The organism is Glycomyces sp. NPDC049804 (assembly GCF_040674615.1).
GTDB classification, from domain to species: Bacteria; Actinomycetota; Actinomycetes; order Mycobacteriales; family Micromonosporaceae; genus Glycomyces; species Glycomyces niveus.
The window spans coordinates 409508-451404 of record NZ_JBFAMQ010000004.1; the positions used below are offsets into that span (position 1 = coordinate 409508).

Here is a 41897-nt window from a genome sequence, read left to right on the forward strand (position 1 = left end):
AGTGGTCCCCTTCGTTGTAGGCGACGCGGCCGTCGAGGGTGAGGCGTTCGCCGTCGTCGGCCTCCGGCGGGTCGTCGCGGTCGAACAGCACGCGCACGTCGGTGTCGCTGGTGGTGCTGACCCACCAGCAGGTCCAGCCGCCGAAGCCTTTGAGGGGGTCGTCGGCGGCGACCCCGGGGAAGCGCTCGAGCGCTTCGTCGTCGAGGAGGTCGCAGGCGTCGAGGTAGAACAGGGACTCGGGGTCCTCCTCATGTTCGCGCCGCGCGAGCGGGCCGCCCTCGGTGAGCTTGCGGGCCGCCGCGTTCACGGCCGTGTCGATGATGGGGCAGATGTCGGTGTCCTCACCGGGGTCCTGCTCGGCCAGCATCTCGGCGAAGTGCTCGCCGTCGGGGAAGACGAGCGTCCTCTTGCACGCGTCGTGGGCGCCCTCGTCGCTGATGACGCCGAACTCGCCGTGCATCGTGGTCTCGCCGTCCTGGTGGGCCTTGCCGTTGGTCGCGTAGATGTAGAGGTTGAGGTCGACGCCGCCGGTGTCGTTCTCGATGCGCAGGTCGCAGCTTTCGAACGAGCCGTCGTCGGCGTCGATCTCGGTGGGGCCGTAAACGCTCAGGGCCTCCTCGTCGAAGAGGGCGCACGGATCGGCGGTGGCCGGGTCGCCGATGAAGTCCCAGGGGTCGAGTTCGGCGGCTTCGCCTTGCGGCCCTTCGTCTTCGCCCTCGGGCAGGACGCTCCAGACGGCGGCGGCGAGCAGGACGAGCGCCGCGGCGGCGGCGCCGGACCAGATCCAGGGCCGGCGCAGGCGCGCCCGGCGTCCGGCCCCGGCGACGGCCTCGCCGCCGATGCGGCCGAGTTCGACGCGCGCTTCGGCGATCTTGGCGCGCCGCTTCGGGTCGGTCTCGAGGAGCCGGTCGAGCAGGGGCGCGAGCGCCCCGGCCCGCTTGGGTTCGACCCGGTCGCCCTGCGCGGTCCGCCACAGCAGCGAGTGGGCGTTGCCCTCGCCGAACGGCGAGGTGCCCTCGACGAGGTGGAAGATGGTGGCGCCCAGGGAGAACACGTCGGCGGCGGGGGTGAACTTGCCGCCGCGCACCACCTCGGGGGCGACGTACCCGGGGGTGCCGGTGACCGCGCCGGTCCCGGTCAGGGTCGGCTCGGCGTGGACCTGCCGGGCGATCCCGAAGTCGGCGAGCTTCGCGTGGCCCTGCCCGGTGACCATGACGTTCGCGGGCTTGATGTCGCGGTGGAGGATCCCCTTGGCGTGCACGGCCTCCAGGCCCCCGGCCAGCTGCGCGCCGTACCGGGCGGCCTCCTCGGCGGGGACGGTCCCGGCGTCCGCGAGGGTGCGGCCGTCGACGTACTCCATGACGATCCACCAGTCGCCGTCCTCCTCGACGGCGTCGTAGACCGTGACGACGTTGGGGTGGTTCACGCTCGCGAGGACCTCGGCCTCGCGCCGGACCTTCGCCGCGGCGGCCGCGTCGCCGCCGCTCAAGGCCCGTTTCAGCGCCACCGACCGCTCGCGCAGCCGCAGGTCGGCCGCACGCCACACCTGACCTTGACTGCCCGAGCCGAGCCGCTCTTCCAACCTGTACCGATCGCCGACCACCTGCCCAGCGCGCAACCGTCTCTCCTGCTCTTGAAAAGCCGAATCGCCCCCATGTGTCGCGCTCCACATTAACGCACCGAAGCGACGCGAACCCGCCCCGGAAGGGCCGCTCATGTTCGAACCGCCGGTGTGGTCGGAACCACCGATCCGCAATTTGCACTCAGTGCGTCGTTGCACTTAGTGTAATCACCATGCCAGGGACTCCCGCGGCCTTCGACCGCCGCGCCGCGCTGAAGGCCAAGAGCCGCAAGGCGATCCTCGACGCCGCCGATCGCCTCATGCGCGAGCGCCGCTCCACCGGCTTCTCCGTCGACGAGCTCGCCGCCGCCGCCGACGTCTCCCGCCGCACCGTCTTCAACCACTTCGACTCCCTCGAAGCGGTCGTCACCGCCGCCGCCGGGCGCATGCTCGTCGACATCGTCGACGCCATGGAGGCCGAAGCCGCGGCCCGCCCGGGCGAGAGCGCGACCGTCCTCGGCGACCTCGCCGCCGCCGGCTCCGCCGACCACCTCGTCCCCACCGTCGCCTACCTCATCGAGGTCCTCGGCGGCATGGAGCAGGCCCCCTCCGAGCGCGGCGCCGTCCTCATGCAGCGCGCCATCGCCCTCTTCACCGCCCAGATCTCCGCGGTCATCACCCGCCGCCATCCGCGCGTCCCCGAACGCCAGGCCGCGTTCCTCGTCGCGGCCTTCAGCGGCGGCCTCCTCGGCCTCGTCGAGCACTGGGCCGCCGCCACCGGCGGCACCGACACCCCCGCCTCCCGCCGCACCTGGAACGACCTCCTCGCCGAGCTCGTCGAGGTGCTCCGCGAACCCACCGACTAGGAAACCCGATCCGAAAGAAAGGCCGGCATGGCTGAATTCCTCTACCGCACGGGCCGCTGGTGCGCCCGCCGCGCGAAAACCGTCATCGCCGCCTGGGCGCTCCTGCTGGCCGCCGCCGCGGGCGCCTTCGTCCTCTTCGGCGGCACCCTCACCAGCGCGTTCTCCATCCCGGACACGCCCACCGAGGCCGTCACCGAGCAGCTCAAGGACGCCATCCCGGCCGCCGCGGGCGGCACCGGCAGCATCGTCCTCAGCACCGAGGACGGCGCGCCCTTCACCGCCGAGCAGCAGTCGCAGATCAGCGACCTCGTCGCCCAGGCCGCCGACGTCGACGGCGTCGCCGGCGCCACCGACCCGTTCGCGACCGAAGCCGAACGCGACGCGCAGACGCGGGCCGTCGCCGATGGCCGCAGCCAGATCGAAACGGCCCGAGGCGAACTCGAGGCCGCGCAGGTCGGGATCGACCTCGCCCGCCAGCAGGGCGCCGACCCCGCCGAGCTTGACGCCCAGCAGGCCCAGATCGACGCGGGCCTCGCCGAACTCGACGCCCAGTCCGCCGCGCTCGAGCAGGGTGCCACGCTCCTCGAACTCGCGCAAGGCATCCGCATGGTCGCCGAGGACGGCTCCGCCGCCGTCGTCACCGTCGCCTTCGACGAACCGCAGATGGAGGTCGCCCCCGAGACCAAGGCCGCCGTCACCGACCTGTTCGGCGGCGCGACCGACAACAGCGACCCCGTCGCCGGCGTGGAGATCGACTTCTCCTCCGACATGCTCGAGTCCGTGCCCAGCGTCTTCGGCGTCGGCGAGATCGTCGGCCTCGTCGTCGCCGCCGTCGCGCTCATCATCATGCTCGGCACCCTCATCGGCGCGAGCCTCCCGCTGCTCACCGCCCTCGTCGGCGTCGGCGTGGGCGCCATGACCACCATGTCCCTCTCCGGCGTCATCGACATGGCCTCGGTGACCCCGGTCCTGGGGCTCATGCTCGGCCTCGCGGTCGGCATCGACTACTCGCTGTTCATCGTCAACCGCCACCGCCGCCAGCTCAAGGAGGGCTACGACCTCGACGAGTCGATCGCCCTCGCCACCGGCACCTCCGGCAACGCGGTCGTCTTCGCCGGCGCCACCGTCCTCATCGCACTCGCGGCCCTCAACGTCACGGGCATCCCGTTCCTCGGCCTCATGGGCTCGGTCGGGGCGCTGTGCATCGCCGTCGCCGTCCTCGTCGCCGTCACTTTCATTCCGGCCCTGCTCTCCTTGGCGGGCATGAAGATCCTGCGCCGCAAGGAACGCGCCGCGATCGCCGCCGAGCACCCGGTCCCCGAGACCGCCGCGGAGCACGCCCCCGCCGTCAAGGCCATGCGCACCCCGAGCGCGCTCCTGCGGGTCGTCGTCGGCATCGGCGCGCTCCTCGTCGTCGCCATCCCGGCCCTCGACATGCGCCTCAACCTGCCCGACGGCTCCTCGGAAGCCCACGACACCACCCAGTACCAGGCCTACGCCACCGTCGCGGAACGCTTCGGGGAGGGGAGCAACGGGCCGCTGCTCGTCGTCGCCACCCTCCCCGGCAGCCCCGACGAGGCCCAGGCGCAGACCGCGCAGGTGCAGATCGCCCAGGCCCTCGCCGACCAGGACGGCGTCGTCGCCGTCGCGCCGATCGGCGCCTCCGACGACCGCACTGTGGCCGCCTTCCAGGTGCTCCCCGAAACCGGGCCCACCAGCGAGGCCACCGAGGCGCTCGTGCACACCCTGCGCGGCCTCGAGATCGCCGGCGTCGACTCGATCGGCGTGGCGGGCAACGCCAGCGGCAACATCGACATCTCCGACAAGCTCGCGGACGCCCTCCCGGTCTACCTCGGCGTCGTCGTCGGCCTCTCGCTGCTCATCCTGATCCTGGTGTTCCGCTCGATCTTCGTGCCGGTCGTCGCCACCCTCGGGTTCGTGCTCAGCTACTTCGCGGCACTCGGCGGCGTCGTCGCGATCTACCAGTGGGGCTGGCTCGCCGACGTCTTCGGCGTCGACAGCCCCGGCCCGATCCTGAACTTCCTGCCCACCCTGCTGGTGGGCATCCTGTTCGGACTCGCCATGGACTACATGCTGTTCCTCGGCTCGGGCATGCGCGAGGCCTACGCGCACGGCGTCCCCGCCCGCCTCGCCGTCGTGCACGGCCTGCGCGCCGGGCGCTCGGTGGTGACGGCCGCCGCGATCATCATGATCGCCGTGTTCGGCGGTTTCGTGTTCTCGCACTCGGCGATGATCCGGCCGATCGGGTTCGCGCTGGCGTTCGGCGTCCTGGTGGACGCGTTCCTGGTGCGGATGCTCATCATCCCGGCGCTGATGCACCTGTTCGGCGAGAAGGTGTGGTGGCTGCCGAAGTGGCTGGACCGCCTGCTGCCGGACGTCGACGTGGAGGGCGCGGCCCTGGAGCGCCGCCACCCGCACGTCGAGCCCAAGGAGGCCGTCGCGGCCCGCTAGTCGCGGAGGCGGCCGTCGCGGCGGGCGGCGGTCGCCTCTTTCCGACTGGGGGCGTGAAAAAACCGCCGACCGGTGATCCGGTCGGCGGTTCGAGATTCGGAACTAGATGTTCTGGACGTTCTCGTAGGCGCCGTCGCTGTCGTTGTCCTCGGCGTACGTGTCGAGCAGGCCGTCGCCGTCGGTGTCGGACTCGACGGTGTTGACGAAGCCGTCGCCGTCGGTGTCCGTGCCGTACGTGTCCATGTACGTGTCGCCGTCGGTGTCGACCAGGATCGACTCGGAGTACCCGTCGCCGTCCGCGTCGGTGGTGACCTGGTCGATCCAGCCGTCGTTGTTCGTGTCGGACTCGATGGTCTCCTCGTAGCCGTCCCCGTCGAGGTCGTAGGACACGGACTCGTTCACGCCGTCGCCGTCGATGTCGGTGTCCGCCACCGCCGAGTAGACGTCGTCCTCGGTGTACGAGTCGTCCGCGTACGTCGAAGCGTCGTCAGTGGAGTAGTCATCGGCGGCGTCGGTTCCGTAATCGTCGGTGGCGTAGTCGTCCTCGACCGATCCGTCGAATTCGCTCATCGCGCGCTCCCTGCCTAGGGTCTGAGAAGTGTTCGGTGCTTACGGGCAAAACCATAGATCCCGTCCGCAAGCCCCATCCTCCCCGAATCGTGCCTACCCGTCTCGGCGGCCCCCGCGCGGTGTCCGGCGCGCGACTGGCAGCCTGTCGCCGGGGTCGTTCCCGAGGCCTTGGGCCGCAGCCTAGACGCCCGCTCGACTGCCGCGCTTCGGCGCCGCCAGGTAGTCGCGGACCCTGGCGAGGTTCGCCTCGACCGGTTCGCCGGCGTCGACGGTGAGCCGCTCGACCGTCAGCGCAGGGAAGGTCTCCCGCATGTGCTCCACATGCGCCCAGTCGATCTCATGCCAGTTGGGGATGTTCCGCTTCCGCCCCTCGACCCGCCGCCGGTGCAGCCCGATGTCGCTGCACACGCATTCGATGACGCGCAGCTCGCCGCCGTGCTCGGCGGCGGCCCGGCCCCACCGCTCGGCGGTCTCGTCGTTGATGACGCTGTCGGTGATGGCCGACTGGCCGAGCATGAGCTGCCTGGCGGCCAGCGATTCGACGAGCCCGTCATAGAGCGCGAAGTAGGTCGCGTCCTCCATGCCGTCGAACACTCGGTACGGCTTGAGCGCCCCCATCAGCCAGTCGCCCGCGAACACCGGCGTCAGCGAGGCCCGCGCGAGCGCCTCCGCCAGCGTCGACTTCCCCGTCCCGGGCAGGCCCGCGAACGCGATGATCTGAGGACTCACGGCACTGTCGTCATGCACGGCAACCTCCGGTTTCGGTTCCCGGCATTATGCAATACCCGCGCATGGGAATGGGCAACCGCAGTGAACCGCTGCAAGGCGGCCCGATAACGCAGGAGGGCGGCACCGCGATGCGGTGTCGCCCCTGTCTTGGCCGCGGAGGCCGCAGCCCGTGCGGTCGGATCTAGCGGAGGGTCCAGCGCTGGTTGTTGGCGCCGGAGCAGGCCCAGAGGATGATCGGGGTGCCGTTGGCGGTGGCGGCGCCGCTGGCGTCGAGGCAGAGTCCGTTGTGGACGTTGGTGATGGTGCCGTTCGAGTTGACGTTCCACTTCTGGTTGTTGCCGCCGTGGCAGTCCCAGATCGCGGCCTTGGTGCCGTTGGCGGTGCCCCAGCCCGCGGCTTCGAGGCACTTGCCGTTGACCTTCAGCTCGTTCGCGGCGGTGCGGGTGAACGCCTGGTTGGTCTGCTGGTTGCAGTCCCACAGCTGCGCCTGGGTCCCGTTCGCGGTGGACGAGTTCGGGATGTCGAGGCAGCGGTTGGAAGCCGCGCCGACGATCGCGGTGGAGCCGGACGGCTGGCCTGAGCCGAGCCCGGTCATGATGGCGTCAATGATGCCCTGCTGGGTCACGGTGTTGTTGGAGCGGTTGAACAGCCCGAACCCGTACTGGCCGTTCCAGCCGTTGTCCCAGTAGACCGGGACCGCGCCGTACTTCTTGGCCGTGGCGGTCATGATGCGCGCGAAGTCCTGGCGCGACTGGTTGTTCACCGAGTCGTGCGAGGACTTGTCGATCGCGCCGTACTCGCCGACGACGACCGGGTAGCCCTTCGAGACGAACGCGTCGTAAGTCTTCTTGAGCTGCGCGTCCATGTGGTCTTCCTGGCCCCAGGTGGAGGTCTTGGACGGGTTGGTGGCGTTCGGGCCCCACTGGGTGATGGTGCCGTTCTCCGTGCCGGCGAAGTCCCACGGGTCGTAGTAGTGGACCGAGATCATGATCCGCCGCTCATTGCTGGGGATCGTGGGGGAGCGGTGGTTGTCGCTGGGGATGACGAACCCGTAGTTCCCGGTGGTGTAGTCGATGTTGGTGTTCCAGCCGGGCACGAGGAGCCAGCGCGAGGCGTTGTTGCCGCCGGTCTGGCGCACGGTGTCGACGAAGATCTGGTTGTAGGCGTTGATGTTCGAGTAGCACGGCTGGGTGGGGGCGCCGTACTGGCCGTCGAACTCCTCGTTCATGGACTCGAGGATGAGGTGCTGGTCGTAGTCGCGGAACCGGTTCGCGATCTGCTGCCAGACCTTCTGGTACTTGGCCTTGATCGTGTTCTGGTCGGCGGCGTCGCAGATGAGCCAGGAGCCGCTCGCGGTCTTGAAGCCGTCGCCGTGCATGTTGATCGCGACGTACAGGCCCCGGTCGTAGGCGTAGTCGACGACCTGCTGGATTCGGTTGAGCCAGGCGGCGTTGATCGTGTAGTCGGGTCCGGGCCCGATGTGGTTCAGGTAGGAGACCGGGATCCGGATAGTGTCGAATCCGGCGGCCTGCACCCTGTCGATCAGGGCCTGGGTCACGGTCGGGTTGTTCCACGCGGTCTCACTGGGGACGCCGTTGTTGTGGGCCTCCAGGCTGTTCCCGAGGTTCCAGCCCGCGCCCATGTCGGCGACGATCTGCGACGCGTTGAGCTGCGTCATGGTGTCTGCGGACGCCGGCGGCGACCAGCCGGTCACCGACACCCCCATCGCCACTGCCGAGAACAGGGCCGCGAACGCGGCTCTGTACCTTCCCTTTGTTGCACCCACGAGGACTGCCCCTTTCGAATTGGCGTGCCGCTGCCTGACGTTCGAAGACCAGTCCGCAGGTCCCGCGGGCGGCTTCCGCGAGAGGTTAGTTGCATCGAGCGTTGAAACTATCTTCTATCTAAATATTGCGAATTGTCAATGCCGCTCGGTCCTCCCGACCCTCCTCGGCGACCCGCACCGCCGCGGGAGGTACGGCCCGCGCCGGGCTTACCTCCGGGGGAGTAGCCCGATTGACTCCTCCCGGCCGACGCCGCGGCGCCGAGCACCCCGCCACACTCGGCCGCATGCAGAGACGAAGCACGCACGACAGCCCGCCCGCCGTTCCCGGTCGTGCCCGGCGCGAGGGGCACCCCCGGTGAAACTCTTCTTCCTGGGATGGACGCGGTTCGTCGTCGTCCTCCTCGTGCTCCAAGTCGGCCTCGCCGGCTGGGGCGCGGTCTCGACCGGCGACGAGCGCATCATGCGCTTCATCGCCCACGCCGGCAACGGCGGCATGCTCATCCTCTGGCTCATGCTGTCGATCGTCATCGCCCTCATCGCCCGCCCCGGCTGGAAGGCCGTCGCCCTGACCGCCCTGTCCGCCTTCATGGTCCTGATGCAGGGCGCCTTCGCATACGGCTTCGGCACCAGCGGCCCCGCCGGCGGCCTCGGGATCGCCCTCCACGCCCTCAACGGGCTCGGCGTCCTCGCCCTCCAAGTGATCGTCGCCCGTCTCGCGAAACGCGCGGTCGACGCCAAACGCGCCCTGCGCGCGGCCCGGCGGAGCGAGGTGCCCGCATGAACCGCGTCTTCACCGCGATCCTGCCGATCTGGCTGCTGCTCCTCCTGGCCCTGCTCGTGCTCCAGTTCGCGCTGGCGGGCTTCGGCGTCGGCTACGGCGGCGGCATCGGCGACGGGTTCGAGCCGCACTTCGTCAACGGCGACGTCCTGCTCTACCTCTACCTCGCCGCGATCCCCCTCGCGCTCGCCGCCCGGATCGGCCCCCGCCTGCCGTGGCTCTCCGCGCTCGGCGCGTTCCTCGTGCTCCTGCAGCACGGCATGGCGCTCGTGAGCGTGCCGGGGACCCTCTTCGGCCAGTCCCTGTTCCTCTTCCACGCCCTGAACGGCCTGGCCCTGATCTTCCTGACCGCCCGCTCCCACTCGCTGGCCCGCAAGGCGATGCGCGCGCCCGCAGACTAGAGGTCTTCGGGCCGGATGCGGAGCTTCTCGGCGATCCGGGCCAGCGCCTGCCGGTCGGTGCTCGTGAGCCGGTCCATGACGAACCTGCGGACCGCGTCGACGTGGTCGGGGGCCGCTGCGACGACGAGCTCGTAGCCCGCCTCGGTGAGCGCGGCGATGGTGAAGCGGCCGTCCGTGGGGTCCGGGAAGCGCCGGACCCAGCCGCGCTGCTCGAGGCGCTTGACGACGTTGGACAGCCGCGAGAGCGAGCCGCTCGCGAGGAACGCGAGCTCGCTCATGCGCAGCTGCCGGTCGGCGGCCTCGGAGATCTGGCTGAGGACCATGTACTCGAACAGCGAGAGGCCGTGGCCCTGCTGCAGTGGGGCCTCGAGGCGGCCGGGCAGGAGCAGGACCATCGAGATCAGCCCGGTCCAGGCCGCCTTCTCGTCGGCGTTCAGCCAGCGCACCTGCTGCTCGCCGTCGTCGGCGGTGGTCTCAGCGGTCATGGGGGGATGATAACCGGATCACTTCACTTCATGCTTGAAGTCAATTCTGCTACGGTTGACTTCAAGCATGAAGTCAACCTGAGGGGAACCGCCATGGGCGCTCCGGCCTTCTACACCACTCCCGGCTACGGCGACAAGCTCGAAGCCATGCTCCACTACAAGCAGGCGCTCCGCGTCGGCGACGTCGTCCACATCTCCGGCCAGGGCGGCTGGGACGACGACATCACCTTCCCCGCCGACCTCGAAACCGAGATCGTCCGGGCCTTCGACAACGTCGAACGCGCCCTCAACCTCGCCGGCGCCACCTGGCGCGACGTCGTCGCCGTGGACTCGTTCCACATCCCCACCGCCCCCGACACCATCGGCGACGACCACACCCGCGTCATGGTCGAGCAGTTCCGAAAGCGCATGGGCGACAACGCCCCCGTCTGGACCCAGCTGGGCGTGGCCGCCCTCGGCGCCCCCGGCATGCGCGTCGAAATCCGAGTGACCGCGATCATCCGAAACTGACCGAAGCGGCCCGCCTCTGTTGAGGCGGGCCGCTTTTCGAGCACCGACGCCGAATCTCAAGCCGTTCGGAGTCCTCGCAGCAGCGAGTCGAGCGCCGAGGCCGCCTGCTCGAGCGCAGCCACATCACCCGAGCGCGCAATCCACAGTGCGCTCTCGTTCATGGCCCCCGACAGGAGGCGTGTCAACGGCTCGACCGGCTGCGCGGCGATCACGCCGGCCGACATCAGGGCCGCAAGGGCATCGGCGAGATGCCGCGCCGACGACGCCTCATCCATGGCCCGCCATTCGTCCCAGCCCAAGACCGCCGGGGCGTCCTCCAGAAGGATCTGCCGCACCTCCGGATCGGTCCCCGACGCCAGAAACGCCCGGCAGCCGGCCCGCAGCTGCTCCCAAGGCCCCCGCTGCGCATCAGCCTCGGCGGCGACGCGCGCGCCGAGCTCCTCCTGCACCTCGGCCACTACCGCCCTGAAGAGGCCGAGCTTGCTCCCGAAGTGGTGGTACGCCGCGCCTTTCGTCGCGCCGATCGCCTGCGCGACCTCAGCGAGGACCACGTCCTGGTACCCGTCCACTGCGAAGCGCCGCCTTCCCTCGGCGAGCAGCGCCAGCCGCGTCGCCTCCCGCTGCGCGGCTCTCGTCACGACGACCTCCATTCACATACCCCGGGTATGCTAACATCAATTTCACATACCCGAGGTATGCGAACTTATGAAACTGGAGGCCTTCCATGACCGCCACCCTCAGCGGCTTCTATCCGGTGATCGCCACCCGCGACGTCGCCGCCGCGCACGACTTCTACGCCCGCCACTTCGGCTTCAAGGCGACCTTCACCGCCGACTGGTACGTGAGCCTCCACCGGCCCGACGCTCCCCAATACGAGCTCGCGCTCCTCGACGCCGACCACCCGACCATCCCCGAGGGCCACCGCACGCCGCTGCGCGGCGGCCTCATCCTCAACTTCGAAGTCGACGACGTCGACGCCGAACACCACCGCCTCATCAAAGAATCGGGCCTGGCCGAACTGCTCCCACTCCGCACCGAGGACTTCGGACAGCGCCACTTCATCATCGAAGCCCCCGACGGCGTCATGATCGACGTCATCACGACCATCCCGGCAACCGCCGAATACGCCGAGCAATACACCCCGGGCCACACACCAGGGGAGTGAGCCGCCACTGCGGAGCCGACCGGCACAGCCTGATCGAGCCGGTCCGCGGCGAGAGGCCCGCGACGATCGGGGAACCGATCGGGGTGCGACGTTCGTCTGAACCGTATGCGCATGAAGATCCTCGGTGCCCTGCTCGTGCTCGCCTTCGTCCCCTCCTCCGCCGCCTGCGGCGGCACCACGCCTTCACTGACCACTCCGGAACCGCCGACCGACGCCGGCTCCGTCGGGCCCGCCGAAGCGGAGGAGTCCGAGCAGTGGTGGGGCACGCTCATCGTCTCGGTGACCGATGCGAACGGCACCCCGCGGGCGAACGTCCCGCTTGGACTCACCGGCCTCGGCAACGGGAACACCGCCCCCGACTGGGAGTCCGCCCCCGTGACCGGCCCTGACGGCACCGTCGAGCTGACGAACCTGCTCGGCCCCTTCGAGGTCGCCACCATCCTCGAAGGCGCCCAGAACGACTCCGCCGAAGTCGAGATCACGGCGGGCAGCACCGCCGGCGTCGACCTCGTCATCCCGGACTGAACGGCTTCCGCGCTCGGTGATTCAGGACCGTTTCGGGGCCACTCGGACGTGGGCGCGCTCGCCCTGTTTGCCGACCAGGCTGAGGAATTCGACGGGTCCGGCGCTCGTCGCCCCGAACCAGTGGGGCGTCCGGGTGTCGAACTCCGCGGCCTCGCCGGGCTTGAGGCGGAGGTCGTGTTCCCCGAGGACGAGGCGCAAAGTGCCGTTGAGGACGTAGGCCCAGTCGAAGCCCTCGTGGCTGCGGAGTTCCGGGGCGCGGTCGTCGGAGCCGGCCGGGAGGATGAACTTGTAGGCCTGGATGCCGCCGGGCCGGCGGGTCAGCGGCAGCACGGTCGAGCCGTCCTTGGTGTGGACGGGCCGCAGGTTGACCCGCGGGTCACCGGTGGGCGGCGCGTCGACGAGTTCGTCGAGTGTGACGCCGTGCGCGCGGGCCAGCGGCAGCAGCTGCTCGAGCGTGGGCCGCCGCAGCCCCGCTTCGAGACGCGAGAGCGTGCTCGCCGATATGCCGGTCTCGGCGGCGAGATCGGTGAGCGTGACCTCGCGGGCCTGCCGGAGGCGCTTCAGGCGGGGCCCGACCGCGTCGAGCGTGCGTTCAAGTCCGTCGTTCATGCGTCCATGATCCCCAAGAATTTGCCGATCGGCAAGATTACTTGCCCATCCGTCAAAGCGCGCCCACCATTGCCCTTGCCACCGAACACGCTGGAAAGGCAGGCCACCGCGATGACGCACGACGCACCGCACCACGAATTCGACCGGCACTACTGGGAACGACATTGGGGCGGCACCCTCCCCATGACCGAGGACCCGAACCCGCACCTGGTAGCCGAGACCGCCGACACGGCGCCGGGCCGCGCCCTGGACGCGGGCTGCGGGACCGGGACGGAGGCGATCTGGCTCGCCGCCCGGGGATGGCGGGTGACGGCCGTCGACATCACCGCCGCGCCCCTCGAACAGGCCGCGGAGCGAGCCGCCCGAGCCGGCCTCGGCGACCGTATCGACTGGGTCGCCGCCGACCTCGTCGACTGGGAACCGGTCCGCCTGTTCGACCTGGTCACGACCCACTACGCCCACCCGGCCATGGCGCAACTCGACTTCTACGCCCGCATCGCGGCCTGGGTCGCGCCCGGAGGGACGCTGCTCATCGTCGGCCACGCCGCCGCGGACGGCCGCGGACACCACCCCGCCGAGGCCACGGCGACCGCGCCCGGCATCACCGCCCGACTCGACACCCGGGCCTGGACGATCGTCACCGCCGAGGAACGGCAGCGCACCGTCACCGACCACCACGGCCGGAGCCTCCCGCTGCGCGACGTCGTCGTCCGCGCCGTGCGCAAGTGACCGACCCCGGCCACCGAAGAGCGCACGTCCGTGCCCGCACACCCGTGCCCGAACCGCACCACCCGGCCGCAACCTGAAAGGAAACCGCCCGTGGACCTCTCCACCGCAGTCCCACCAGCCGAATCCACCATCGACGACCCGCGGCGCCGCCGCGCCATCCTCATCACCGTGTGCATCGCGCTCATGGCCGTGATCGCCTCGGTCACGGGGTTGAACGTCGCCCAGCCGGACCTCGCCGTCCAGTTCGGCGCCTCCCAGTCCACCGTCCTGTGGATCATCAACGCCTACACGATCGCGCTGGCCGCCCTGCTCCTGCCGCTCGGCGCGCTCGGCGACCGCCTCGGGCGCCGCCCGGTCCTGCTCGCGGGCCTGCTCGTCTTCGGCGCGGCCAACGCGGCCGCCGGGTTCGCGACCTCTTCGGAGGCGATGATCGCCGCCCGCATCGCCGGCGGCGTCGGCGCGGCGATGATCATGCCGGTCACCCTCGCCGTCATCACTTCGACGTTCCCGCAGCAGGAACGCTCTCGCGCGATCGGCGTCTGGACGGCCGTCGCCGGAGGCGGCGGCATCCTCGGCATGTACCTTTCGGCGCTGCTCGTCGACGTGGCGGACTGGCGGTGGCTGTTCGCACTCCCGGTCGCGCTCGTCGCGCTCGCGCTCGGCGCGGCACTGCGATTCGTGCCGAATTCGCGGGAGCGCTCGCCGCACCGGTTCGACGTCGTCGGTTCGCTCGCGTCGGTGGTCGCCGCGGTCGGGCTCATCCTCATGCTGCATGAAGGGCCGGCGAACGGCTGGACCGCGACGCCGACGCTGCTGAGCCTCGCGGTGGGCGTCGCGGGCGCGATCGCGTTCGTCCTCTGGGAGCGACGGCACCGCGCGCCGCTGCTGGACGTGCGGCGGTTCCGCGACCGCGGCCTCGCGAGCGGTTCGGTCACGCTCTTGGCGGTGTTCGGGGTGCAGGCCGGGATCTTCGTGGTCATGTTCCCGTTCTTCCAGTCGGTGCTCGGCTGGTCCGGGCTTCGCTCCACCTTGGCGCTCTTGCCGATGATGGTGCTGATGATGGCGGCCTCGGCACTCGCGCCGCGCGCGGCCGCCCGTGCCGGCGCGCGCTCGACGATGGCCGCCGGCGTCGCGCTCTGCGCCGGGGGCCTGGCGACCATGGCGGTGTTCGTATCGGTCGACGGCGGCTACTTGTCGGTGCTGCCGGGCATGCTGGTGATGGGACTCGGCATGGGGCTCGCGATGACACCGTCCACTGAGGCCATCACGCTCGCCTTGCCGGCGGAGCGGCAGGGCGTCGCCTCCGCTTTGAACGACGTGACACGGGAGTTCGGCACCGCGCTCGGCATCGCGCTCCTCGGCGCGGTCCTGTCCGCCGGGTACCGGAACGCGATCGACGACCGCCTCGGGGAGCTCGACGGTCCCGTCGGCGACGCGGCCCGCGCGGGCATCGCCACCGCCCTCGCCACTGAAGGCCCCCAAGCCGAAGCGCTGGTCCGGGCGGCCCAGGAGTCCTTCGTGGCCGGATGGCGGCACGCCATGTGGGCGGGCGTCGCCATCATGGCCGTCCTGCTGGTCCACGTGCTCGCCAGGGGCCCGAAACCGCGGGCCTGACCCGAGGCGGCGCGGCGGCCGCGTCCTTGACGTCATACGTCTCATGTCAGTACGCTGTGGAGGCCTGTCTGTGAGCCGATGTCGCCTTCGGCCGCTTCGGTGGCCGAAGGCGAGGTCGTGTCCAAGATATCGATATACAGGCATTTCTCGATATCTTGGGCCGCGTTCGAACCGATACCGCGAGGAGGCATCGACCCGATGCGACGATTGATCCGTGCGGCCGTCGCGGCCCTGGTGGCGCTGCCGTTGGCCCTCAGCGCCGTGGTCCTGGCGGCCAGCCCCGCCTCAGCGGCCTCGCTGACCCGCGTCACCGACTTCGGCAGCAACCCGACCGGTCTCGGCATGTACCTCTACGTCCCCGACAACGTGGCGCCCGAACCGGCACTGCTCGTCCTCGTCCACTACTGCGGCGGCTCGGCCGGCGCCGTCTTCGGCGGCAACGGGCGCGACTACGTCACCGCCGCCGACCGGTACGGATACGTCATCGTCCTCCCCGAAGCCACCCGCGAGGGCCGCTGCTTCGACGTCTCGACCCGGGCCGGCCTCACCCGCGACGGCGGCAGCGACTCCACCGGCATCAAAGCGATGGTCGACTGGACCCGCCAGCGGTACAACGTGGACCCCGACCGCATCGTCGTCAGCGGCTTCTCCTCGGGCGCCATGATGACCAACGTCCTGGCCGCCCAGTACCCCGACGTCTTCTCCGCCGCCTCCGCCTTCTCCGGGGTGCCCGCCGGGTGCTTCGCCACCAGCGACGGGTCGCTGTGGAACGGGACCTGCTCCAGCGGCAACAGCATCAAGACGGCCCAGCAGTGGGGCGACATCGCCCGCGCCATGCACCCCGGCTACGCCGGCCCCTACCCGCGGATGCAGCTGTGGCACGGCACCGAGGACACCGTGCTGGCCTACCCCAACTACGGCGAGTCGATCAAGCAGTGGACCAACCTGCACCGCCTCAGCCAGACCCCGGCCACCACCGACCGCCCGCAGACGAACTGGACCCGGACCCGGTACGGCGCCACCGGAACCCACGCCACCATCGAAGGCATCAGCATCGCGGGCACCGGCCACACCCTGCCCCAACCGGGCATGCTCGCCTACGCCATCGCCTTCCTCGGACTCGACGGCGGCAGCGGCGGCGGTTCGACCGCGGGCGCGCTGCGGTCGGCGGCTTCGAACCGGTGCCTGGACGTGCCGAACCAGTCGACGACGAACGGCACGCAGGTGCAGATCTACGACTGCTGGAACGGCGCGAACCAGCAGTGGACGTACACCGCCGCAGGCGAACTCACGGTGTACGCCGATGGGAACCGGCGGTGCCTGGACGCCTCGGGCGGCGGGACGGCGAACGGGACGGCGGCGATCATCTGGACCTGCCACGGCGGTGCGAACCAGAAGTGGAACCGCAACGCGGACGGCACGATCACCAGTTCGTCGGGGCTGTGCCTCGATGTGGCGGGCGCGGCGACCGCGAACGGCACCAAGGTGCAGCTGTGGAGCTGCACGGGCGGCTCCAACCAGCGGTGGACGCTGTCGTGACCGGACCGCGCGCCCAAGTAGGGGAGTGGCTGCGCGAGCGGATCGCGGTCGCCGTCTCCGAATTCACCGCGGCCACCGCCCTCGTCGCGCTGTTCGCGGTCCTCTGCTTCGCCAGCCCGCACTTCCTCACAGCGGACAACCTGTTCAACATCGGCTCCCAGACCGCCGTCATCGCCATCATCGCCGTGGCGCAGACGATCGTCATCATCACCAAAGGCATCGACCTGTCCGTCGGATCGGTCGCCGCGCTCGCGGGCGTCATGGGCGCCATCGTCGTCCGCGACCTGGGCTTCTCGGTCTGGACAGCGGCCCTGGTCGCGATCGCCGTCGGCACGCTCGCGGGACTCGCCAACGGCGTCCTGATCACCTTCGCGCAGCTCCCGCCGTTCATCGCCACACTCGGCATGATGTCCGTCGGCCGCGGCCTCGTCTTCATCGTCACCGGCGCGGTCGGCGTCTACAGCCTCCCCGAATCCTTCCAGCTCATCGGCAACGGCGTGATCGCCGGCATCCCCTTCGCCGTCGTCGTGACGGCCGTCGTGGCCCTCGCCGCCGGATACCTGCTCTCCGAATCCCGCTTCGGCCAGCACGTGTACGCCATGGGCTCCAACCTGGAAGCGGCCCGACGCGCCGGCGTCCCCGTGCGCCGCAACCTCATCGCCGTCTACGCGCTGGCCGGATCGCTCGTCGGCCTCGGCGGCATGATCGCCGCCTCCCGGGTCAGCTCCGGCCAGCCCAACTACGGCATCGGCCTCGAACTCGACGTGATCGCCGCCGCCGTCATCGGCGGCGCCAGCCTCTTCGGCGGCCAAGGGCGGATCGCCGGGACGATCATCGGCGCGTTCCTGATCGCCCTGGTGCGCAACGGATCAGTGCTGCTCGGCATCAACATCCACTACCAGCAGGTCATCGTCGGCCTCATCATCTGGGCCGCCGTCTACTTCGACCAGTACCGCCGCCGACGCCTCGAGACCCGCGTCTGAGCGGCCACCACCCGGAAGGAAGCGACCATGGCAAGGAACACCAAGACCCGCTTCGGTTTGGCCGTGCTCGCCGCGGCGGCGGCACTGGCCGCGAGCGCCTGCGTCGACGTCCGCGACGGCGGCGGCGACGACGGCGCGACCACCGACGGTCCACTGGAGATCGCCGTCGTGCCCAAGGCCGTCGGCCACGAGTTCTGGAACACCGTCCGCGCCGGAGCCGAGTGCGCCGCCGAGACCGCCGGAGACGTCACCGTCGAATGGGACGGCGTGGACGCCGAGACCGACGTCGAAGGCCAGGTCAACCTCATCCAGAACTTCGTCACCACGGACGCCGACGGCATCGTCTACGCCGCCACCGACTCCGCCGCGCTGGCCCCCGCCACCCAGAGCGCGCTCGACGCCGGCGTCCCGGTGGCGATGATCGACTCCGGGACCGACCCGCAGCCCGACGAAGTCCCCCTGTACGCCACGGACAACCGCGCCGGCGCGACCGAGGCCGCGAACCTGCTCGCCGAAGCGCTCGGCGAAGGCAGCCACGACGTGGCGCTCATCGAGTTCCAGCCCGGCTCGCAGACCAACACCGAACGGGTCGAAGGCTTCACCGCAGGCCTCGCCGCCCACGAGGGACTCGACCTGGTCGGCCAGCAGCCCAGCCACAGCGACGTCAACGAGGCCCGCCGCGTCACCGAGGACCTGCTCACCGCCAACCCCGACCTGGCCGGCATCTTCGCGGCCAACGAACCGAGCGTCCTCGGCGCCGTCCAGGCCGTGGAGGCCGCGGGCCGCACCGGCGAGGTCGTCATCATCGGCTGGGACGCCGCCCCGGATGAGATCACGGCGCTGCGCGAGGGCCGGATCGCCGCGCTGGTGGTGCAGAACCCGTTCAACATGGGCTACCTCGGGGTGGCGAACATGGTCGAGCACCTGCGCGAGGGCACGCCGATGGCGTCGGCCGACACCGGCGTGACCTTCGTGACGCCGGAGAACATCGACACCGCCGAGGTCCAGGCGGTCCTGGAGCCCAGCTGCGACAACCCGCCGGTCGACCAGTGAGCGCGGACGCTCCGGTCCTGGAGGCCCGCGGGATCGTCAAGCGCTTCGGGCATGTTGAGGCCCTCCGCGGCGCGAACCTCACGGTCGGGCGCGGCGAGGTGGTCGCGCTCATCGGCGACAACGGCGCCGGGAAGAGCACCCTGATCAAGGTGCTCTCCGGCGTGCACCAGCCGGACGCGGGCGAGATCCTGATCAGCGGCCGGTCCGTGCAGTTCGCCTCCCCTGTGGACGCGCGGCGCGAGGGCGTGGAGACGGTCTACCAGGACCTGGCCGTCGCCGACGACCTCAGCGTCGCCGCCAACCTGTACCTGGGGAGGGAGATCATGCGCCGCGGCCCGCTGGGGCGGCTCGGCCTGCTCGACAAGCGGGCGATGCGTCGCGCTGCGGCCGAAGCGCTCGAGCAGCTCGGCGTCGCGATCCCCCGGGTCACCACCCCGACCGGGCTGCTCTCGGGCGGCCAGCGCCAGAGCGTCGCGGTCGCGAGAGCGGTCGTGTGGGCCACCGACGTGGTCATCCTGGACGAGCCGACGGCGGCGCTCGGCGTGGTCCAGACCCGGCGGGTGCTCGAACTCGTCGCGCGGGTCCGGGACGCCGGGATGTCGGTGGTCCTCGTCAGCCACAACATGCCGCAGGTCCTCGAAGTCGCCGACCGCGTCGAGGTCATGCGGCTGGGCCGACGCACGGCCCGGTTCGCGGCAGGGGAGGCGTCCACTGACGACCTCGTGGCGGCCATGACCGGCGCGCTCTCGACCGAACCCGACGACGACGCGGATCCGCCCGCCTGACGTGCAGGGCCGCACCGGTCCTCGACCGGTGCGGCCCTTCGAGCGGTTCAGGCGCGCTGGAGGTTGAAGCGCTGGTTCGCGGCGCCCGTGGCGTTCCACTGGGAGATGCGGGCGGCGTTCTCGGTCGAGGCGCCCCAGACGTCCATGGCGAGGCCGGAGGCGCGGTTGACGAGTCCGATCGTGCCGCCGCCGTGGTCGGTGAGGGTCCACTGCTGGCTCGCCGCACCGGAGTCGGGCTGCTGCGTGATGTCGGCTCCGGTGGCGTTGGAGGCGACTTGGAGGACGAGCCCGGAGTGGCGGGCGCGGACCTTGTAGTAGCCGCCCGCGGCGATGAACTCGAACTGCTGGTTGGCGCCGGTGCCCGCGGTCCATTGGATGAGCGCGGCCCCGGCCGCGGTCGAGGCGCCGTTGATGTCGGCGGCCTTCCCGGAGTGCTGCGCGACCAGCCGGTAGAACACCCCGGGCTGCACCGGTCCGGTGCTGCGCGCGGTGATCCGGTACCGGCGCCCGGCGCGGCCGTCGAATTCGATGAGGTCGCTCTCGGGCTTCCTCGGCGTGACGGGCGCGCCGGCGGTCTCGTCGACGAGGTCGAAGTCGCCCGCGAACGCGCGGGCCCTGATCTTGACGGTGCCGTCGCGGTCGGCCTCGACGGTGGCCTCCTTGAGGTTGCCGCCGCTCCAGGTCGCGCCGACGGTGTAGCCGCCGCGTCCCCGCAGCCCGGCGCAGCTGCCCCCGGGCCAGGCCGACGGGAGCGCCGGCAGCAGGTGCAGTTCGCCGTTGTGGCTGTGCAGCAGCATCTCGGCGATGCCGGAGGTCGCCCCGAAGTTGCCGTCGATCTGGAACGGCGGGTGCAGGTCGAACATGTTGGGGGCCAGCCGTTCAGGCGTCACGAGCAGCCTGACCAGGTCGTGGGCCCGGGTGCCCTCCTCCATGCGCGCCCAGTAGTTGATCTTCCACGCCAGCGACCAGCCGGTGCCCGCGTCGCCGCGCAGCTCGAGGGTCCGGCGGGCGGCCGTGTAGAGCTGCGGCGTGCCGCGCTTGGTGATCTGGTTGCTCGGGTGCAGGCCGTAGAGGTGGGAGATGTGACGGTGCTGCGGGTCGGTCTCGATCCAGTCGTGCAGGTACTCCATGATGTTGCCGCGCGAGCCGACCCGCATGGGCGCGAGGCGGTCGCGAGCGGCAAGGACCTGCGCGCGGAAGTCGGCGTCGACGCCGAGGGCCTCCGAGGCGCGGGCGCAGCCGTTGAACAGGTCCCGCAGGATCTGGTTGTCCATCGTGGGCCCGGCGCAGACCGTCGCGTCGGTGTGGTGCAGCATCTCCGGCGAGTTCGACGGATTGGTCACCAGCCAGTGGAGGTTCGGCTCCTCGACCAGGGTCTCCAGGAAGAACTGCGCCGCGCCCTTCATCGCCGGGTAGTGCGCCTCGAGGAAGCCCCGGTCGCCGGTGAACCGGTAGTGGTCCCAGATCATGGTCGCCAGCCAGGCGCCGCCGGTCTGCCACATGCCCCAGCGGGCGTCGTCGACCACTGAGGACCCGCGCCAGCCGTCGGTGTTGTGGTGGGCGACCCAGCCTCCGGCCCCGTACTGGACTTCGGCGGTGCGGGCGCCGGTGACGGCGAGGTCGTCGATCATGTCGAACACCGGCTCGAAGCACTCGGGCAGGTTGGTCGTGTCGGCGGGCCAGTAGTTCATCGGGAGGTTGGCGTTGAGGGTGTACTTGGACTCCCAGGAGGGGGTCATCGACTCGTTCCAGATGCCCTGCAGGTTCGCGGGCTGGCTGCCGGGCCGCGACGACGAGATCAGGAGGTAGCGGCCGTACTGGAACAGCAGCGCCGAGAACTGGGGGTCGCTGGCCGAGTTGTGGCGGGCGATGCGGTCGTCGGTGGGGAGGTCGGCGGCGGCGGTGCGGCCCAGGTCGATCGTGGTGCGCCCGAACAGCTCCTGGTAGTCGGCCGTGTGCCGGGACCGGAGGGTGTCATAGGCGGTGCCCGTCGCGGCGTTCATGCGGCCCCACGCGATGCCCTGGTAGTCGCCGCTGACGTCCCGGTAGTCGACGTAGCTCGTGCCGATCGAGATCAGGAGCGTCACACTGTCCGCATTGGACACCTGCAGGGTGCCGCCGGAGCCGGACACGGTCCCGCCCTGGGCCACCGCCCTCGCGAGCGCGAGGAACCGCACCGAGCCGGGGATGCCGCGGTGGTCGCCGGACCTGCCGTCCAGCGCGATCGTGCGGCTGTCGGGACTGGAGGCCGTGGCGCGCTGCGGCGTCCGGAACGAGGCGGTGAAGGAGACGCGGCCCGCGGTCCCGGCCGTGAGGCGGACGGCGATCACCTGGTCGGGGAAGCTGGCGATCGCCTCCCGCTGGTACCGGACGCCGTTCGCGGTGTAGGCGACGCCCGTCGCGGCGGTGGTGAGGTCGAGCCACCGTTCGTATCCCGACGCGCCGCTGACGCCCGGGAAGGTCAGGTTGAGGTCGCCGACCGGCTGGTAGGCGAGCTGTCCCGCCGGCTTGCCGAGCATGGTCTGGTTGATGAGGTTCTGGGCCTGGCCCCATTGGTTGGCGAACACGAGCTGGCGGATCTGCTGGAGGGCGTCCGCTCCGGCCGTGTTGCTGTAGTCGTGGGGGCCGCCCGCCCAGAGGGTGTCCTCGTTGAGCTGCAGCCGTTCGGTGGTGTAGTTCCCGAAGACCATCGCGCCGAGCCGGCCGTTGCCGACGGGCAGTGCGCGGAGCCAGTCGGTCCCGGCGGGCTCGTCGTACCACAGTGCCATGTCGCCGGCCTCCCGCACTGCTGCGGGAGCCGCTGACGCGGCCTGCGGGGCGGCCCACTGCAACGGCATGGCCAGCGCCCCCGTTCCGAACTTGATCAGGCTTCTCCGGGGCAGCTCTGCCATGTCGTTCCTCCGAGTAGGTGGCCCAACCTCCTAATATTGACGCAAGTCTATATACATCAGATGTATGACGTCAAGGAAGCGCTTCCCTGCTGCGGGAGCCCCGGACTCGTCGTCATCGCAGCGTCTTGGCGAGCGCGGCGGCTTGGTGGCGGTGGCCGATCGTCTCGAAGCCGACGATCACGACCAGGGGCGAGCAGGCGGCGATCACGATGCCGACGCCCACGGTCGCGCCGGCCGCGACCGCGGCGACCGCGGCGGCGAGGGCGATCGCCGAGCCGACGAACAGCAGGAGGTGGAACGGGTCGAGCTCCCGCATGAGGAGCGAGTACAGCGTGAAGAGGGAGGTCAGGAAGATCGCGACGGGGACGCAGAGCGTCAGGATCGCGGCGGTCGCGCTGATGTGCGCCTCGTGCGAGATGACCGTGGCGGCCACGTGGAGGCCGGCACCGGTGGCGGCGAGCGAACCGAAGATCACCAGATGCCCGTAGCCCCAGACGAATCCGCGTTCGCGGTGGCGCGCGAGCACTTCGGCGGACGGCATCGTGAAGTACACCCACCACAGCCCGAACGCGAGCGCGGTGCCGCCGAAGGCGACGAGGACCGCTTCGACGGACCAGTCCTGCGCTTCGACGACCGCCGAGACGGCGAGGATGGTGCCGAGCACGACCTCGCCGAGCGTGATGATGACGAGCAGTCCGTACCGTTCGGCGATGTGGTGCGGGTGCCAGGGGCTGCGCCCGCCCCGCAGCTCGGCGATGATCGGGATGAGCATCTCGAAGACCGCGAGGACGACGACGACTCCGGCGGTGACGGCCAGCGGCGGGTCCACGAAGATCTGGGTGATCCAGCCGAGCTGCGCGATCGCCATGAGCAGCGCGTAGGTGAGCGCGTTGCGGCGCTGCGAGGCGTCGTGCCGCGCGATGCGGAGCCACAGGGCGATCATCGCGACCCGCATGACCACGTATCCGGCGACGACGACGCTGTTGTCGACGTGGACGCCTTCGTCGATCGAGTGGAACATCTGCGGCAGCCCGAGCGCGAGGATGAGCACGCCGAGCATCTGGACCATGGTCGCGACTCGGAAGAACACGTCGTCGTTGTCGAACGCCGACGCCAGCCACGAGTAGTTGATCCACGCCCAGCAGATCGCGAACACCGAGAACGAGAACGCGCCGATCGCCGCGCCGAAGTGCCCGAGTTCGAGCAGGTGCGCCGCCTGCGATCCCGCCTGGCTGAAGGCCACCACGAGCGTGAGGTCGAAGAGCAGCTCGAGCGGAGTCGCCGTGCGGTGCGGCTCTTCGGGGTCCCGCCCGGTCATCCGGTGGATGCGGTGGTCCCTGGTCTCAGGCGGAGTCGACATGCGCACCATCTTCCCACCGCTGTGGCGGGACCGGGCGTGGAGATCCGGCGTCAGCCCCGGCGGGCCGGAGCGGGCGCGGCGAGGATCCGGGCGCCGGGGACCGACGCCGCGAACGGCCCGGGCACGACCTGGTCCCGCGGGGCGCCGAAGAAGTCCGCGCTCAGGTCCAGATCGGACCCGTCGGGGTTGGTGTAGCCCATCTCGGCCTGGTGGCTCGTCCCCAGTCGCGCGGTCGTCACCGGGGCGACGGCATCGACGCCCCCTGCCACCTCGACGCGGACGCTCCCTGCCTCGGCGTCGTGCATCGCCACGCGCACGGGCGGCGTGTCCACGACCAAGGGCCCCGGTTCCGCGCGGAACGGCTCGGCGCCGTCCGCGTACAGGTTGCCCTCGGCCCATACGGGGAGGCGCGGCCCAGCGAGCGCGCTGCCGTCCTCGTGCGGGTACTCCTGCGGCGCCGGGTAGGCGTCGTACTGCGAGGTCCCCACCGGGGTGGGTATGAAGGTCGCCTGGCCGGGGACGCCGTCGATGTCGATCGCGCCGTTCCAGAAGCTCGCGAGCGTCGGCGCCGCCTGCGGTTCGGCGCGCTCGCCGTCGCCGACGAAGAGGTTGTTGTAGAACCGGTTGTCGCCGCCGAGGATGTTCGAGACGCCGTAGACGGCCGTGGAGTGGGGGAGGTGGTACGGGGTGTACCGCTGGTGCTCGGTGCAGTTCGCGATGCGGCCCGCGATGTAGTTGTGCACGTAGGCGCCGCCGGAGGACATGTCCTTGACCGCCCACGGCGAGAGGAACAGGTTCGAGTCCACGAGGTAGGGGCCGTGGCAGACCTCGACCATGAAGTCCTCGGCCGTGGACGCGTAGAAGACGTTGCGCCGCACCAGGGTGCCTTGGGCCTGCCAGTCGAGCCACAGGGCCCGGTGCGTGTGGTGGATGGTGTTGCCGCTGATCACGGTGTCGATGGCGGCGTGCAACTTGATGCCGGCCACCTCGGCGCCGTGCCATTGCCGCTTCACGTGGATGCGGGAGATGTGGTTGTCTTCGATGCGGGAGAACGCCGCCCCGAGGTGTCCGACGACGCCGGCCTGCTCGCAGTCCCGGATCGTGTTGCGGCGCACGGTGTGCGAGCCGACGTGGTCCCGGTGCCACGGGTGCGGTTCCCCGGCGTCGGGGCCGCCCAGGGCGAGCGCCCGCTGGATCACCTCGCGTTCGCGCTGCGTGCCGCCCTTGGCGCCCTTCGGCCCCGCCAGCCACTCGTTCTGCCCCGTGCTGGCCTCCTTGCCCAGGGAGACGCCGACGTTCTTCGAGTCGGTGATCGTGTTGTCCTCGATCACCCAGCCCTTGGACCAGTGCGGGCCGATCAGGCCCTCCTGGAGGGCGGTGGGCGGCGCCCACTGGGTGGCGGCCTTGGTCAGGGTGAAACCGCGCACCGTGATGTAGTCGATTCCCGTTGCCGCGGGCCAGAAGACGAACTTTCGGGCGTTGATCTCGATCTCGTGCGCGGCCGGGTCGGCGCCCCCGAAGTTCGCCCAGATCCGCGTGGCGTCCTCGCCCGCCTCGCAGTACCACGTCAGCAGGGAGCCCGCGCGGTCGAAGGAGTCCGCGGTGGCCTCGGGGCGTTCGACGCCCTCGAGGGTCAGCGACTCGTACATGGACTTGCCGTCGAGGTACACCTCGCCGGTGTGCCAGGTGTTGACCTGGTCGAAGAACCAGTCGCCGCCGATGCGTTCGGTGTACGGGTTGGCTTCCCCGAACAGGGTGTTCGGCACTTCCGTCGTCCAGACGTCCGCCCCGTGGGGGCGCCAGTCGGTGACCGCCTCCGCTCCGGAGATCGTGACCGGCTCGTATCGGCCGTCCGCGTCCAGTGCGGCCTGGTAGACGATCGGCGCGTCGGCGGTGCCGCCGCGCGGCGGGTTCACCCACTCGCGGTACACGCCCGCATGCACGACGACGGTGTCCCCCGGCTTCGCCAGCGCCGCAGCCGTGCCGATGCTGAGCAGGGGGTGTTCGGCGGTGCCGGCGGCGGTGTCCGACCCGGATTTGGCGACGTGAAGCTCCATGCAGCAAACGTTAGCCTCCGCCCTACAGCGCTTGCCGACCGACCGCCGCGCCGCAACCCCGAGGCCGACAGCACCGACAGGTGCGGGGACGCCCTGACCCGTTGCGGCCGATGAAGAGCGACGCCACGCCTGCAAGAGTTCAGCGGACTGTAAGGGAGATTCGCGGAGTCCGGGCGGCGGGCGCGGGACAATTTCTCCATGGTCGAGCTCCCCCTCGCGTTCGCGCTCATCGCCGGCGCGGTCGCCGCCGTCAACCCGTGCGGCTTCGCGCTGCTGCCGGTGTACGCCGGCTTCCTCATCAGCGGTGCAGCGGGGGAGGAGGTCACGAGGCGGCGGGCGCTGGCCCGGGCCGGCCTGTTCTCGCTGGCGGTGACGACCGGGTTCGTGGTGGTCTTCGGCGCCTTCGGACTCGTCGTCTCATTCGTCGCGGTGAACCTTGCGGCGGTGCTGCCGTGGATCACCGTGGGCGTGGGCGCGGCGGTCGCCGCAGTGGGGGTGTGGCTCCTGCTCGGCCGAGAGCTGCCGTCGTTCCTGCCGCGCATCGGCGGCCGCGAGGTGCGCCGCTCCTTCGGGTCGATGACCGTCTTCGGGCTGCTGTACGCGCTCGCGTCGCTGTCGTGCACCGTGGCCCCGTTCCTGGCGGTCATGGCGCAGACGTTCCGCTCGGCCTCGGTGCTCGGCGGGACCCTGGTGTTCCTGACGTACGCGCTCGGCATGGCGCTGGTGGTCGGCGCGGTCTCGCTCGCGATCGCCTTGGCGCGCCAAGGCATGGTGACCTGGATGAAGCGGCAGTACCCGAAGGTGACGCGGGTCGTCGGCGCACTGCTGCTCGTCGCCGGACTCTACGTGGCGTACTACGGCTGGTGGGACATGCGGGTCCTGGCCGGCGGCGACCCCTCCGACCCGGTGGTCGAAGGGGCGCGGACGGTGCAGCGCTTCCTGGAGGAGGTCGTGCGGTCGGTGTTCGGCGGCTGAGCGTCAGCTGAGTCCGGCGACCTTCTCGTCGAGTTCGTCGCCCGAGAACGAGCCGCTGTCGACGATCTCGCCCGAGGAGTCCAGAAGCACATAGGTGCTCTGGGAGGTCACGCCGAAACGGGTCCACAGTTCGCCGTCGGGGCTCTGCAGGTGCGTCGCGCCGCCGGTGCCCGTGTCCGCGACGAACGCCTGGCGCTGCTCGTCGGTGCTCGCGCGGTACAGGCCGGTCCCGGCGATGCCGACGACGGCGACCCGGTCCCCGTGGTCCTCGATCAGCGCCGCCACGTCGGGTCCCTGGCTCTGGCAGATCGGGCAGTCGTCCTGCCAGAACCACAGCACCGCGGGCGAACCGGCCAGTGACGCGCCCTCGAAGGCGTTGCCGTCGACATCGGTGGCGGTGAAGTCCAGCAGCTCCGGGACCGCGGCATCCGGTTCGGCGCCGCCTGTCGGCTCGCCCGGCGCGGCGGTGGTCGCGTCCGGGGAGGCGGTGGTCTCGTCCGCGGGGTCGTCGGGCGCCTCCGAGCCGCAGGCGCCGAGGGCGAGGACGGCCGCGGCGGCCGCCGCTGCGAGGACGGTGCGCTTCATCGCAGTGCTCCATTCGTCGGGGTGTCAGTCCTTCCATCCTGCCCGTCCGGGCGCGCGGGAATCCTTACGATCCGGTGAAGGATCGCCAGGGACCGGGGGCCGCGTCGTTCGACCGCGAGCACGGCGAAAGCCGCGGAGGGGTTGGCTCTCCGCGGCTTTCGCCTGCGTCAGAACGGGTCTAGCCGAACTGGCAGCAGATGTTGTAGCCCCTGGCGGTCCAGAAACCGGTCGGGTTCGGATTGCTCAGCGTGGGGTCGCCGACGCTCGGGGCCGCGGCGGTCTGGCGGCCGTTGCGCATCTCGATGTGCGTGTGGGCGCCGCCGGAGGAGCTGACGCCGCGCCAGTCCTCGACGCCGATCCGCTCACCCACGGAGATGGTGGCGCCGACGCCGACGGTCGGGTCCAGGTGCAGGTAGACGAGGGTCTTGTCGAGGCTCGAGTTGTAGACGGCGAGGGTGGAGAGGCCGCCGGAGCCCCGGGCGCCCTCGGTCATGCGGACCACGGTGCCGGAGACCGGCGCGTACACCGAGGCGCCGACGGTGTGGGCGATGTCGACGCCCTCGTGGCGTCCGGACGTGGTGGTGTAGCCGTCGAAGTAGGCGGTGATGTTCGCCGATGACGAGTGGTAGACGGCGTATTCGAGGTTGTCGGTGGCGTCGCCGCTGACGCCGATGAGGTGGGCGGCGTTCTCGTTCTTCAGGTAGGCGCGGAGGTTCGCGTCGGCGCCGGGGCTGAAGTTGTCGATCGGGCCGCTGTAGCCGCTGTTGTAGAACACCGTGACGTACCGGCCGGTCCGGTTCCAGGCCGAGGCGGCGTTGTTCTTCACGCACTGCCCTTGTCCCGCGCCCGCGCTGATGAACTTGTAGCAGCCCGAGCTCGAGCCGTAGTCGCTGATCGAGCCGGCGAAGTCGCTCACCGAGCCGGAGGTGTCGCTGTTGTAGTAGAGGCAGAACTCTCCGGACTCGCACACGCCGTTGCGGGCGGTGGCGGCCTGCGCGGGCGCGGCCGCGGCGACTGCCGTCGCGACGCCCATCACGGCCGCCGCGAAGATCGCGAGCAGGGCGTGCCGCTTCGATTTGATCCAACTCATGACTGCTCCTTGTGGAAGGGGGGTGGGAAGGAGGTCGGGCGCTTCTGATCGTGGGTGGAACGCCGACCGGTGGCTCGAAGAAGCATCGGTGACGCTCGGGGATCCAGCCCTCGGCTGACCGGTTCCATCTAGGATGTGACAGGAATCTCCACGAGTCAAGCAATCTATGAAGGAATTCTTCGTGTCGGATCGGTGTCGCGGCACGCGTCGAGCCGCGGTGCGCGGTGCGGCGAACCCGCAGGTGGTGAAGTGCTCGACTGAGCGAGTGCCCGTGCCGGCGCCCGTCCGGGACCGTTCAGTCGCCGAAGTCGATCGACCCGGTTCGCCGGGCGTTCGCCTGGAACCACCACAGTGACAGCCCCGCCAGCATCAGCCAGCCCGCCGCCGTGGCGCAGGCGAGGCCCGCTTCGGCGAGCACTGCGGCGGGGGCGTCCTCGTCGAGCATGAGGCGGATCGCTTCGAGGCCGTGTACGGCGGGGAAGGCCTCCATGAGGTGCCGCAGGCCCGCCGGCCAGTACGAGGCCGGCACCATCACACCTCCGAAGGCGGTCATGAAGAGCAGGGTGATGTTGGAGAAGACGTTGCGGGCCTTGTGGAAGCGGAGCGACAGGGTGCCGCACGCCAGTCCGACCGCGTAGTTCGTCAGCGCGGTCGCGAAGATCAGTGCGACGGCCGCGCACGCCTGCCCGAAACCGAGGGCGAGGTCGAAGGCCGGGGCGAGGGCCAGGAACGCGATCGAGGCGGAGAGGGTTCCCGACGGGACCCAGAACCAGCTCCGGGCGCCGAGGACGAGGACCATGCCCGAAGGGGCGGCCGCGAGGAGCGAGAGCGTGCCGCTCATGCGCTCCCACGTGGTGGAGGCCGAGGCCATCATGGTCTCGTTGACGGCGATGAAGACGGCCGCGCCCACCAGGAGGTAGCGGGTGCGCTCGGCGTCGCCCAGCAGCGTGCCGAGCGTCGTGTAGAAGACGACCTGGCACAGGACTCTGACCATCCATCCGAAGGCCCAGGTGGTCGGGGTGTAGACCGTGCGCAGGTCGGTCCACCCGGACCACATGGTCTGGCGCAGTACGGCAATGGCGCTCACGCGAATCCCACCGTTCCATTGAGGCGGATGCGCCGCACCAGGCGGTGCATGATCCAGAAGCCGAGCGCGGCCGTGGCGGTGCCCAGGCCCAGCACTGCCGCCACGCGCCAGCCGAAGTCCTCGACCGGCGCGGGGGCGAGGCTGTCGCGCAGCAGGTCGGTCGCCCAGGAGAGGAAGAAGACCCGCGCCAGTGCCTCCACACCGGACGGCAGCATCGCGACGGGGACCATCGCACCGCCGAGCAGGTACAGCGGGAACGTCACCGAGTTCTGGAAGCTGCGCACATTGCGGCCGACGACGAAGATCGAGGCCATGAGGACCCCGGTCGCGGCGATGCCGATCGCGGTGGCCGCGAGGGTGACCGCGAATGCGAGGGGGTGCGCGACGGCGACGACCACGCCGAAGCCCAGCGCACCGACGAGCCAGCATTCGGCGATGCCCAGGAGGCTGACCGCGGTGATGGTGGCGATGCGGCCGAGGAGGACCGCGGCGAGCGGGGCGGGAGTGGTCAGGAGCGCTTCGAGGACGCCGGCCGAGCGGTCGCGGAAGATCGACTCGCCGGCCTGCATGACGGCCATGCCCACCGAGGTCATGACCGCCGGCGCCAGCAGGGCGAACGGGGCCAGGTCGGCGCGTCCGCTGTGCTGGGTCACCGAAAGGAGGATCACGGCGAAGAAGGGCGCGGTCGCCAGCGTCAGGAGGTTGCCGGGATCGCGGCGGAACTCTCCGGCTTCGAGCCCGGCGGCGGCCCAGAACGCGGGGAAGGCGGCGGTCACGACCGCACCGCCATGCCGCGGTCGCCGATGAGATGCAGGTAGACCTCTTCAAGGGTCGGCGGGGCGGTCGAGACGTCGGTGACTCCGGCTTCCACCAGGGTCCGCAGGACCGGCAGCGCCGCACCGTCCCGGTCGGTCTCGACCAGGACCTCGCCCGGCCCGGTCTGCTTGACCCTTTCCACGCCCGGCAGCGCGGCGATCCGCCGCGCCAACGCCTCGGCGACCCCTTTGGCGTGCACGCGCTCATGCCGTGACAAGAGCTCGCCGAGCATGCGCGGGTCCTCGCAGCGCAGCAGCCGGCCCCCGTCGATGAACGACACCCGGTCGCACAGCGCCTCGGCCTCGGCCATGTCGTGCGTGGTCAGCAGGACCGCCCTGCCTTCGGCCCGGAGCTCCTCCACCAGGTCCCGGAACTCGTGCGCGGCGACCGGGTCCATGCCGACGGTCGGCTCGTCCAAGACGAGCAGGCGCGGGTCGCCGATGAGCCCTCGCGCGAGGTGCAGGCGCTGCTTCATGCCGCGGGAGAAGGTCTCGACCCGCTGCCCGGACCGGTCCCCGAGCCCGACCCGCTCGAGCAGCGCGTCGGCGCGTCGGCGGCCTTCACGGCGCCCGAGTCCGTAGAGCGCGGCCCAGAACCTCAGGTTCTGGGCCGCGCTCATGCGCGTGTACAGGCCCCGTTCGCCGCCGAAGACGATGCCGAGGAGCGGACGGACCCGTGCGGCGTCGGCGACGACGTCGAGGCCGTGGACGCGGGCGGTGCCGCCGGTCGGCAGGAGCACGGTCGAGAGGATCTTGCACAGCGTCGTCTTGCCCGCGCCGTTCGGCCCGAGCAGGCCGTGGACCTCCCCGGCGCTGACGCTGAGGTCGAACGCGTCGAGCGCGCGATGGTCGGGCTTCCCTTTGCCGCCGTTGAAGACCCGGGTGAGGCCCTGGACTTCGACGGCGGGCGGGTCAATGCCGGTCATGGTCATGGGCACAGCCTCCCGGGCCCCGCCGTCCCGCGCCATACGTGCTTTCACGTACGTGCGCCGGCGCGGCCCTGGCTAGCCTTGGCGCATGCCCCCGTTCATCGCGCGCGGCGACGAGTTGCCGCGGATCGCCGCCGCATGGGACCGCCTCGCCACCGGCGGCGGCCCCGTCGCGGCCGTGCTCACCGGCGAGGCGGGCCTCGGCAAGACCAGCATGCTCCGCGAGGCGGTCCGCATGATCGACCCGCCAAGGCTCCTGGTCGGCACCGCGAGGGCCGAAGGCGCCGCACCCCACGACTGGTTCGCCGCCGCCACCGCTGCGGTCGACCGCCCGGAAGGGGTCGACGAGCGGCTGTGGCGGGTGCTGCGGCAGGAACCGCTCGCATCGCCGATACCGCTGCCCGACGGCGCGCTCCTGCGCGGCGCGGTGCAAGCCCTGCGCCGGATCATCGGCCCCGGGCCGGCCCTGCTCGCCGTCGACGACCTGCACTGGCTCGACCTGGAGAGCCTGGCCCTGTGGTCCGAACTCGCCGCCGCCTGGGACCTGCCCGTCATGCTCCTGGCATGCAGTCGCGACCCCGGCGAGGCACGCCACCCGCGGGCGGCCGCCCGCACCCTCGCCCGCCTCTCCAGCATCGGCGCGCGACTGCCCTTGCGGCCCTTCACCAGCGCCGAAACCCTCACGCTCGTCAGCGCCGCCACCGGCGGTCCGATCTCCCGCGCCGCCGCGCGAACGATCCACCGGCGCACCGGCGGCAACCCGTTCTGGGTGACCGAACTGGCCGTCTCCGGCGCGAAGGCCGACACCCCGCTCCCCGGCCACCTCGGCGCGCTCGTCCGCGCCCGGCTCGCGGGGGAGGACCAGGACGTCTGGCAGGTCGCCCGGGACCTCGCCCTGCTCGGCGAACGAATCGCGACCGGCACCGCGACCGACCTCCTCGGGGCCCCCTTCAGACGGCACCTGCCGAGACTCGTCGCGGCCGGCGTCCTGTGCCACGACCACGCGACCGTGCGCTTCCCGCACGCCCTCATCCGCGAGGCCTTCGCCGCCACCGCCCTGCCCCACGAGGCCGAGGCGCTCCACCTCGCCGCGCTCGAGTCGGCCCGGGCACGCGGCGATGACGCATCGATCGCCATGCACGCCTTGGCGATCGGTGCCATCGACGAAGCCGTCGGCGCGGCCGGCCGCACCGCGCGACGGCAACTCGCCAACTGGCTCACCGAATCGGCCCAGGAAACCGCCGAGTCCGCGCTCCGCTCAGCCCCCGACCACCCGGACCTGCTCGACACCGCCGGACAGGCCGCCCTCGTCAACGGCGACTTCGACAGCGCCCAAGCGCACCTGGAACGCCTGACCACGATCGCCTCCGACAACGCCGTCCGCTGCGCCGCCCGACTCCGCCTCGCCGAGATCGCCTGGCATCAAGGGCGCATCGCACACCAGTGGGACTGCCTCGACCGGGCCGACGCCCTCGCCGCGCCCGGCAGCGCCGAACACGCCCGCTGCCTCGTCGCCCGCGCCATGGCCCTGGTCAGAAACGAGGACTTCGGCCCCATCCCGGGGCTCTGCGACGAAGCCGATCCGCTCCTCGCGCACCACGGCCTCACCGCCGAACGCCGCTCGGCCGCGATCAGCCGCGCGATGGCCGTGCACCGCCTCGGCGACCCCGACAGCGCCGCCGACGCCCTGCGTCAGGTCTGGCGGGAGGCCGAAGCCGACGGCGACCTGCGCTGGCTCTGCCGCGCCGTCAACAACCTCCTCGTGATCGAGATGCCGCGCCTGCCCGGGCCGCAGGCCTGGCAGTGCTTCGAAGCGGGCGTGCGGGCCGTCGGCGATCTCGGCATGGCGGCCTGGGGCGGGAAGATTTACCGCGTCGCCGCCGACTTCGCCATCGAAAGCGGTGACCTCGACCGCGCCTGGAACCTGCTCAGCACCCGGGCCGCCGACGAACCCGATCCGCACGAACGCGCGGTCCTCGCCGCGAAATCCGGGCTCCTCGCCGTCGAACGCGACGACCGCGCCGCCGCCGTGCACTACCGCCGTGAAGCCTTCGCGCTCATCCCCGGCATGGACCAGGCCTGGGTCATCACCTACGCGCACTGGCTGGCGACGGCGGTCGCCGCCCGCTTCGGCGACCGGTCCGACGTCCAGACCGCCATGCGCGCCTATCGCGACGCCGTCCCGCCCGACCTCCACCGCCGCCGCACCCCGCGCGTACTCGAAGTCGCCCTCCTCGCGGTCGAAAGCGGCATCGACGCCGATGCGGTGCAGCGATTCCTGGCCCGCAGCCTCGGCACCGTCCCCGGCCCCGGCAGCAGCCCGCCCGCCGCTCTGATGTGGATGTCGATCCGGGCGGCGAACGGCGACTGGAACGGCGTCGTCGCACTGCTCGACGGTGCACTCAACAGCGGTGCACTCAACAGCGGTGCACTCAACCACGATGCGCTCGACGACGGTGCTCGCAAAGTCGGTGCCCACGACGACCGCCGCGCCCTGGACGACACGACAAATTTCCCGCTGCCGCCGACGCGCCGCAGCACGGCCCACAGCCTTGCGTCGCAGGCCTACCGACAGCTCGGTGACATCCGCGCGGCGATCGACCACGCCGAACGGGCCGCCGCACTCCTGCGGCACTGGCCCGGATGGCGAAGCGAACAGGCCCAAGCGCACCTGACCGCGATCCGGCCCCACGTCGAGAACCCCTGCCAGCGCTTGACCGCCAGGGAGACCGAAGTCCTCGAGTCCGCCGCGAGCGGCCGGACGAACCGTCAGATCGCCACGGCGCTCAACATCTCGCAGCGCACCGTCGAGGTCCACATGTCGCGCATCCTCGCCAAGACCGGCACCGCCAGCCGCACCGAAGCGGTGGCCCGCTACCTCCGCCGCTGACCCGACGGTTCACTTCATATCAGCGCGAACGTCTACCATCCGGCCGGACTCCGCCCCTCAAGCGCGACCGCATGCGGCCCCGGCATTCGCTATGATTCTTGTTGCGTACGTGGGTTCATCAACGCGGGCACCTCACATCCGGATGGCACCACCCTCAAGGTAGAGCATGCCCTGCCAGGCAACACCGGGAACCGCCATGACCACAGACGACCCCGAGCTGATCGCTGCAAACGAAGCATCGACGCCCCCTGAAGCAGATGGCGACACGGACACCCGTGTAGCCGACCACATCGACGCCTCTGCGCCGCGACCGGACAATCCCCGCAGCATCACCTTCTGGGCCACCGTCATCGGGTCGCTCGCCGGAGTGGTGGCAGTGGTCGTCACCATCATCCAAGTCGCGAGCTTGCCACCTGCGGAATTGGGAAGCGGAGCTAGCGGCACCGAGGACAGCACGCCGCCCGCCGCAACCACGTCTGCGACGCCCTCGCCTGAGGCGACACTCTCGGAAGTGGCGACATTCGACGCCGAGGACCTGTGGGGGCATCTCGAACCAGGACAGGAGATCACCGCTACGAACGTCAACGAAGGCGGTCAGGACGGTCTCCTCATCTACCGTGGGGCCGCCTCATTTGACGGATGCGCTGGCATGCTGGGCTTCTCATTCGTTGAGGGGACTCTGGAACATTGGGGTTGCCGCTTCGGCGCGCAGGCCGCCGTCGAAGGCGTCACGGTCGACGCGGAAGGCGTCCTGTGGGTTTGGGAGTTCGCGACCACGGAGCAGGCAGCCGAGGCCGCGACGGCGATGGATCAAGAAATCGATGCGGCTGTGGACTTGACCTGGCAGCTCGCGCACGCCAGCCTCATCGAGCTCGACGGCGACTTCTACACGAACAGCGTGAGCTTCACGGGCCGGTTCGTGATCGCCACTACGTCGGCTTTTGCATACCAGCCGGGGGCGGATCCGGACTACAGCTTCTCCGTCGCTTTGGGTCACCTGGAGGGCGACGTCCGGACCCTGCTCTCAGAAAGCACCTGAGTTCGATCGCGCCGCGTCCTGGCCGAGCGTGCCCGGCGCGGTGAAGTCGGCAGGGGAGTGACCTGGCCCGGGTCATATCAGGATCGTCTCGGTAGCGTAGGCGAGGACGAACCGGTCGGGGCCGATCAGATCCGCAAGGGGCTTCGAGACCTCAACTCGGGAGTCGGTACGCCGAGACGTGCGAGCGGGACTCGGCGATGAATTCGGCGCCCTCCCAGTCGGCGTGCCGCGATTCGAGGTCGAAGCCGGCCAGACGCGCCATGAGGTCGAGTTCGGACGGCCAGACGTACCGCTGTGAGCTCCGCCCGAGCCGCGCCTGGCGGCTCTCGTCGAATCTGAAGTGGTGCGAGACGAGGCGCTGGCTCAGTTCGTCGTAGACGTCGACCCCCAGGTAGCCGGGCTTCGCGGCGAACACCGCCGCACTCGTGCCCGGCGACGTGCGCGCGATCCCCGGCACTCCCAGCTCGACCACGAATCGACCGCCGGGACCGAGGTGTGCTGCGGCGTTGCGGAAGCATTCGACCTGCTCGTCCTGCGTGACCAGGTTCGAGATCGAGTTGTAGACCACGTACACCAATGAGAACTCCCCGTCGGCCCGCGCGGTCGCCATGTCGCCCTGCACGACCGGGATCACGGAGGCGTCGACTTTGGACCGGAGCTCCTCGATCATCGCCGGGGACAACTCGATTCCTGCCACTGGCACCCCGCGCTCGGACAGCGGCACCGCCACCCGGCCGGTCCCAATCGCGAACTCCAGCGCGCGCCCACCGCCGGCAAGGTCCGCCAACCGGGTCACGGCCGGGCCGAGGACTTCCGGGGCGAACATGCCCTCGCCCGGGGTGTCGTAGCTGCGGGCCGTCTCGGCGTCCCAGATCTCACTTGAAGTCATCCAGTCAGAGTCGTACACCTATGACCTGATGTCGACCGATTTACTCCCTCGCGTGCCGGCGTCGACTCAGGCGGTGGTCAGCAGCTGTATCGCCGAGTCTGAGGAGACGGTGAGAACGCTCGCCGCGATGAAGATCGCGAGGAATCTGCATCCTGTGACGTTCTTGTGGAGCCAAGGCGCCAGGAGCGCGATGACGGGCGTCTTTCACCTGGCTACCGGCAGCGTTGGCGGGAGCCGCGGAGCCCTTCCAGCGCTTCATCAACCGAACAGGCCGCTGTCGTTGGCGGGGGCCTGTTGCGAACAGTGTGAAGGCCCCCTGCGGTTCCGGCAGGGGGCCTCCGTCGTTCCGCTACGCCAGTCCGAAGGAGCGGATCGTGGTGTGGGCGACCTCGGTGCCCGCGGTGTCGACCGCGGTCATGCGCACCGACACGAACTCGGCCCGCCGCGGCGGGCACAGCACGCCGGCGGCGGTCCCGCCGTCCCGCTCGATCGCCACGTTCCGCCAGGTCCTGCCGTCATCGTACGAGACCTCGAACGTCATCGACTCGACCTCCACCGGCGCATAGGGCGCGCCCGCCATGGCCTGCAGCGTGACCTCGACCGGCTCGTCGCCGTCGACCCAGCCGCCTTCGGCCCCTTCGATGCCGAGAGAGACGACCGGCAGGTCGAGGTACTCGTAGCCCTCCTCGGGCATCTCGCCGACGTCAAAGCTCCACGACTGCGAAGACGCCGCAGCGAAGACACTGGTGGTACCGGAGAAGACCGATTCGGCCGCAAGCGTGTAGCGTCCCGGCTCGGCCGGCATGTCCATCACGAATCGTTGGACGCCTTCGGTCTCGGACACGAGTCTGCCATCGCGGCTGAGCGACATGGTGCCGTCGAAGCCGACCTGCGCCAGCGACTCCCCGCCGACGCTGAAACCTGGGTAGAGCAACCCGCCGATCAGGTGGCCTCCCGCCTCATCGGCACTGCGGGCCACCACAGGGGCGCCTGCGGAGAACGGGCCCTTGACGACGGTGCGCTCGGTTCGGCCGGGCTCATAGACCACCCCCGTCCGATCGTCTACGAAACCGTCCACGATCCGCTGGGTGCCCTCAGCGTAGATGCCGCCCTTGGCGGAATGCTCCCAGGAGATCCCCGGTTCGGCCGTGTACAGCATGGTGTGGGTGGAGGGGAATGCGACCGGGACGCGTCGGCAGAGGCCGATGCCGGTCTGGCGTTCCACGAAGTCGCCGTAGTCGCAGGTATGACCCCTCACCGCCGCACCGAGGTCGTGAAGGTGCGTCTCCACCTGCGCCAGTTCGTCATCGGTGAACGCGTACTCGGTGTCGGCCGGGAACCCGTCGAGTTCGCCGAGCGCGAGGTTGTAGGTGTACGGGTCGGCGCTGCCCTCGGGGCTGAGAAACGTCGGCTGGTACATGAGGCTGAGTTCGAACTCCGGCAGATCGGGCTCGGGCATCAGGTAGATGTCGGATCCGGCTTCGGCGACCGCTGAGGCGGCGAGGCCGAAGGACTCGTCCTTTCGGGACAGGGCGCCGTAGGAGATCGGCGCGCCGACGTACACGGCGTCGTCGCGCTCCACTTCGGCGCTGACCGGCTGCGCCGTCGTCGCGTCGACGAGCAGCTGCCCTTGACCGTCTCCGACGGTCACCGGGGTGATGCCGAGCACGAGCTCACCGCGTTCGGTGTCGGTCGGGGCCCGCCGGAACTGGGTGACGATGATGTAGTCGCCCGGCATGAACGCCTCACTGCCGACGCCGTCGGCGTCGATCGCGAAGCCCCCGAAGTCGCTGCCGTCGCGCGTGGCCCACATCGCCCAGGAGTCGTCGGGCACGCCCCCAGTGCGGTCGCGGAGGATGACGCTGAATTTCTGGGCCTCGTCCGCGACCGTCCCGCTCTCGCCGGTCGGGTCCGGCAGCAGTCCCGTGTAGGCCCGATCATCCAATGCCGACGCCGGTGCGGCGCCCGCATCGGTCTGGCCCGCGCCCAGCAACCGTGTCACGTTGTAGCGCCGCGGATCCTCAAGGCCCGCCTCGATGTCGTCGACCATGTCGAACGGCACGGCGATGAGCTCGTCCGAGCCGTCGAACGCCTGCGGGGTGACGAACCCGATGTCCTCGCGCCCTTCGGCGGGCTCGATCGAGGCGTTGCCGTTCGGCAGGACCGTCACTCGGTCGCCGGTGGGCAGCACGACCGTGCCGCCCGCTGTCTCGAATGTTTCCGGTGGTGCCGTGTCTGCGGCTGCATTCAGGGGGTTCGCCTGCGCAGTTGGCGACGCCATCGCGCTTGCGGCGATGATCGCCGCCGCGAGCGTACCCGCGGTTCTCCGTGTTCGCATTTCGACTCCTCGCGGGCCGAGCGTGGACGGCCGGGATGGCTGTCCATGCGCGCGACCCACTACCACACGCTTGAGATCGCCACGGCAACAACCGAATCCGGAAAAATCTGAAATACTACGATCAGTGATCGCTCGGTAGCGTGCAGATCTGAGCTGAGGCGGCTCGGGGCAATGCTGTTTTCGCGGCCCCAGATGACGGTGACTTCCTTGATGGCGACCGTCCGGGACCGGCCCCAGCCGGCCCCGGGCGGCATCGCCAACTGGTGAACAGGCGCGGCAGGAAGTCGATCAGCGACTGCTGCCAGACATCCCAGCCGTGCGGGCCGGCGACGATGGGGGCGAACTCGTGCTCGATGCCGCGGTTCTCCATCGCCGCGATCAGGTTGAGCGCGGGAACGTAGGTGAAGTCCTGGCGGTCGCCGGAGTACACCCGGATCAGCTCGGTGCCGGCGTTGACGGCGTCGACGTCGGCGCCCGCGGGCGGGCTCCCGAAGGCCGACATCGCTCCGATGTAGGCGAACTCGCCGGGGTGCGCCCACAGTGTGCTGAGGGTGTGCCCCGAGCCCATGGACAGGCCGGCCGGCGCGCGCTGGCCGGGGTCCGCGCTCAGGTTGTACTGGTCCTCGGTGGTCGGGGCGATGCGCGTCGTCATCTCGGTCGGGAAGTCGACGCCGACGGGGCGGGCATGCCGCCCGCCGCCTTGTAGAGGACTGCGTTGCGGCAGGGCGGATCAGGGTTCGGCGGGGAACGCGCGGGCGAAGGCGAGCACTGCGGTCCGCTCGGTCCCGTCATCGGGGATGTCGCGCCGGCGCCAGCGCAGCAGGAGGTCCTCCAGTTCCCGGCCGAACTCCTCGAGTTCGGCCGGGTCGAGCCGCAGCCAGACATGCGCCGCGAACGCGGCGTCGCTCCACGGCTGGTCGGCAGAGGCGAGGAACTGCCGGGCCCGTTCAGTGTCGCGTTGCAGCAGCACCAGATCGGCCGCGGTCGCGGCGGTCTCGGCGGCCGGGCGTCCCGTGTCGGTGCCGGGCCGCCACCGCAGCCCGCGGGTCACCAGCCGCCAGCGGCGCTTCCGGCGGTCGCCTTCGGCCGCAGCGGGTTCGACCAGGCCCGCGTCGACCATGACCTTGAGATGGTGGGAGACGCTGCCGGTGGCCAGGCCGAGTGCCTGCGCCAGTTCCGTAGTGGTCGAAGACCCGTGGACGGTCAGCGCGTCGAGGAGGCGGGACCGGTCGGGATGGGCGAGGCAGGCCAGCGCCTGCACATCGTCGATCTGCCGCACGTCGCCGGGCTCACCGTCTCTCATGCGACCCAGTCTAGCAAGCAGATTTGCGCAAATCTGCTTGCGGGCATATGCTGGCGCGATCCGGAACCACTCCCGATGGAGGCCATCGATGCAGTACGCACCGCTCGGGCGCACGGGCATGACCGTGTCGCGGTACGCCTTGGGCACCATGATGTTCGGCAGCGTCGGCAACAGCGACCGCGAGGAGTGCGTCAGCATCGTCCATACCGCGCTGGACGCGGGGATCAACTTCGTCGACACCGCCGACATGTACAGCACCGGGGAGTCCGAGCGCATCGTGGGCGAGGCGCTGCGCGGCCGCCGGGACGCGGTGATCCTGGCGACCAAGGGCCACTTCGGTCTCGAGGAAGGGCTGAACAAGAGCGGCAACTCCCGCCGCCACCTGCTGAACGCCGTGGACGCGAGCCTGCGGCGGCTGGGAACGGACTGGATCGACCTTTACCAGGTCCACCGCCCTGATTGGAGCACCGACCTGGAGGAGACGCTCGGCGTGCTCACCGATCTGGTGCGCGAAGGGAAGATCCGGGCTTTCGGATGCTCGTCGTTCCCCGCCCATGAGCTCGTCGAGAGCCACCGGGTCGCCGAGTCCCGCGGACTGATGCGGTTCCGCACCGAGCAGCCGCCGTACAGCCTCCTCGCGCGCGGGATCGAACGCGACGTCCTCCCCGTGGCCGAACGGTGGGGCATGGGCGTGCTCACGTGGAGCCCCTTGGGGTTCGGGTTCCTCACCGGCCGCCACCGCACCGGAGCGGCGGACTCGGCCCGCGCCAGGGTGCGCCCGGCCTGGTTCGACCCCGAGAACCCGCAGGTCGCCCGGAAGCTCGCCGTCGCCGAGCAGCTGGCCCTGGTCGCCGACGACCTCGACCGCCCGCTGCCCGCGCTCGCCACCGCGTTCCCGCTCGCCCATCGCGCGGTGACCTCGGTGATCACCGGCGTGCGCACCCTTGAGCAGCTCCACGCGACCTTGCAGCACGTCGACCTGGTGCTCGACGACGCCGTCCTCGACCGCCTGGACGCCATCGTCCCGCCGGGCACCGACGTCTACGACCCGCAGTCGCCGATGCCCCTCCCCTGGCTCACGGACTCCGCATTGCGCCGGCGGGCCGGCTGACCCGCGGGTGTCGATGGGATCGGCGAAGGAGTGGTCCCGACTCGAATCGACAGAACAGGCGCTGGCAGGCAGCCCGATGCCCGCGTCCTCGATTCGTATCCGATCAGGAACATCGACACTGACCGCCTACCCGTCGGCCAACTCCAACGCCTCCCGCGGGCGTTCCGGGTAGCAGTGGGCGACGAGTCTCGACGCCGCGAGCTGCGCTGCAAGCACCCGTCTCGCGCCTCCAAGCGCCGCCGCAGCGCTCTGGAAATCGCCGAAAGCCCAAGAGGACGAAAAACCCGCACAAGCATCAGATGCTGTGCGGGTTAGTGATGTAGCCCGGGTGGGATTCGAACCCACACTGTACGGGTTTTGAATCCGTCTTCTCTGCCAGTTGGAATACCGGGCCGGGGCGCCGGTGTGATGCCGGAGCCGCCGCAAATGATACCCGGTGCGCCGAACGCCGACGGCCACCGGCCCCCGCCGCGCAGCGCCCGTAGGGCGTTGCGCCGCTCACGTTTCGGTTCCAACGTCCGAAACGCTCGGCATAGGAACGTGCGCCCCCGAGGCGCGGCGGCTAAGCTAGCGTCCTGGTGTGCCCGGAACGACGCACGCCCCACGACCATTCGTCGCATGAAAGGTACGGACCCGCATGACGAGCAAGGCCGCCGAGGAGCCGCGCAAGCGCGTGCTCATCGCCGAAGACGAGGGGCTCATTCGCCTCGACCTGGCCGAGATGCTCACCGAGGAGGGCTACGAGGTCGTGGCCGAGGCCGCCGACGGCGAAGCCGCCGTGCGCCTCGCCCAGGAACACCAGCCCGACCTGGTCATCTGCGACATCCAGATGCCGATCATGGACGGCCTCCAGGCCGCGGAGAAGATCGTCTCCGCCCGCATCGCCCCCGTAGTGATCCTCACCGCCTTCAGCCAGCGCGACCTCATCAGCCGCGCCCAGTCCGCCGGGGCCATGGCCTACCTCGTCAAACCCTTCCAGAAATCCGACCTCGTCCCCGCGATCGAGCTCTCCCTCACCCGCTTCGCCGAGATGACCGCCCTCGAGAAAGAGGTCGCCAACCTCACCGAACGCCTCGAGGTCCGCAAGCTCGTCGACCGCGCCAAGGGCCTCCTCATGACCCAGTACGGCATGGCCGAACCCGACGCGTTCCGCTGGATCCAGCGCGCCGCCATGGACCACCGCCTGTCCATGCGCGCCGTCGCCGAGCGCGTCATCGCCGAAGCCGAACAGAAGGAAGCCCAGGACGCCGAATAGGCCCCGAGCAAGAAGGCCCGCGTCACCCCTTGGGTTCTAGGAGTCGTTGCAACACCTTGATCTACAAGGGATTGCGATGGATTTCGAGATCCGGGCGGACCGGAAGCCGCAGGGGCCCAGGAA

General features: G+C 70.5%; 37 protein-coding genes and 1 tRNA gene (1 of these 38 cut by a window edge). 18 read left to right on the forward strand and 20 right to left on the reverse strand.

Features of this window, described 5'->3' with window-relative positions; translation table 11 throughout:
- On the reverse strand, positions 1 to 1618 hold the 5' portion of the coding sequence (locus AB0K52_RS08840; RefSeq protein WP_363528252.1) for a serine/threonine-protein kinase. Its footprint begins 191 nt before the window's first position; 1618 of the gene's 1809 nt are visible here — the first part of the coding sequence; the start codon lies at positions 1616 to 1618; its stop codon lies off the left edge, out of view.
- A gap of 176 nt (positions 1619 to 1794) precedes the next feature.
- Here AB0K52_RS08840 and AB0K52_RS08845 point away from each other — a divergent pair, with 176 nt between their 5' ends.
- Both AB0K52_RS08845 and AB0K52_RS08850 read left to right on the forward strand, forming a co-directional pair.
- Entirely contained in the window at positions 1795 to 2427 is a 633-nt protein-coding gene (locus AB0K52_RS08845) for a TetR/AcrR family transcriptional regulator (RefSeq protein ID WP_363528255.1), read from the forward strand.
- A gap of 27 nt (positions 2428 to 2454) precedes the next feature.
- A complete protein-coding gene (locus AB0K52_RS08850) occupies positions 2455 to 4899 on the forward strand; it encodes an MMPL family transporter (RefSeq protein WP_363528258.1) in 2445 nt (814 codons plus the stop codon).
- A gap of 102 nt (positions 4900 to 5001) precedes the next feature.
- On the opposite strand, the gene AB0K52_RS08855 is transcribed toward AB0K52_RS08850, so the two are convergent.
- From AB0K52_RS08855 to AB0K52_RS08865, 3 genes are all read right to left on the reverse strand, one after another.
- A complete protein-coding gene (locus AB0K52_RS08855; protein ID WP_363528261.1) occupies positions 5002 to 5469 on the reverse strand; it encodes a hypothetical protein in 468 nt (155 codons plus the stop codon).
- 180 nt (positions 5470 to 5649) lie between these two features.
- Positions 5650 to 6216: an AAA family ATPase gene (locus AB0K52_RS08860; RefSeq protein WP_363528264.1), complete on the reverse strand. Its 567-nt coding sequence runs from the start codon at positions 6214 to 6216 to the stop codon at positions 5650 to 5652.
- A gap of 163 nt (positions 6217 to 6379) precedes the next feature.
- The gene (locus AB0K52_RS08865; RefSeq protein WP_363528267.1) at positions 6380 to 7876 is read right to left on the reverse strand and encodes a cellulase family glycosylhydrolase; all 1497 of its coding nucleotides are present in this window, start codon (positions 7874 to 7876) and stop codon (positions 6380 to 6382) included.
- A gap of 463 nt (positions 7877 to 8339) precedes the next feature.
- Here AB0K52_RS08865 and AB0K52_RS08870 point away from each other — a divergent pair, with 463 nt between their 5' ends.
- Positions 8340 to 8765, forward strand: a complete 426-nt coding sequence (locus tag AB0K52_RS08870; RefSeq protein WP_363528270.1) for a hypothetical protein — start codon at positions 8340 to 8342, stop codon at positions 8763 to 8765.
- The gene (locus AB0K52_RS08875) at positions 8762 to 9163 is read left to right on the forward strand and encodes a hypothetical protein (RefSeq protein WP_363528273.1); all 402 of its coding nucleotides are present in this window, start codon (positions 8762 to 8764) and stop codon (positions 9161 to 9163) included. Before AB0K52_RS08870 ends, AB0K52_RS08875 begins: the two co-directional genes overlap by 4 nt.
- Here AB0K52_RS08875 and AB0K52_RS08880 read toward each other — a convergent pair.
- Positions 9160 to 9648 (reverse strand): MarR family transcriptional regulator, encoded by a 489-nt coding sequence (locus AB0K52_RS08880; RefSeq protein ID WP_363528276.1) that lies wholly within the window; start codon positions 9646 to 9648, stop codon positions 9160 to 9162. The genes AB0K52_RS08875 and AB0K52_RS08880 overlap by 4 nt on opposite strands.
- A 93-nt stretch (positions 9649 to 9741) precedes the next feature.
- Here AB0K52_RS08880 and AB0K52_RS08885 point away from each other — a divergent pair, with 93 nt between their 5' ends.
- On the forward strand, positions 9742 to 10158 hold the full coding sequence (locus AB0K52_RS08885; protein WP_363528279.1) for a Rid family hydrolase: 417 nt from the start codon (positions 9742 to 9744) through the stop codon (positions 10156 to 10158).
- A 56-nt stretch (positions 10159 to 10214) separates the two neighbouring features.
- Here AB0K52_RS08885 and AB0K52_RS08890 read toward each other — a convergent pair whose 3' ends face one another.
- A complete protein-coding gene (locus AB0K52_RS08890) occupies positions 10215 to 10808 on the reverse strand; it encodes a TetR/AcrR family transcriptional regulator (protein WP_363528282.1) in 594 nt (197 codons plus the stop codon).
- Positions 10809 to 10882: 74 nt separating this feature from the next.
- On the opposite strand from AB0K52_RS08890, the gene AB0K52_RS08895 reads away from it, so the two are divergent.
- Together AB0K52_RS08895 and AB0K52_RS08900 are read left to right on the forward strand one after the other, a co-directional pair.
- Positions 10883 to 11323 (forward strand): VOC family protein, encoded by a 441-nt coding sequence (locus AB0K52_RS08895; protein ID WP_363528285.1) that lies wholly within the window; start codon positions 10883 to 10885, stop codon positions 11321 to 11323.
- A gap of 111 nt (positions 11324 to 11434) precedes the next feature.
- A complete protein-coding gene (locus tag AB0K52_RS08900; protein WP_363528288.1) occupies positions 11435 to 11848 on the forward strand; it encodes a hypothetical protein in 414 nt (137 codons plus the stop codon).
- Between the two features lie 21 nt (positions 11849 to 11869).
- On the opposite strand, the gene AB0K52_RS08905 is transcribed toward AB0K52_RS08900, so the two are convergent.
- Entirely contained in the window at positions 11870 to 12457 is a 588-nt protein-coding gene (locus AB0K52_RS08905) for an XRE family transcriptional regulator (protein WP_363528291.1), read from the reverse strand.
- Positions 12458 to 12640: 183 nt separating this feature from the next.
- Between AB0K52_RS08905 and AB0K52_RS08910 the strand changes: the two genes are divergently transcribed.
- The 6 genes from AB0K52_RS08910 to AB0K52_RS08935 all read left to right on the forward strand — a co-directional run bounded on the left by AB0K52_RS08910 (position 12641) and on the right by AB0K52_RS08935 (position 19160).
- Positions 12641 to 13186 carry a class I SAM-dependent methyltransferase gene (locus AB0K52_RS08910; protein ID WP_363528414.1) on the forward strand — a complete coding sequence of 182 codons (546 nt, stop codon included), beginning with the start codon at positions 12641 to 12643 and terminating at the stop codon, positions 13184 to 13186.
- A 183-nt stretch (positions 13187 to 13369) separates the two neighbouring features.
- The gene (locus AB0K52_RS08915; protein ID WP_363528417.1) at positions 13370 to 14800 is read left to right on the forward strand and encodes an MFS transporter; all 1431 of its coding nucleotides are present in this window, start codon (positions 13370 to 13372) and stop codon (positions 14798 to 14800) included.
- Positions 14801 to 14998: 198 nt separating this feature from the next.
- Complete coding sequence (locus AB0K52_RS08920) at positions 14999 to 16339, forward strand: PHB depolymerase family esterase (protein ID WP_363528294.1); 1341 nt, start codon at positions 14999 to 15001, stop codon at positions 16337 to 16339.
- Positions 16336 to 17322, forward strand: a complete 987-nt coding sequence (locus tag AB0K52_RS08925) for an ABC transporter permease (protein WP_363528297.1) — start codon at positions 16336 to 16338, stop codon at positions 17320 to 17322. The genes AB0K52_RS08920 and AB0K52_RS08925 overlap by 4 nt, the downstream gene beginning before the upstream one ends.
- Positions 17323 to 17349: 27 nt before the next feature.
- Complete coding sequence (locus AB0K52_RS08930) at positions 17350 to 18375, forward strand: ABC transporter substrate-binding protein (RefSeq protein ID WP_363528300.1); 1026 nt, start codon at positions 17350 to 17352, stop codon at positions 18373 to 18375.
- A complete protein-coding gene (locus AB0K52_RS08935; RefSeq protein WP_363528303.1) occupies positions 18372 to 19160 on the forward strand; it encodes an ATP-binding cassette domain-containing protein in 789 nt (262 codons plus the stop codon). The genes AB0K52_RS08930 and AB0K52_RS08935 overlap by 4 nt, the downstream gene beginning before the upstream one ends.
- Before the next feature lie 47 nt (positions 19161 to 19207).
- Here the strand turns inward: AB0K52_RS08935 and AB0K52_RS08940 are convergent, their stop codons facing one another.
- The 3 genes from AB0K52_RS08940 to AB0K52_RS08950 all read right to left on the reverse strand — a co-directional run bounded on the left by AB0K52_RS08940 (position 19208) and on the right by AB0K52_RS08950 (position 25468).
- Positions 19208 to 22051, reverse strand: coding sequence for a glycoside hydrolase N-terminal domain-containing protein (locus AB0K52_RS08940; protein ID WP_363528306.1), 2844 nt, complete (start codon positions 22049 to 22051; stop codon positions 19208 to 19210).
- A gap of 112 nt (positions 22052 to 22163) precedes the next feature.
- Positions 22164 to 23411 carry a low temperature requirement protein A gene (locus AB0K52_RS08945; RefSeq protein ID WP_363528309.1) on the reverse strand — a complete coding sequence of 416 codons (1248 nt, stop codon included), beginning with the start codon at positions 23409 to 23411 and terminating at the stop codon, positions 22164 to 22166.
- 50 nt (positions 23412 to 23461) lie between these two features.
- A complete protein-coding gene (locus AB0K52_RS08950; protein WP_363528312.1) occupies positions 23462 to 25468 on the reverse strand; it encodes a right-handed parallel beta-helix repeat-containing protein in 2007 nt (668 codons plus the stop codon).
- Positions 25469 to 25666: 198 nt separating this feature from the next.
- On the opposite strand from AB0K52_RS08950, the gene AB0K52_RS08955 reads away from it, so the two are divergent.
- Positions 25667 to 26443 (forward strand): cytochrome c biogenesis CcdA family protein, encoded by a 777-nt coding sequence (locus AB0K52_RS08955; RefSeq protein ID WP_363528315.1) that lies wholly within the window; start codon positions 25667 to 25669, stop codon positions 26441 to 26443.
- Positions 26444 to 26446: 3 nt separating this feature from the next.
- Here AB0K52_RS08955 and AB0K52_RS08960 read toward each other — a convergent pair whose 3' ends face one another.
- The 5 genes from AB0K52_RS08960 to AB0K52_RS08980 all read right to left on the reverse strand — a co-directional run bounded on the left by AB0K52_RS08960 (position 26447) and on the right by AB0K52_RS08980 (position 30952).
- Positions 26447 to 27028 carry a redoxin domain-containing protein gene (locus tag AB0K52_RS08960; protein WP_363528318.1) on the reverse strand — a complete coding sequence of 194 codons (582 nt, stop codon included), beginning with the start codon at positions 27026 to 27028 and terminating at the stop codon, positions 26447 to 26449.
- A 178-nt stretch (positions 27029 to 27206) separates the two neighbouring features.
- Positions 27207 to 28118 carry a peptidase inhibitor family I36 protein gene (locus tag AB0K52_RS08965; protein ID WP_363528321.1) on the reverse strand — a complete coding sequence of 304 codons (912 nt, stop codon included), beginning with the start codon at positions 28116 to 28118 and terminating at the stop codon, positions 27207 to 27209.
- A gap of 295 nt (positions 28119 to 28413) precedes the next feature.
- Positions 28414 to 29205: an ABC transporter permease gene (locus AB0K52_RS08970; RefSeq protein ID WP_363528324.1), complete on the reverse strand. Its 792-nt coding sequence runs from the start codon at positions 29203 to 29205 to the stop codon at positions 28414 to 28416.
- Positions 29202 to 29981 (reverse strand): ABC transporter permease, encoded by a 780-nt coding sequence (locus tag AB0K52_RS08975; RefSeq protein WP_363528327.1) that lies wholly within the window; start codon positions 29979 to 29981, stop codon positions 29202 to 29204. Before AB0K52_RS08975 ends, AB0K52_RS08970 begins: the two co-directional genes overlap by 4 nt.
- Positions 29978 to 30952: an ABC transporter ATP-binding protein gene (locus tag AB0K52_RS08980; RefSeq protein ID WP_363528330.1), complete on the reverse strand. Its 975-nt coding sequence runs from the start codon at positions 30950 to 30952 to the stop codon at positions 29978 to 29980. Before AB0K52_RS08980 ends, AB0K52_RS08975 begins: the two co-directional genes overlap by 4 nt.
- 85 nt (positions 30953 to 31037) lie before the next feature.
- Between AB0K52_RS08980 and AB0K52_RS08985 the strand changes: the two genes are divergently transcribed.
- Both AB0K52_RS08985 and AB0K52_RS08990 read left to right on the forward strand, forming a co-directional pair.
- Entirely contained in the window at positions 31038 to 33839 is a 2802-nt protein-coding gene (locus tag AB0K52_RS08985) for a LuxR C-terminal-related transcriptional regulator (protein WP_363528333.1), read from the forward strand.
- A gap of 196 nt (positions 33840 to 34035) precedes the next feature.
- Positions 34036 to 34878, forward strand: coding sequence for a hypothetical protein (locus AB0K52_RS08990; RefSeq protein WP_363528336.1), 843 nt, complete (start codon positions 34036 to 34038; stop codon positions 34876 to 34878).
- 151 nt (positions 34879 to 35029) lie between these two features.
- Here the strand turns inward: AB0K52_RS08990 and AB0K52_RS08995 are convergent, their stop codons facing one another.
- From AB0K52_RS08995 to AB0K52_RS09010, 4 genes are all read right to left on the reverse strand, one after another.
- Complete coding sequence (locus tag AB0K52_RS08995) at positions 35030 to 35767, reverse strand: class I SAM-dependent methyltransferase (RefSeq protein WP_363528339.1); 738 nt, start codon at positions 35765 to 35767, stop codon at positions 35030 to 35032.
- 349 nt (positions 35768 to 36116) lie between these two features.
- Positions 36117 to 37958 (reverse strand): hypothetical protein, encoded by a 1842-nt coding sequence (locus AB0K52_RS09000; RefSeq protein ID WP_363528341.1) that lies wholly within the window; start codon positions 37956 to 37958, stop codon positions 36117 to 36119.
- Between the two features lie 268 nt (positions 37959 to 38226).
- Positions 38227 to 38757, reverse strand: a complete 531-nt coding sequence (locus tag AB0K52_RS09005) for an alpha/beta hydrolase-fold protein (RefSeq protein WP_363528344.1) — start codon at positions 38755 to 38757, stop codon at positions 38227 to 38229.
- A 78-nt stretch (positions 38758 to 38835) separates the two neighbouring features.
- Positions 38836 to 39408 (reverse strand): helix-turn-helix domain-containing protein, encoded by a 573-nt coding sequence (locus AB0K52_RS09010; RefSeq protein WP_363528347.1) that lies wholly within the window; start codon positions 39406 to 39408, stop codon positions 38836 to 38838.
- An 88-nt stretch (positions 39409 to 39496) separates the two neighbouring features.
- On the opposite strand from AB0K52_RS09010, the gene AB0K52_RS09015 reads away from it, so the two are divergent.
- The gene (locus tag AB0K52_RS09015) at positions 39497 to 40519 is read left to right on the forward strand and encodes an aldo/keto reductase (RefSeq protein ID WP_363528349.1); all 1023 of its coding nucleotides are present in this window, start codon (positions 39497 to 39499) and stop codon (positions 40517 to 40519) included.
- Positions 40520 to 40839: 320 nt separating this feature from the next.
- Here the strand turns inward: AB0K52_RS09015 and AB0K52_RS09020 are convergent.
- Positions 40840 to 40913, reverse strand: a tRNA-Leu gene (locus tag AB0K52_RS09020).
- A 243-nt stretch (positions 40914 to 41156) separates the two neighbouring features.
- Here AB0K52_RS09020 and AB0K52_RS09025 point away from each other — a divergent pair.
- Positions 41157 to 41774: a response regulator gene (locus tag AB0K52_RS09025; RefSeq protein ID WP_208494374.1), complete on the forward strand. Its 618-nt coding sequence runs from the start codon at positions 41157 to 41159 to the stop codon at positions 41772 to 41774.
- Positions 41775 to 41897: the final 123 nt, after the last annotated feature.

Coding starts and splice junctions, on each gene's coding strand:
- AB0K52_RS08845 (WP_363528255.1), top strand. CDS start 1,795: ATGCCAGGGACTCCCGCGGCCTTCGACCGCCGCGCCGCGCTGAAGGCC.
- AB0K52_RS08850 (WP_363528258.1), top strand. CDS start 2,455: ATGGCTGAATTCCTCTACCGCACGGGCCGCTGGTGCGCCCGCCGCGCG.
- AB0K52_RS08855 (WP_363528261.1), bottom strand. CDS start 5,469: ATGAGCGAATTCGACGGATCGGTCGAGGACGACTACGCCACCGACGAT.
- AB0K52_RS08865 (WP_363528267.1), bottom strand. CDS start 7,876: ATGACGCAGCTCAACGCGTCGCAGATCGTCGCCGACATGGGCGCGGGC.
- AB0K52_RS08875 (WP_363528273.1), top strand. CDS start 8,762: ATGAACCGCGTCTTCACCGCGATCCTGCCGATCTGGCTGCTGCTCCTC.
- AB0K52_RS08880 (WP_363528276.1), bottom strand. CDS start 9,648: ATGACCGCTGAGACCACCGCCGACGACGGCGAGCAGCAGGTGCGCTGG.
- AB0K52_RS08885 (WP_363528279.1), top strand. CDS start 9,742: ATGGGCGCTCCGGCCTTCTACACCACTCCCGGCTACGGCGACAAGCTC.
- AB0K52_RS08890 (WP_363528282.1), bottom strand. CDS start 10,808: ATGGAGGTCGTCGTGACGAGAGCCGCGCAGCGGGAGGCGACGCGGCTG.
- AB0K52_RS08895 (WP_363528285.1), top strand. CDS start 10,883: ATGACCGCCACCCTCAGCGGCTTCTATCCGGTGATCGCCACCCGCGAC.
- AB0K52_RS08900 (WP_363528288.1), top strand. CDS start 11,435: ATGAAGATCCTCGGTGCCCTGCTCGTGCTCGCCTTCGTCCCCTCCTCC.
- AB0K52_RS08905 (WP_363528291.1), bottom strand. CDS start 12,457: ATGAACGACGGACTTGAACGCACGCTCGACGCGGTCGGGCCCCGCCTG.
- AB0K52_RS08910 (WP_363528414.1), top strand. CDS start 12,641: ATGACCGAGGACCCGAACCCGCACCTGGTAGCCGAGACCGCCGACACG.
- AB0K52_RS08915 (WP_363528417.1), top strand. CDS start 13,370: ATGGCCGTGATCGCCTCGGTCACGGGGTTGAACGTCGCCCAGCCGGAC.
- AB0K52_RS08920 (WP_363528294.1), top strand. CDS start 14,999: ATGCGACGATTGATCCGTGCGGCCGTCGCGGCCCTGGTGGCGCTGCCG.
- AB0K52_RS08930 (WP_363528300.1), top strand. CDS start 17,350: ATGGCAAGGAACACCAAGACCCGCTTCGGTTTGGCCGTGCTCGCCGCG.
- AB0K52_RS08940 (WP_363528306.1), bottom strand. CDS start 22,051: ATGGCAGAGCTGCCCCGGAGAAGCCTGATCAAGTTCGGAACGGGGGCG.
- AB0K52_RS08945 (WP_363528309.1), bottom strand. CDS start 23,411: ATGTCGACTCCGCCTGAGACCAGGGACCACCGCATCCACCGGATGACC.
- AB0K52_RS08950 (WP_363528312.1), bottom strand. CDS start 25,468: ATGGAGCTTCACGTCGCCAAATCCGGGTCGGACACCGCCGCCGGCACC.
- AB0K52_RS08955 (WP_363528315.1), top strand. CDS start 25,667: ATGGTCGAGCTCCCCCTCGCGTTCGCGCTCATCGCCGGCGCGGTCGCC.
- AB0K52_RS08960 (WP_363528318.1), bottom strand. CDS start 27,028: ATGAAGCGCACCGTCCTCGCAGCGGCGGCCGCCGCGGCCGTCCTCGCC.
- AB0K52_RS08965 (WP_363528321.1), bottom strand. CDS start 28,118: ATGAGTTGGATCAAATCGAAGCGGCACGCCCTGCTCGCGATCTTCGCG.
- AB0K52_RS08980 (WP_363528330.1), bottom strand. CDS start 30,952: ATGACCATGACCGGCATTGACCCGCCCGCCGTCGAAGTCCAGGGCCTC.
- AB0K52_RS08985 (WP_363528333.1), top strand. CDS start 31,038: ATGCCCCCGTTCATCGCGCGCGGCGACGAGTTGCCGCGGATCGCCGCC.
- AB0K52_RS08990 (WP_363528336.1), top strand. CDS start 34,036: ATGACCACAGACGACCCCGAGCTGATCGCTGCAAACGAAGCATCGACG.
- AB0K52_RS08995 (WP_363528339.1), bottom strand. CDS start 35,767: ATGACTTCAAGTGAGATCTGGGACGCCGAGACGGCCCGCAGCTACGAC.
- AB0K52_RS09005 (WP_363528344.1), bottom strand. CDS start 38,757: ATGACGACGCGCATCGCCCCGACCACCGAGGACCAGTACAACCTGAGC.
- AB0K52_RS09010 (WP_363528347.1), bottom strand. CDS start 39,408: ATGAGAGACGGTGAGCCCGGCGACGTGCGGCAGATCGACGATGTGCAG.
- AB0K52_RS09015 (WP_363528349.1), top strand. CDS start 39,497: ATGCAGTACGCACCGCTCGGGCGCACGGGCATGACCGTGTCGCGGTAC.
- AB0K52_RS09025 (WP_208494374.1), top strand. CDS start 41,157: ATGACGAGCAAGGCCGCCGAGGAGCCGCGCAAGCGCGTGCTCATCGCC.